Annotated in this window: 46 protein-coding genes and 3 tRNA genes; 27 read left to right on the plus strand and 22 right to left on the minus strand. The window is 68.1% G+C overall.

Annotated elements, in window-relative coordinates:
• Positions 1–113 precede the first annotated feature (113 nt).
• The 3 genes from F3H57_RS17775 to F3H57_RS17785 form a co-directional block, all read right to left on the minus strand.
• Positions 114–515, minus strand: a complete 402-nt coding sequence (locus F3H57_RS17775) for a group I truncated hemoglobin (RefSeq protein WP_149757536.1) — start codon at positions 513–515, stop codon at positions 114–116.
• Positions 516–539: 24 nt separating this feature from the next.
• Positions 540–998, minus strand: a complete 459-nt coding sequence (locus F3H57_RS17780; protein ID WP_223163125.1) for a cupin domain-containing protein — start codon at positions 996–998, stop codon at positions 540–542.
• A gap of 93 nt (positions 999–1,091) precedes the next feature.
• Complete coding sequence (locus F3H57_RS17785; RefSeq protein ID WP_149757540.1) at positions 1,092–1,313, minus strand: tautomerase family protein; 222 nt, start codon at positions 1,311–1,313, stop codon at positions 1,092–1,094.
• Positions 1,314–1,500: 187 nt separating this feature from the next.
• On the opposite strand from F3H57_RS17785, the gene F3H57_RS17790 reads away from it, so the two are divergent.
• Entirely contained in the window at positions 1,501–2,199 is a 699-nt protein-coding gene (locus F3H57_RS17790) for a winged helix-turn-helix transcriptional regulator (protein WP_149757542.1), read from the plus strand.
• 261 nt (positions 2,200–2,460) lie between these two features.
• On the opposite strand, the gene F3H57_RS17795 is transcribed toward F3H57_RS17790, so the two are convergent.
• Positions 2,461–2,997 (minus strand): DUF6647 family protein, encoded by a 537-nt coding sequence (locus tag F3H57_RS17795; protein ID WP_149757544.1) that lies wholly within the window; start codon positions 2,995–2,997, stop codon positions 2,461–2,463.
• A gap of 112 nt (positions 2,998–3,109) precedes the next feature.
• On the opposite strand from F3H57_RS17795, the gene F3H57_RS17800 reads away from it, so the two are divergent.
• Positions 3,110–4,021: a LysR substrate-binding domain-containing protein gene (locus F3H57_RS17800; RefSeq protein ID WP_149757546.1), complete on the plus strand. Its 912-nt coding sequence runs from the start codon at positions 3,110–3,112 to the stop codon at positions 4,019–4,021.
• Between the two features lie 214 nt (positions 4,022–4,235).
• On the opposite strand, the gene F3H57_RS17805 is transcribed toward F3H57_RS17800, so the two are convergent.
• A tRNA-Phe gene (locus tag F3H57_RS17805) sits at positions 4,236–4,310 on the minus strand.
• Between the two features lie 142 nt (positions 4,311–4,452).
• On the opposite strand from F3H57_RS17805, the gene mnmH reads away from it, so the two are divergent.
• Positions 4,453–5,514 (plus strand): tRNA 2-selenouridine(34) synthase MnmH, encoded by a 1,062-nt coding sequence (mnmH, locus tag F3H57_RS17810; RefSeq protein WP_149757548.1) that lies wholly within the window; start codon positions 4,453–4,455, stop codon positions 5,512–5,514.
• Here the strand turns inward: mnmH and selD are convergent.
• The 6 genes from selD to urtA all read right to left on the minus strand — a co-directional run bounded on the left by selD (position 5,493) and on the right by urtA (position 13,999).
• The gene (selD, locus tag F3H57_RS17815) at positions 5,493–7,655 is read right to left on the minus strand and encodes a selenide, water dikinase SelD (RefSeq protein ID WP_149757550.1); all 2,163 of its coding nucleotides are present in this window, start codon (positions 7,653–7,655) and stop codon (positions 5,493–5,495) included. The two genes, mnmH and selD, sit on opposite strands and share 22 nt — an antisense overlap.
• An 88-nt stretch (positions 7,656–7,743) precedes the next feature.
• Positions 7,744–8,439, minus strand: coding sequence for an urea ABC transporter ATP-binding subunit UrtE (gene urtE, locus F3H57_RS17820; RefSeq protein WP_149757552.1), 696 nt, complete (start codon positions 8,437–8,439; stop codon positions 7,744–7,746).
• 3 nt (positions 8,440–8,442) lie between these two features.
• Positions 8,443–9,228, minus strand: a complete 786-nt coding sequence (gene urtD, locus F3H57_RS17825) for an urea ABC transporter ATP-binding protein UrtD (RefSeq protein WP_149757554.1) — start codon at positions 9,226–9,228, stop codon at positions 8,443–8,445.
• Positions 9,225–10,451, minus strand: a complete 1,227-nt coding sequence (gene urtC, locus F3H57_RS17830) for an urea ABC transporter permease subunit UrtC (protein WP_149757556.1) — start codon at positions 10,449–10,451, stop codon at positions 9,225–9,227. Before urtC ends, urtD begins: the two co-directional genes overlap by 4 nt.
• A gap of 216 nt (positions 10,452–10,667) precedes the next feature.
• On the minus strand, positions 10,668–12,629 hold the full coding sequence (gene urtB, locus F3H57_RS17835; protein ID WP_149757558.1) for an urea ABC transporter permease subunit UrtB: 1,962 nt from the start codon (positions 12,627–12,629) through the stop codon (positions 10,668–10,670).
• Between the two features lie 80 nt (positions 12,630–12,709).
• Positions 12,710–13,999, minus strand: a complete 1,290-nt coding sequence (gene urtA / locus F3H57_RS17840) for an urea ABC transporter substrate-binding protein (RefSeq protein WP_149757560.1) — start codon at positions 13,997–13,999, stop codon at positions 12,710–12,712.
• 457 nt (positions 14,000–14,456) lie between these two features.
• Between urtA and F3H57_RS17845 the strand changes: the two genes are divergently transcribed.
• The 4 genes from F3H57_RS17845 (at position 14,457) to F3H57_RS17860 (ending at position 18,515) form a co-directional block, all read left to right on the plus strand.
• On the plus strand, positions 14,457–15,881 hold the full coding sequence (locus tag F3H57_RS17845) for a circularly permuted type 2 ATP-grasp protein (RefSeq protein WP_149757562.1): 1,425 nt from the start codon (positions 14,457–14,459) through the stop codon (positions 15,879–15,881).
• Between the two features lie 7 nt (positions 15,882–15,888).
• Positions 15,889–16,842 (plus strand): alpha-E domain-containing protein, encoded by a 954-nt coding sequence (locus tag F3H57_RS17850; protein ID WP_149757564.1) that lies wholly within the window; start codon positions 15,889–15,891, stop codon positions 16,840–16,842.
• On the plus strand, positions 16,839–17,672 hold the full coding sequence (locus tag F3H57_RS17855; protein ID WP_149757566.1) for a transglutaminase family protein: 834 nt from the start codon (positions 16,839–16,841) through the stop codon (positions 17,670–17,672). The genes F3H57_RS17850 and F3H57_RS17855 overlap by 4 nt, the downstream gene beginning before the upstream one ends.
• Positions 17,673–17,786: 114 nt before the next feature.
• On the plus strand, positions 17,787–18,515 hold the full coding sequence (locus tag F3H57_RS17860) for a peptidase (RefSeq protein WP_149757568.1): 729 nt from the start codon (positions 17,787–17,789) through the stop codon (positions 18,513–18,515).
• Between the two features lie 267 nt (positions 18,516–18,782).
• Here the strand turns inward: F3H57_RS17860 and F3H57_RS17865 are convergent.
• Positions 18,783–18,856, minus strand: a tRNA-Cys gene (locus tag F3H57_RS17865).
• Between the two features lie 183 nt (positions 18,857–19,039).
• Here F3H57_RS17865 and F3H57_RS17870 point away from each other — a divergent pair.
• The 6 genes from F3H57_RS17870 to F3H57_RS17890 all read left to right on the plus strand — a co-directional run bounded on the left by F3H57_RS17870 (position 19,040) and on the right by F3H57_RS17890 (position 24,194).
• Positions 19,040–19,402 (plus strand): DUF883 family protein, encoded by a 363-nt coding sequence (locus F3H57_RS17870; RefSeq protein ID WP_149757570.1) that lies wholly within the window; start codon positions 19,040–19,042, stop codon positions 19,400–19,402.
• Between the two features lie 5 nt (positions 19,403–19,407).
• The gene (locus tag F3H57_RS22615) at positions 19,408–19,761 is read left to right on the plus strand and encodes a phage holin family protein (protein ID WP_223163126.1); all 354 of its coding nucleotides are present in this window, start codon (positions 19,408–19,410) and stop codon (positions 19,759–19,761) included.
• A 71-nt stretch (positions 19,762–19,832) separates the two neighbouring features.
• Positions 19,833–20,894 (plus strand): AI-2E family transporter, encoded by a 1,062-nt coding sequence (locus tag F3H57_RS17875; RefSeq protein ID WP_223163127.1) that lies wholly within the window; start codon positions 19,833–19,835, stop codon positions 20,892–20,894.
• Between the two features lie 118 nt (positions 20,895–21,012).
• Complete coding sequence (locus F3H57_RS17880) at positions 21,013–21,666, plus strand: protein-L-isoaspartate O-methyltransferase family protein (protein WP_149757574.1); 654 nt, start codon at positions 21,013–21,015, stop codon at positions 21,664–21,666.
• Positions 21,667–21,725: 59 nt separating this feature from the next.
• Positions 21,726–23,168 carry a TolC family outer membrane protein gene (locus F3H57_RS17885; protein WP_149757576.1) on the plus strand — a complete coding sequence of 481 codons (1,443 nt, stop codon included), beginning with the start codon at positions 21,726–21,728 and terminating at the stop codon, positions 23,166–23,168.
• Between the two features lie 72 nt (positions 23,169–23,240).
• A complete protein-coding gene (locus tag F3H57_RS17890; protein WP_149757578.1) occupies positions 23,241–24,194 on the plus strand; it encodes a hypothetical protein in 954 nt (317 codons plus the stop codon).
• Positions 24,195–24,286: 92 nt separating this feature from the next.
• Here the strand turns inward: F3H57_RS17890 and F3H57_RS17895 are convergent, their stop codons facing one another.
• Entirely contained in the window at positions 24,287–24,616 is a 330-nt protein-coding gene (locus tag F3H57_RS17895) for a DUF6280 family protein (protein ID WP_149757579.1), read from the minus strand.
• A 218-nt stretch (positions 24,617–24,834) separates the two neighbouring features.
• Here F3H57_RS17895 and efp point away from each other — a divergent pair, with 218 nt between their 5' ends.
• Positions 24,835–25,398 (plus strand): elongation factor P, encoded by a 564-nt coding sequence (gene efp / locus F3H57_RS17900; protein WP_149757581.1) that lies wholly within the window; start codon positions 24,835–24,837, stop codon positions 25,396–25,398.
• A 133-nt stretch (positions 25,399–25,531) separates the two neighbouring features.
• Here efp and F3H57_RS17905 read toward each other — a convergent pair whose 3' ends face one another.
• From F3H57_RS17905 to F3H57_RS17920, 4 genes are all read right to left on the minus strand, one after another.
• A complete protein-coding gene (locus tag F3H57_RS17905; protein ID WP_149757583.1) occupies positions 25,532–26,335 on the minus strand; it encodes a fructosamine kinase family protein in 804 nt (267 codons plus the stop codon).
• Positions 26,332–27,072, minus strand: a complete 741-nt coding sequence (gene ygfZ, locus F3H57_RS17910) for a CAF17-like 4Fe-4S cluster assembly/insertion protein YgfZ (RefSeq protein WP_149757585.1) — start codon at positions 27,070–27,072, stop codon at positions 26,332–26,334. Before ygfZ ends, F3H57_RS17905 begins: the two co-directional genes overlap by 4 nt.
• Before the next feature lie 65 nt (positions 27,073–27,137).
• On the minus strand, positions 27,138–28,916 hold the full coding sequence (locus tag F3H57_RS17915; RefSeq protein ID WP_149757587.1) for an ABC transporter ATP-binding protein: 1,779 nt from the start codon (positions 28,914–28,916) through the stop codon (positions 27,138–27,140).
• Positions 28,913–29,617 carry a tyrosine-protein phosphatase gene (locus F3H57_RS17920; protein ID WP_149757589.1) on the minus strand — a complete coding sequence of 235 codons (705 nt, stop codon included), beginning with the start codon at positions 29,615–29,617 and terminating at the stop codon, positions 28,913–28,915. The genes F3H57_RS17915 and F3H57_RS17920 overlap by 4 nt, the downstream gene beginning before the upstream one ends.
• Before the next feature lie 188 nt (positions 29,618–29,805).
• Between F3H57_RS17920 and F3H57_RS17925 the strand changes: the two genes are divergently transcribed.
• Positions 29,806–31,017 (plus strand): pyridoxal-phosphate-dependent aminotransferase family protein, encoded by a 1,212-nt coding sequence (locus F3H57_RS17925; protein ID WP_149757591.1) that lies wholly within the window; start codon positions 29,806–29,808, stop codon positions 31,015–31,017.
• 87 nt (positions 31,018–31,104) lie between these two features.
• On the opposite strand, the gene F3H57_RS17930 is transcribed toward F3H57_RS17925, so the two are convergent.
• From F3H57_RS17930 to F3H57_RS17945, 4 genes are all read right to left on the minus strand, one after another.
• Positions 31,105–31,293 carry a hypothetical protein gene (locus F3H57_RS17930; protein WP_149757593.1) on the minus strand — a complete coding sequence of 63 codons (189 nt, stop codon included), beginning with the start codon at positions 31,291–31,293 and terminating at the stop codon, positions 31,105–31,107.
• Between the two features lie 65 nt (positions 31,294–31,358).
• Positions 31,359–32,477, minus strand: coding sequence for a pyridoxal phosphate-dependent aminotransferase (locus tag F3H57_RS17935; RefSeq protein WP_149757595.1), 1,119 nt, complete (start codon positions 32,475–32,477; stop codon positions 31,359–31,361).
• 43 nt (positions 32,478–32,520) lie between these two features.
• The gene (locus F3H57_RS17940; RefSeq protein WP_188129731.1) at positions 32,521–32,850 is read right to left on the minus strand and encodes a DnaJ family domain-containing protein; all 330 of its coding nucleotides are present in this window, start codon (positions 32,848–32,850) and stop codon (positions 32,521–32,523) included.
• Between the two features lie 56 nt (positions 32,851–32,906).
• Positions 32,907–33,548 (minus strand): NAD(P)-dependent oxidoreductase, encoded by a 642-nt coding sequence (locus F3H57_RS17945; RefSeq protein WP_149757599.1) that lies wholly within the window; start codon positions 33,546–33,548, stop codon positions 32,907–32,909.
• 137 nt (positions 33,549–33,685) lie between these two features.
• Here F3H57_RS17945 and F3H57_RS17950 point away from each other — a divergent pair, with 137 nt between their 5' ends.
• From F3H57_RS17950 to F3H57_RS22325, 12 genes are all read left to right on the plus strand, one after another.
• The gene (locus F3H57_RS17950) at positions 33,686–34,978 is read left to right on the plus strand and encodes a lipoprotein-releasing ABC transporter permease subunit (protein WP_149757601.1); all 1,293 of its coding nucleotides are present in this window, start codon (positions 33,686–33,688) and stop codon (positions 34,976–34,978) included.
• Positions 34,971–35,648: an ABC transporter ATP-binding protein gene (locus F3H57_RS17955; protein WP_149757603.1), complete on the plus strand. Its 678-nt coding sequence runs from the start codon at positions 34,971–34,973 to the stop codon at positions 35,646–35,648. The genes F3H57_RS17950 and F3H57_RS17955 overlap by 8 nt, the downstream gene beginning before the upstream one ends.
• A 130-nt stretch (positions 35,649–35,778) precedes the next feature.
• Complete coding sequence (locus F3H57_RS17960) at positions 35,779–36,222, plus strand: c-type cytochrome (protein ID WP_149757605.1); 444 nt, start codon at positions 35,779–35,781, stop codon at positions 36,220–36,222.
• Positions 36,223–36,259: 37 nt separating this feature from the next.
• On the plus strand, positions 36,260–36,541 hold the full coding sequence (locus F3H57_RS17965; protein WP_149757607.1) for a hypothetical protein: 282 nt from the start codon (positions 36,260–36,262) through the stop codon (positions 36,539–36,541).
• Positions 36,542–36,722: 181 nt separating this feature from the next.
• Positions 36,723–38,009 (plus strand): homoserine dehydrogenase, encoded by a 1,287-nt coding sequence (locus tag F3H57_RS17970; RefSeq protein WP_149757609.1) that lies wholly within the window; start codon positions 36,723–36,725, stop codon positions 38,007–38,009.
• Complete coding sequence (locus F3H57_RS17975) at positions 38,002–38,418, plus strand: NUDIX hydrolase (RefSeq protein ID WP_149757611.1); 417 nt, start codon at positions 38,002–38,004, stop codon at positions 38,416–38,418. The genes F3H57_RS17970 and F3H57_RS17975 overlap by 8 nt, the downstream gene beginning before the upstream one ends.
• Before the next feature lie 136 nt (positions 38,419–38,554).
• Positions 38,555–39,520, plus strand: a complete 966-nt coding sequence (gene glpX, locus F3H57_RS17980) for a class II fructose-bisphosphatase (RefSeq protein ID WP_149757613.1) — start codon at positions 38,555–38,557, stop codon at positions 39,518–39,520.
• 175 nt (positions 39,521–39,695) lie between these two features.
• Complete coding sequence (recJ, locus tag F3H57_RS17985; protein WP_149757752.1) at positions 39,696–41,435, plus strand: single-stranded-DNA-specific exonuclease RecJ; 1,740 nt, start codon at positions 39,696–39,698, stop codon at positions 41,433–41,435.
• 81 nt (positions 41,436–41,516) lie between these two features.
• Positions 41,517–41,591, plus strand: a tRNA-Glu gene (locus F3H57_RS17990).
• A 382-nt stretch (positions 41,592–41,973) separates the two neighbouring features.
• Positions 41,974–42,291: a Dabb family protein gene (locus F3H57_RS17995; protein ID WP_149757615.1), complete on the plus strand. Its 318-nt coding sequence runs from the start codon at positions 41,974–41,976 to the stop codon at positions 42,289–42,291.
• Positions 42,278–43,450, plus strand: a complete 1,173-nt coding sequence (locus F3H57_RS18000; RefSeq protein ID WP_149757617.1) for an aminodeoxychorismate synthase component I — start codon at positions 42,278–42,280, stop codon at positions 43,448–43,450. Before F3H57_RS17995 ends, F3H57_RS18000 begins: the two co-directional genes overlap by 14 nt.
• A 192-nt stretch (positions 43,451–43,642) precedes the next feature.
• Positions 43,643–43,786 carry a hypothetical protein gene (locus tag F3H57_RS22325; protein WP_188129732.1) on the plus strand — a complete coding sequence of 48 codons (144 nt, stop codon included), beginning with the start codon at positions 43,643–43,645 and terminating at the stop codon, positions 43,784–43,786.
• A 125-nt stretch (positions 43,787–43,911) separates the two neighbouring features.
• Here F3H57_RS22325 and F3H57_RS18005 read toward each other — a convergent pair.
• On the minus strand, positions 43,912–44,872 hold a 961-nt coding region (locus F3H57_RS18005), incomplete at its 5' end, for a calcium-binding protein (RefSeq protein WP_149757619.1).

The following is a 44,872-nucleotide window of genomic DNA, read 5'->3' on the forward strand; positions in this document are numbered from 1 at the left end:
CTTCATGTCGAGCTTGTCGTCCGGAGACTCGAAGCGTCTGGTTTCAATTGCACTGGTCATGGTAATTGGCTCCTTCCTGTCTTGCCGTGTGGTCGCGGATGTGAGCCGTCCTTTCAGACGCGGACAATGTCGTCCTTCAGCGCATAGAGCATTGCTGCAATCTCTTTGCGCGTATCCTCGGCATGGCCCAACGATTTCATAGTTTCGAGGATATCGTCCATCGCCGCTATATATTCCGTCTCGTCGATGTTCATGCCGCGATGGGTCTCGTGCATGCTGCGCCCGTCGTATGCGCCCGGCCCGTTCGAGAGCTCCTCGAACAAAGTGCAGTAATGTTGCTTGATCTTTTCCACCCGGTCCGGCTGATCGAGATAGGGTGTAAAGCGCGGCTTGATGGCGGGATTGTCCAAATGCGCGTCGACCATGCCGTCGACAATTCGCCTGATGCCGGTGGATCCGCCCAACCGTTCGTAGAGGGATACTGTGCTCAGTTGCTCTGCCGCAGATGTGGTCATTGGTCTCTCCTTTCAGGATGCAGGTTATTCCGGCCCGCCAGCCATCGCGTCGATCGGATCGACGAAAGCGATGAAAAGGGTGCAGGGGTCGGACGACAGGCAGATGGCGCCATGCGGCTTCTTTGCTGGCCCATAGGCATAGGTCCCCGGGCTCAGAACCACCCGGTCCTGGCCGTCATATGTCACCCCCATCTCGCCGGTGACCAACACCATGCGCTCGGGCGAGTTGTGCCAGTGCCGCGCGATCTCGGCGCCACCGGGCACGCGATAGAAGATGTCCGGGTTCGATTTCGCCGGATCGCCGTGCAGCACCGCGATTTGGCAGTCCTCGGGCATGAAGCCCGGACACGGACCCCATTCGAGCGCCGGATCGTCAGGCGTGCGAGTGATGGCCTGTTCCTGCGCCGAGACGGGCGTTGCGGACGCCTCGGCGACAAGCAGCCCAGAAAGAAGTGCGGGACAGGCGGAGCTGGTACGTTTCATCGTCATCTCCTGTGAATTGCATGTTGCAGCCGCCGCGCGGCCATCGAGCCGACATTACGAACCGAGCTTGAGCGCTCGATCTGTGCGCGAAGCTCAGCCGTCTTGCCGCTGCACCGCCTTGACGTCGGCCGCGGTCATCGGTCTGCCGCCGATGCCCCAGGCACCGCTGGCGAGTTCCTGCACGCGGACCCAGGTCACGCCGCGCATGGTTTCGCCTTCGATCCTGACCATCGTGTCGGTAACATCTTCGATCATCTGCCGTTTCTGGTCGTCGTCGAAGACTCCTTCGATCAGTTGGATATCTACGAGCGGCATATCCGTGTCCTCCGGTTTCGCTGTGCCTCGGTTGCCATCGAACCGCGTCCGATGTCCGGGAAGGCTCGCAACGTCGAGGGGCGGACCGCTAGTTCACGGACTGAATCCCGCACGATACAGTTTCTGAACTGGCCGGATGAGGACCGTTTCTGGCAATATGGCGGCGTCTGGAGAAAAGGAGGCCGCGATGACGAATGCGAGCTACAAACAGTTTTGTCCCGTCGCCATGGCGGCGGAAACCCTGTGCACGCGCTGGACCGTGGTTCTGCTGCGCGAGTTGGTCGCCGGCTCCACTCGCTTCAACGAGATCAGACGCGGCGTGCCGCGCATGTCGCCGGCGCTGTTGTCGAAACGCCTGCAGGAATTGGAGGCGGCCGGCATCGTGACGCGTGAACCACTGGCGGAGACGCCGGAGATCAACGAATACCGGTTGACTGAGGCAGGACTTGACCTTCGGCCGGTGATCGAGGCCATCGGGATCTGGGGACAGAAATGGGTTGAGACCGAACCATCGCTGGAAAACCTCGATCCGGAAGTGCTGATGTGGGACATGCGGCGAAATCTCGATACGGATCCGGTGCCGGACGGGCGGCGTGTGATCGAGTTCATCTACCCGGAACTACCGGCCTCGCGGCGCAATTGGTGGCTCATCGTCGAGCCCGACCGCGCTGTGGATCTGTGCCATATCGATCCGGGCTTCGACGTCGATCTCTACGTCTCTGTCGACCTGCGCACCATGACCGAAATCTGGATGGGTCTGAAGTCTGTCGCGACGGCGGACAAGGACGGGAAACTCACCATGGTCGGGCACAGACGCCTCGCGGGCGCCATGCAGGCATGGCTGGGGCTCAGCCCGTTCGCGCAGCAGAAAAAGCTGGCGGCCTGAACGCCACGAGGGGTCGGAAAACAGAGTAGAAGAAAAGCGCACATTGCCGACATCAATAGCCCGCGCAGCGAACTCACGTTTCGTCCCGGACCACTGATCTTGCCCCTAGCGCATGCTGCACGAGGTCACGGATGACCGGTTCACAGAAGCCGCACCGCAACGTCGACCATTCCGGTGTAGGTTGGTTCTGGGCCGCGCGCGCTATTTTGGCTGGACCAAGTGTTCCGGCTTGCAAGTTGACTGGTCGCGGCACCCGGACCCTCAATCGGGATGAATGTCCCGCGGCGCGCAACCGGCGTCGAGCACGACGGCCATCCAGTTCACTTCCGCAGATAGCCCTTGAGCCGCGAGCCACGCCTCTTGCAACTGGTATGCCGACAGCTCCTGTGCGGCCGGGCAATACCAGTGATGCGGCGCCTGCCGATGGTGCGTCAACTCGTGGAGCAGCACGCCGACATCGGATGCGTTCCGCGCGTTCCAGGGACGCACCAGCAGGATCTCCGATTGTTCCGGGTCGTAGAGCCCCTGAAGACGCCCCCGCTGAAAACTCGCCGTCGCGCCCTGCCGCGCCGCCGCCTGCCAATCGCTGACAAGTCGCACGCTGGGAGGCGTTGCCCGCCGTGGCCAGTCCGTCTGCGTATCGAGCCAGCCGTCGAGCGAGGCGACAAGCGCGGTCAAACTGTTCGCGGTTTGCCATTCTTCGGCCGCCACGGGCATCTGAGTCTCGGCTTGCGAGTGCGTCGGGCACAAGGCGATGAGGGCCGTGGCAACGGCCACGGCGAAAGGGGAACGGATCATCGGACCCTCCGGTGCGTGATTTTGAGATCTGGTAGCGCGATGTTACTCTTGTCTCGTTACGGCACCGAACGATCGCTTTTCAGTCTCGCGTGATTTCAGTTCAGGCAGAAAGATGGGACGCAAACTTCCGCCCTTCGCCGCCGTCCGCGCCTTCGAGGCCACCGCGCGGCACATGTCGGTCAAGGCCGCCGCAGAGGAGCTCTGCCTGACGCCCTCGGCCATCAGCCATCAGATCAAGGCACTGGAGGGCTTTCTCGACACGCAGCTTTTCGAGCGTGCGGGCAATCGGCTCGCACTGACCCTCACGGGCGAGACCTATGCCGGGAAGCTCACCAACCTGCTCGACACGTTCCTCGAAGAGACCGACGCCGTGCGCGAGGCGCCGCGACCCCTGCGCGTCCTCTCGACGCCGGGTTTTGCGGCGCGCTGGCTGGTGCCGCGCCTGCCGCGGCTCAGCTTTGCCCGCGACATCCGGCTGCGGGTGTCGAACGGCGCGCCGTCGCTGGACTTCGCGACCAACGACGCGGACGTCGTGATCCAGTGGTCCGACCGCCCGACGCCCGGCTTGCGCGTCGAGCCTCTCATGGCCTCGGCAAGGTATCCGGTGATCTCCCCGACATTGTGCGAGCGCGAGAACGTGCGGCATCCGGAGGATCTCCTGCGCCTCACGCTCTTCTACGACGAGACGGACGATGCCTGGCCCGAATGGTTCGCCGAGGCGGGCCTTGCTGGGGTCGAGTTGCCGCCGGGTCCCACCTATCCCAATTGCGAGCTGTCGACGACCATGGTCGAGCAGCACCAGGGCGTATCGCTGGCCTACGACGCCGTGGTCCGCGGCACGATCACATCGGGCCGCCTCAAGCGGCTTTTCGACGTGACAACGTTGCCGATGTCGATCTACGCGATCGCCACCCCCGAGGCCCGTGCGGACGATGAGCGGATCGCAGCATTTCGTTACTGGCTGCGCGCCGAAGCCGAGGCCGAAGGCGTCGTACCGGAACTTCTTCCCGAAGCCGCGGAGTAATTGCTCCGGAACCACTCCGCCAATTGACGCGGCGTCCCCGATCGAGCGGTTGCTGTGAACGTCGCAACGGACCGCATTGCTTCCAAACGCTCCGGCGGGCTTGAGGCCACTCGTTTCTTGGGAACGCGCGCTTTCCAGTTTGCGAAGGTCTTGCAGCCAGGACCGGCGGCGCCTGCGACAGGGTTATCGCGTACACGTCGGCCGTTGGACAAGATGGTGCCCGGGGGCGGAATCGAACCACCGACACGAGGATTTTCAATCCACTGCTCTACCCCTGAGCTACCCGGGCACCGGGGAACGGAGGCCTAGCTCCGTTCGGGTGGAGCGGGGATAGCCGAGGCCTCGGGGAGTGTCCAGAGGGGCGTGCGAGAAAATCCGCCACCTTCGCGAAGGTCTTTCCGAGGCGGGCCGGAGCGGCTAGATCGGCGTGCATGCCTCTTGCCGTGACCGACCTCGAACAGATCCTCGACCATGGGTTCGACACCCTCATCGACGTCCGCTCACCGGCGGAATTCGCGGAAGATCACGTCCCCGGCGCGATCAGCCTGCCGGTCCTCGACAACGAGGAGCGCGCCCGCGTCGGCACGATCTACAAGCAGCAATCGCCGTTCCTTGCGCGCAAGATCGGGGCCGCGCTGGTCTTCCGCAATGCCGCGGCGCATATCGAGGGGCCGCTGGCGCTGCATGACGGCGGCTGGCGGCCGCTGGTCTATTGCTGGCGCGGCGGGCAGCGGTCCGGCGCGTTCCGCTGGATGCTGGGCGAGATCGGCTGGCGGGCGGAGTCTCTGGAAGGCGGCTACCGCAGCTATCGGCGGCTGGTGACGCAGGCGCTCTACGACACCGCCTTGCCGCACAGGCTGGTGCAACTTGGTGGGTATACCGGGACGGCGAAGACGGCGCTGCTGCGGCGGCTTGCGGCCCGCGGCGTGCAGGTGCTGGACCTCGAGGGGCTGGCGCGGCACCGCGGGTCGCTGCTCGGGGCGCGGCCGGGCGGGCAGCCGGCGCAGAAGGGGTTCGAGACGGCGCTGGTGCAGGCGCTGCACGGGCTCGATCCGGCGCGGCCGGTGGTGGTGGAGGCCGAAAGCTCCAAGATCGGCCGGCTCAACCTGCCGCCGATGCTGTGGGACGCGATGAAGGCGGCGCCCTGGATCGAGGTGCGTGCGCCGGTGGCGGCGCGGGCGGCCTACCTTGCGGAGGCTTACGACGATATCCTGTCGGATGCAGAGGCGCTGAAGGCCAAGCTGCAGCCGCTGCGGCGCTATCGCGGTCACGCGGTGGTCGACGGCTGGTTCGAGAAGATCGACGCCGGCGACCGGCGCGGCCTTTGCGCGGCGCTGGCCGAAGAGCACTACGATCCGGCCTACGAGACCTCGATGCGGGCGGTGGCGCCGGACGTGCGCGCGCAGGTGGACACCGCGCGGCTGGATGGCGCGTCGCTGGACGATGTGGCGGCGCGGATCGAGGCCGCGCTTCAGTCGATCAGGTCGAGCTGACCGGCGGGGCCGTCGGTCAGACGCCCGATCTCCGCCGCGTCCGCGTAGCCCGCCGCGTGCAGGCTGCGTATCAGTTCGGCGGCTGTATCCGGCGGAACGGCGGCGAGCAGTCCGCCGGCGGTCTGGGGGTCGAACAGAAGCGCGGTGTCCGGCGTCTCGGGCCAGTGCGGCGCGGCGGCGCGGTTCTGCGGATAGAGCGTGGAGCGCGTCCCGGCCTTGGCGAGCGCGCGGGCGCCGGGCAGGTGCGGAATGGCCTGCAAGTGGATCTCCGCGCCAGTGCCCGAGGCGGCGGCCAGGTTCGACAGATGCCCCGCGAGGCCGAAGCCGGTCACGTCGGTCATGGCGTGGGCGGAGCCGAGCAGGCGCGCGGCCGCCGCCTCCGACCGGGTCATCGCCGCGAGCACGGAGGCGACGACAGCGCCGGGCGCGTTCATCGCCATCTCGGCCGCGAGGATGGTGCCCGAGCCGAGCCCCTTGGTCAGGATGAGCGCGTCGCCGGGGCGCCCGCCGGCCAGCGTGATCGGATCGGCGGGGCAGAGGCCGGTGATCGAGAAGCCGATGGTCAGCTCGTCCCCGACGGAGCTGTGGCCGCCGACGATGTCGGCGCCGGCGGCCTGAAGGACCTCTTCGGCCGTCTGCAGAATCTCGTCGAGCGTGCGGGCGGAGAGCGTCTCGGATAGGCGCGGCAGCACGAGGTTCACGGTCGCCGCCTGCGGCTCCGCGCCCATGGCAAGGATGTCGCCGAGCGCATGGGTCGCGGCGATACGGGTCATCGTCACCGGGTCGTCGACGAGGCTGCGCAGATGATCGGTAGTCAGAACCGCGCGGGCGCCGCCGATGGTCAGGACGGCGGCGTCGTCCCCGGGCAGCGGCGTGACATCCCTCCGCTTCGGCGGGCCGAGGCGATCCAGCGCACCGGTCAGGACGCCGCGGCCGACCTTGGCGCCGCATCCGCCGCAGAGCGGTTTCGGCCCCATCGTCTCGATGACGCCGGCGGCGTGGACATGCGGCGGCTTCGGGGGCTCCATGCGGGGCAACTCGCGGAACTTCTCCATGAAGTTGCGGTCGATGCGGTCCTTCCAGGCCCAGACCCAGGGGCCGGAGACGACAAGGCCCCGGCGTTCGCCGAGCGCCGCGCGACTGCCGAGCGAGACGAGCTTGAGATAGTCGCGCTGGGGCAGGTAGCGGCGCAAACTGCCGTGCCCGGCGGCGGCACGCAGGTTGTGAAAGAGGTACGGTGCCTCGCGCACCGCGTAGACCCCGGCCTTGGGGCGCGGGGTTTCGCGCAGATGTGCGCAGTCCCCGGCGGCGAAAACCGACAGGTCGGAGGATTGCAGCCGCGCATCGACGCCGATGAAGCCGTCGACATGCGCCAGCCCCGACTGCGCGAGCCAGGGATGCGGGGTGGCGCCGGCGGCGCCGACGACGAATCCGGCGGCGATCTCGGAGCCGTCGGCGAGCGCCAGGCCCGCCTCGGTGATCCGTTCGATCAAGCTGGCCTCGTGCAGCGTGACGCCGCTGGCGCGCAGGGCGGTCATCAGCCGCCGCCGCGCGCCGCCGTGCATGGCGGCGAGGGCGCGACCGCGCTCCACCAGGTGGACGGCGCGGCCCGAGCCGCGCAGGCGGTGCGCCATGGCCATGGCAAGCTCCACCCCCGCGACGCCGGCGCCGAGGATCGCGGCGTCACCGGGGGCGCCGTCGGCCAGGAAGGCCTCCCACCGGGCGGCGAAGGGCCCGAGCGGCTTGGCCGGGACGGCGTGCTCGGCAAAGCCGGGCAGGTCCGGCAGGTCGGAGGTGACGCCGACGTCGAGCGAGGCGACATCGTAGCCGATCGGCGGGCGGCCCTCGACGGAGATCCGTTTTGCGACGGGATCGAGTGCGGTGGCCCGTCCCAGGACCAGCCGCGCGCCGGCAAAGCGCGCGAGGCGCACCAGGTCGATGTCGAGCGCCTCGCGCGGGTAATGGCCGGCGACATGGCCCGGAAGCATGCCCGAATAGGCGGCCGTGGGGCCTGGGTCGACCAGCGTCAGCCGCGCGCCGGGCAGGGGATCCATTCCCCACTTGCGCAGGACGAGCGCATGGGTGTGGCCGCCGCCCACAAGGACGACATCGCAGGTGAGGGGCAGGGGCGCGGCGTGCATCGTCTCTCCTCGGTCGGGGAGGGCATAGCACGGCAGGCCGGCTCCTCAAGCCCTCGCGGGCTTTCCTCGCGGGAACCCGCAGACGGTGTCAGATGGAGACTTGGGCGAGCAGCGTCTCGCGATCGATCTCTCCGGCCCGGCCCTGAAGCGACACCGCGCCGCGGGTGACGGCGACGAAGCGGTCGGCGAGGCCCCAGGTGAAATCGAAATACTGCTCCACCAGCACGATGGCCATCTCGCCCTCGTCGCGCAGCCGCGCGATCACCCGGCCGATATCCTGGATGATGTTGGGCTGGATCCCTTCGGTCGGCTCGTCGAGCAGAAGCACCCGCGGCCGGGTGATCAGCGCGCGCGCGATGGCGAGCTGCTGCTGCTGGCCGCCCGAGAGGTCGCCGCCGCGGCGACCGCGCATCTCCCTCAGGACGGGAAACAGCTCCCAGATATGATCGGGCACGCCGTGGGTGCCGCGGGGCAGGCAGGCGAAGCCGGTCTCGAGGTTCTCCTGCACCGTCATCAGCGGAAAGACCTCGCGCCCCTGCGGCACGTAGGCGATGCCGGCGCGCGCGGCCTCCTTGGCCGAGAGATGGTCGAGCGTCTTTCCGTCGAGTTCGATCGTCCCGCCGGAATAGGGGTGGCGCCCGGCGATGGCCTTCAGAAGCGAGGTCTTGCCGACGCCGTTGGTGCCCATGACGGCGGTGACGCGGCCGGCCTCGGCCAGAAGGTCGATACCGTGGAGGATCTGGCTCTGCCGGTAATGGAGGGTAAGGCCTTTGACTGTCAGCATGTTCTAGCGCCCCAGATAGACATCGATGACCTGCTGGTTGGAGGTGACGTGATCGAGGCTGCCCTCGGCGAGCACCGAGCCCTCGTGCAGCACCGTCACCTTGCAGTCGAGACGGCGCACGAACTCCATGTCGTGCTCGACCACCACCACCGCGTGCCGCCGCGCAAGACGTTTCAGAAGGTCCGTGGTGTGTTCGCGCTCTGCCGGGGTCATGCCGGCGGCGGGTTCGTCCACCAGGAGAAGGCGCGGCGCCTGCGCCAGCAGCATGCCGATCTCCAGCCATTGCTTCTGGCCGTGGCTGAGCTCTCCGGCGGTGCGGGGCAGGTGATCGGCAAGGCCGATCTCGCGCGCGATCTCCTCGATCCGGCGAGCGCCGTCCTCGGTCTTGCGGTAGAGCAGCACGTCGAAGGGGCCGCGCGGGTTCTTCAGCGCCATGGCGAGGTTCTCGCGCACGCTCTGCGCCTCGAAGACGGTGGGTTTCTGGAACTTGCGGCCGATGCCCTCGCGGGCGATGCGGCTTTCGGAGAGCTTGAGGAGGTTCACGCTCTTCTCGCCCCAGAGGACGTGGCCCTCGTCCGGGCGGGTCTTTCCCGTGACGATGTCCATGAAGGTGGTCTTGCCGGCGCCGTTCGGGCCGATGACGGCGCGCAGTTCGGGCTCGCCGATCTGGAACGACAGGTTGTTGATCGCCCGGAAGCCGTCGAAGGACACCGACACGCCGGAGAGCTCCAAGAGCGTCGATTTGCGGGTCGAGGCGGGCGCCTCGGGGGCGAGGACGACGTCGGTCATTCCGCGGCTTCCGTCTTGCGCAGGGCGCTTGTGTCGGGGCCGAGATCGCCGGTGCGGGCCGGGCGGCGGCGCTCCGCGATGAGGTCGACGAGACCGCCGATGCCCTTGGGCGCGTAGAGCGTCACCGCGACGAAGGACACGCCGAGCAACACCAGCCACCAGTCGGTCCACTGGATCTCGTAGAAGCCGAGGTCGATGTCCGGGGCGCCGCCGCCGGTGAACCACGACGACAGGAGCGAGACGAGCGCGGCGCCGATCGCCGCGCCGTAGAGCCGCCCGCGCCCGCCGATCGCCACCCAGACGGCGAGGTAGATCGACGCGATGGGCGCGATCTCGGCCGGGTTGATGATGCCGGCCTGCGGGTAATAGAGCGCGCCGGCGAGGCCGGAGACGATGGCCGTCAGGGTGAAGACGAAGAGCTTGAAGCTTTCCACGTGGTAGCCGAGGAAGCGCACCCGTGCCTCGTTGTCGCGGATCCCGCGCACCACGGAGCCCATCTTGCCCGACACCGCCCAGGCGAAGGCGAGGTAGCCGGCGGCGAGCGCGAGCGCCGAGGCCCAGAAGAAGGCGATGGAGACGACGCTTTGCGGCACGGCGCCGAGGCCGGGCAGGTTCTGCAGGCCCGAGAGCCCGTTGTTGCCGCGTAGCCCGCTGTCGTTCTGGAAGAGGTAGAGCGACAGCGCCAGCGTCATCGCCTGCGTGAGGATCGAGAGGTAGACGCCGGTCACGCGGCTGCGGAAGGCCAGCCAGCCGAAGACGAGAGCGAGAAGGCCCGGCACCAGCACCACCATCGCCATCTGCAAAACGAAACTGTCCGCGAAGGCCCAGATCGCGGGGAAGTCCGAGGCGCCGACGACGCCGAAGATCTGGGAGGCGATGGCGTCCTCGACCTCTTGCGGGGTCGGCGGAATCGGGGCGTTCGCGAGGCTCTCGGCGACGATGAGCTCGGTCCGGGCGTACATCAGCCACATGCCGATGGCGTAGCCGCCGAGCCCGAAGAAGGCCATGTGGCCGAGCGACAGGATCCCGCAATAGCCCCAGACCACGTCCATGGCGATGGCGACGAGGCAGAGGCAGAGCGTCCTGCCCAGCGTCTTGACGAAGGAGGTCGAGAGCGCGCCGGTGCCGGTCGCCTCGGCGAGGAACGTCACGCCGAGGCAGAAGGCGGCGAGGATGCCGAGGAACCAGGGGATCGAGGGGTTGGAGCGGACGAGCTCTCTCATGCTTGGGCTCCGTGCGCGGGGTTGCGGCGCGCGGGCGCGCGCCGCCGCGGGGCGGGCGCGGCTGCGCCGCGCCCGCGGGTCGTGGCGACCGGTGCGCGCCGGGGGCGGACCAGCGGCGCGTGGCGCGCTTGGGTGGGGGCGCTGCCCCCTACATCCCCCGGAGTATTTGTGGCCCAAAGAAGCCGGGAGGCGTGGAAGGAAGGATGGGGCATCGCGTCAGTCTCCCGCCGCGCGGCCCTTGAGGGCGACGATGCCCTTGGGGCGGACCTGGATGAAGAGGATGATGAAGAGGATCATGTAGGTCTGTGCGGCGAGGGTGTTGGAGGGGTTGAACCACTCGATCCCCTTCTGCAGCCCGCCGATCAGGGTGGCGCCGGCGAGCGTGCCCCAGACATTGCCGACGCCGCCAACGACCACGGTCATGAAGCTTTGCACGATGTAGGCGGAGCCCATCTCGGACGTGACCTGGGCGTAGAGGCCGATGGCGACGCCCGCGACGCCGGCGATGCCGGAGCCGAGCCCGAAGGTCATCATGTTGATGCGCCCCGGGTCGATGCCCATGGAGCCGGCCATGCCGGGGTTCTGCGTCACCGCGCGAACCTCGAGCCCGAGACGGGTGCGCTTGAGGATGAACAGCAGGAGCGCCAGGAAGATCAGCGCCAGCACGAAGATGGCGATGCGGATGTTGGCGATGCCGACCACGTCGTTCATCACCCAAGCGCCGTCGAGCCAGGAGGGCGCGGTCAGCGGACGCGCCTGGGTGCCGAAGATGTTCTTGGCCAGCTGCTGGAGCGCGATGGAAATGCCGAAGGTGGCCAGCAGCGTTTCCAGCGGGCGGTGGTAGAGGTGGCGGATCACCAGCCGTTCGAGCGCGACCCCCGCGGCAAAGGCGACGAGGAACGCGAGCGGCAGCGCGACGATCAGCGAGGCGGTGTAGTTCGGGATCACCTGCTGCACGACGTAGCCGGTATAGGCGCCCATCATGATGAACTCGCCATGCGCCATGTTGATCACCCCCATCACGCCGAAGGTGATGGCAAGGCCGATGGCGGCGAGGAAGTAGATCGAGGCGAGCGAGACCGCGTCGAGCCCCAGATCGAGCACCTGGTGACGGGCGACGCGGGCCTCGACCTCGGACAGGGCGGCGGAGGCGGCGTCGGTCACGGCCGGGTTCGGTTCGTCGTAGACCTCGTAGAAGACATGGGCCCGGGCCGCCTGCGCCTGCTCTTCGGGCGTGACGAGGGGCGGCACGGTGCCGGCCTCGGCGAGCGCGGCATAGGCGCGGGTGCGAGCCTCGGGATCCGAGAGCTCGGCCACCGGGACGCCGCCGACCGCGCCATCCTCGATATTCGCGGCGAGGGCGTCGCGGATGTCGGCATTGGTGACGAGGGGCGCGGCGAGGTCCGCGCCGACGAGGCGGGCATAGGCATCCGCCTCGGTCAGGTCGTCGCCGACCTCGAGTTCGCGGGCGATGTTGGCGTCGGCGGGGAGATCCGGTGCCACGCCGCTTTCGGCCGACAGGATCCGTGACAGCCCGGCGCGGGTTTCCAGATCGACGGCGCCTGACAGCCGTTCGATGGCGGCGACGCGCGTTTCGGTGTCGGCGCCGAAACGGGCGGTCATCAGATTGGCGAGCCGTTCCTTGCGGGCCTTGAGGGCGGGATCGGGTTCGCCCTCGATGGACTCGCGCAAAGGGCCGAGTTGGTCGGCCGTCGGGCGGCGGGAGATCGAATCGAGCGCATCGACGCGGGCCGCGCGGTCGGGGTCCGAAAGCTGGAACTCGACCAGCGCGCCGGAAATGACGCGGCGCACGCCGCCATTGGGGCGGATCTCTTCCATCGCCGCGGCGGGGGCGGTGCCAACAGGTTCGTCGCTGGCGATGTCTCGCAAGGCGAAGCTGCCGTCCTCCGTCTCGCCGTAATAGAAGCGGCCGTCCTCTTTGTTGAGGTAGACCTTTTTGTCGGCCCAGCGTTCGAGAAAGCGCGCGACGCCCGGCAGGTCGGAGGCGGCGAGATCGTCCATCAGCGCGCCGACGGAACGACGGCCGGGATCGGCGACCTCTTCGGCATGGGTCTGCAGCAGGTCCTGCAGGGCGCTGTCCTGGGCGTGGGCGGCGGGCGCGAGGCACAGCAAAAGCGCCGAGGCGGCGAGGATCAGGGCGCGCAACTTGGGCAGCATGGGGCAGCTTTCGAGCGTTGGAGAAGGGGCCGGGCGGGCGCGGCAGGAGACGACCGCGCCCGTCCTTCACATGCGTCCGATCAGTAGTTGGACTCGATCTGGACGCAGGTCTCGGTCTCGGTGTTGTACATGCCGCAGCCGAGTTCCTGCCAATCGGACTTCAGCACCGCGCTGTCGGGCAGGTAATCGGTCCAGGCATCGCCGGGGACCTCTTCGGTCTGGCTGATGATGTCGAACTGGCCGTCGTCGCGGATCTCGCCGATCAGGACCGGCTTGGAGAGGTGATGGTTGGCGTTCATCACCGCGGTCCCCCCGGTCAGGTTCGGGACCTCCTGGCCGTACATCGCGTCGCGCACGGCATCGACATCGGTGGTGCCGGCTTCCTCGACCGCGTTCACCCACATGTTGAAGCCGATGTAATGGGCCTCCATCGGGTCGTTGGTCACGCGGTCTTCGCTTCCGATGAACTCGTGCCAGGCGGAGATGAATTCCTCGTTCTCCGGCGTGTCGGCCGACATGAAGTAGTTCCAGGCCGCGAGGTGCCCGACGAGGTTGGAGGTGTCGAAGCCCGAAAGCTCCTCCTCGCCGACCGAGAAGGCGACAACGGGGATGTCGGCGGCGTCGATGCCCTGGGCGCCGAGCTCCTTGTAGAAGCCGACATTGGCGTCGCCGTTGATCGTGGAGATCACGCCCACGAAGCTGCCGTCGGCGGCCAGTTCCTGCACGTCCGAGACGATCGTCGACCAGTCGGAATGGCCGAAGGGCGTGTAGTTGACGAAGATGTCCTCGGACGGGATGCCGGCATCCTGCAGGTAGCTCTCGAGGATGTTGTTGGTGGTGCGCGGGTAGACATAGTCGGTGCCGAGAAGCGCGAATTTCTCGATGCCGAGCTCTTCGAGGAAGTAGTCGACTGCCGGGATCGCCTGCTGGTTCGGCGCGGCGCCGGTGTAGAACACGTTCTTGGAGCTTTCCTCGCCCTCGTACTGGACGGGGTAGAACATCAGGCCGTTGAGCTCTTCGAGCACCGGCAGCACCGACTTGCGGCTGACCGAGGTCCAGGAGCCGAAGATCACGTCGACCTCGTTCACGGTCAGAAGCTCGCGCGCCTTCTCGGCGAAGAGCGGCCAGTCGGAGGCCGGGTCGACCACGACCGCCTCCAGGTCGCAGCCGAGCAGGCCGCCGGCCTCGTTCTGCTGCTCCACGAGCATCAGCATGGTGTCCTTCAGCGTCGTCTCGGAAATCGCCATCGTGCCCGAGAGCGAGTGCAGCACGCCGACCTTGATCGGGCAGGACGCGTCCTGCGCGAGGGCGGGCGCGGCGCCGGCGATCAGCGCGGCAGCAGCGGCGGTGAGCGTGAGTTTCGAGTGCATGTTTCAACTTCCCCGTGGGCAGCGGCGCGCAACTGGGCGGGCGGGGCAGGCCGCAGGCCTGCTTCCCGCCGATGGACGGCGCGGCGCGTTTTGTCGTTTTTCCCCGCGCGGGGCGAGGCGGGCGCATCTGGCCCGATCACCTCGCGCGGGGGTTCCCCGTGCCGGACTTGGCACATCCATGGGGTAAACGCGGTGGGCGTAGCTCACACCCAAAATGCCGCCGTCGCCAGCGTTCGCGCGCATTTATGAACAATTTTTAGGCGACTTTTTGGCCATTTTGCTCAAAGGTTGGACGACTCGGCGCCTCCCGGCCTGGGTCAGGTCGACGGTCAGGTCGGGACATGGCCAAGCCTTGAGCGTTCTGCCTTGTCTGACGCCGCAGGCAGGTGTTTCCTGATCCACAAACGTTGCGGAGCTGGCGCAGCCGGTGCTTACCTGTCGCCGAAGGGGCAATTGAATGACGCGACAAGAACAGACCTTTTTCAATGAGATGCTGACCGGCTCTGACGTGCGGGCGGCCTACGAGAGCCTGCAGCGCTGGCAGGCGGACATGCCGAGCGAGCTGCGCACGCTCAAGCAGCACGAGGCCGAGGAGCTCTTCCGGCGGGTGGGGATCACCTTCGCCGTGTACGGCGAGGGCGGCGATCCCGAGCGGCTGATTCCGTTCGACATGTTCCCGCGGGTCTTCACTGCGGACGAGTGGCGCAAGCTCGACCGGGGGATCCGTCAGCGTGCGGCGGCGCTCAACGCCTTCATCGCCGACGTCTACGACCGGCGCGAGATCATCAAGGCCGGGCGCATCCCCGAGCACCTCGTTACCCGCAACGAGGCGTTCGAGAAAGCGGTGGTCGGCATGCGCCCGCCGCGCAATGTCTGGTCCCACATCGTCGGCATCGACCTCGTGCGCACGGGCCGCGACCAGTTCTACGTGCTGGAGGACAATTGCCGCACGCCCTCGGGCGTGTCGTACATGCTGCAGAACCGCGAGATCATGATGCGCATGTTCCCGCAGCTTTTCCACGAGAACCGCATTGCACCGGTGGACGGCTACGCCTCGGCGCTCAAGCGGACGCTCGCCTCGGTCGCGCCGCAGAAATGCGACGGCGAGCCGAATGTGGTGATCCTGACGCCGGGCCAGTTCAATTCGGCCTATTACGAGCATTCCTTCCTCGCCGACCTGATGGGGGTCGATCTCGTGGAGGGGCAGGACCTGTTCGTGGAAGGCGATTTCGTCTGGATGAAGACCACCGAGGGCCCGCGCAAGGTGGACGTGATCTACCGACGCATCGACGATGCGTTCCTCGACCCCTTGTGCTTCCGCCCCGATTCCATGCTGGGCGTGCCGGGCTTGATGAACGTCTACCGCTCGGGCGGGGTGGCGATCTGCTCGGCCCCCGGCGCGGGCGTGGCGGACGACAAGGCGGTCTATACCTTCGTGCCCGAGATGGTGCGCTTCTATCTCGGCGAGGCGCCGATCCTGGAGAACGTGCCGACCTGGCAATGCGCCAAGGCCGACGATTGCAAATACGTGCAGGAGAACCTCTCCGAGCTGGTGGTCAAGGAGGTGCACGGATCGGGCGGCTACGGCATGCTCGTCGGGCCCAAGGCGGACAAGGCCCAGATCGAGGCGTTCCGCGCCAAGATCGCCGAGCGGCCCGAGAACTACATTGCCCAGCCGACGCTGGCGCTGTCGACGGTGCCCACCTTCGTGGACGAGGGCGTGGCGCCGCGGCACGTGGACCTGCGCCCCTACTGCCTTGTCGGCGAGAAGATCGAACTTGTCCCCGGCGGGCTCACCCGCGTCGCGCTGAAGGAGGGATCGCTCGTCGTGAACTCCAGCCAGGGCGGCGGGGTCAAGGACACCTGGGTTCTGGCGGAGTGATCAAGACATGCTGAGCCGGACGGCCTCTCACCTTTACTGGATGGCGCGCTATATCGAGCGCGCGGAAACCACCGCGCGGCTGATGCAGGTCGGCGCGCGCAACGCGCTCATGCCCGATATCGGCGGCGGTTATCGCAACGACTGGGAAGCGATCCTTCAGGCGTCGGGGACGCTCGAGGTGTTTCGCGACAAGTACGGCGAGACGCGCCAGCGCAACCTCGAAACCTTCCTGTTCTTCGATCAGGACAACCCCGCCTCGGTCATGTCCTGCATGGCCCAGGCGCGCGAGAATGCGCGGGTGGTGCGCACCGGCCTGACCTCGCAGACCTGGGACGCGATGAATTCGTCGTTCCAGGATCTCAAGCGCATGCACCGGACCGAACGCTCCAAGCTGTCACTGCAGGATCTGGCGGAGTGGACGTCGAACGCCTGCGCGCTCATCCGCGGGTCGATCGCCTCCACGCAGCTGCGCAACGACGGCTATCACTTCATGGGCCTCGGCTTCACGCTTGAACGGGCGGACAACACCGCTCGGCTTCTCGACGTGAAGTACTACGTGCTGCTGCCGTCGCTGACCTATATCGGCTCGGGTCTCGACCAGACGCAATGGGTCACGCTCCTGCGGTCGATGTCGGCGCACCGCGCCTTCCACTGGACCTACAAGGGAGAGATCACGGCCTCGCGCATCGCGCATTTCCTGATCCTCAACAGCCAGTTTCCCCGGTCGCTTCTGACCGCGGTGCAGGGGACGTGCGAGCATCTCGATCACCTTGCGCGCGGCTACCGCCAGACCAGCCGGGCGCAGTCGGCGGCGCGCGCGCTTTACGGCGAGCTGGCCGAGGCGCAGGTTGAGGATATCTTCGACGAGGGCCTGCACGAGTTCCTGGCGCGTTTCATGCGCCAGAACGCGGGCATCGCCGGGATCGTGCAGGACACCTACCTGATCGGAGAACCGGCATGAGGCTCAGCGTCCGCCACGTCACCCGCTACGTCTTCGAGGCGCCCGTGAAGCGGCTGATCCAGTCGCACAGGCTCTGGCCGTCGGAACATGGCGGCCAGCGCATCCTGTCCTGGCAGGTGGACACCGGCGCGGCGAACGCCGGCGCTGGCTTTCGCGACGGTGCCGGCGACTGGACCCAGACGGTCAGCATGAAGGGGCCGGTGACGGAATTCGCGATCACCGTCTCGGGCGTGGTGGAGACCGAGGATCTGTCCGGCGTGCTGCGCGGCTACCGCGAACAGGTGCCGGCTTCCGCGTATCTTACCAGCACGCGCGCCACCGCGCCGACGGTTGAACTGCGCACCCTCGCCGCCGATGCACTCGACGGCTTGGACGGCGCCAGCACGCTCGACCGGGCGCACGCGCTCGCCCGCGCGGTGCGCGACGCGATTGCCTATGCCGGCGGTCGTACCGAGCCCGCCACCACCGCCGCCGAGGCGCTCGAGGGCGGGCAGGGGGTGTGCCAGGATCAGACCCACGTGCTGATCGCGCTGGCCCATATTGCCGATATCCCCGCGCGCTACGTGACCGGCTATCTCTTCGCGACCGAGGACAGCGTCGGCGCCGAGGCGAGCCACGCCTGGGCCGAGCTCTTCGTCGGAGGTCTGGGCTGGGTCGGCTTCGACGCCGCCAACGGATGCTGCCCCGACGCACGTTACATCCGACTGGGTTCGGGCTTCGACGCCAGCGACGGTGCGCCGATCCGCGGCGTGGTCGAGGGCGCGGCGACCGAAACGCTCGAAGTGTCCGTCGCCGTCACGCAGGGGGGACAGCAGCAGGTGCAGCAGTAACCGGATCGTCACTGTCCGGCGCTATGCGGGGGTTCGGGAACGGGCGCGATTGCGTTTGCGGCCCGAACGTCCTAGCAAGCTGTGTCGGGGCGACAGCCCCAGCGGGGTGATACCATGACCTATTGCGTCGGCCTGCTTCTGAAGGCGGGCGTCGTGCTTCTGGCCGATACGCGCACGAATGCGGGGCTGGACAACATCGCGACCTTTCGCAAGCTCTTTACCTTCGAGGCGCCGGGGGAGCGTGTGGTCGCGATCATGACCGCGGGCAGCCTCTCGGTCACGCAGACGACGCTTGCGCGGCTCACCGATGCCGCCGAGGATCCCGACGCGGACGAACGCACGTCGATTCTCAAGGCGCCGACGATGCTGAAGGTGGCCGAACTGATCGGGGCTACCCTGGCGGATGTGCGCGCCGAGGTTTCCGAGAAATTGGACCGGATGAAGCAGTCGGCCTCCGCCACGATGATCGTCGCCGGCCAGCGCCGCGGCGGCCCGATGCGCCTGTTCCTGGTGTATCCCGAGGGCAATTTCATCGAGGCGACGGCGGACACACCCTACCTGCAAATCGGCGAGCACAAGTACGGCAAGCCGATTCTCGACAGGGTCATCACGCCCGATACCTCAATCGCGGAGGCGCAGAAGGCGGTGCTTCTGTCGATGGATTCGACCCTGCGCTCCAACCTGTCGGTCGGCATGCCGCTCGATTTGGCCGTGATCGAAGCCGGCACGCACGCGGTGACAAGCCAGCGCCGTATCGAGGCCGCCGACGAAGGCTTCGCGCGCATGAGCCGTGCCTGGTCCGACGCCCTGCGCGACGCCTTCCAGAAGATCGAAGCGGTCTGAACTCTGGCCACGCGCGCGACGATCTGTTCTCGACAGTAACCGGTCATGCGGGCGTTCTTATGCGGATTGTTCATCCTTGCGGACGGACGATGCTGCCGTTGAACGACGGATCAAGGCGATTGCAAAGACGCGGATGCGCAACAGCCGGAAAACTCTAGAACCCGGAGGTCCGAGGTTGGGGAGCAGTGCAGTAGTCCTCTGATGCGTCCCAAAAGCCAACGCAAGTGCTCTACATGCAGGGGGGTGGTGCAAGTGCTTGAAAGTAAATGGAGGCGAGTACCGGAATCGAACCGGTGTACACGGATTTGCAATCCGCTGCGTCACCACTCCGCCAACTCGCCAGAGTGACGCTTCTATTAGACGTCTGGCGGGGGCGGTGCAAGGGGGCAGCGCGTCTGTCTTACCAATCATGTGTGCGGCGGTGGCATCGCCGACGATCGAAAGAGGCGACTTCAAACAGCCCGGAACCGAAGCGGGTCGGGTGTCGTTGGAATGCGAAAGACTCATTCATTCCGGGGGACCACATGGCCAACGCGACCACCAGCACCACGACGCAATCCGGCGAGACCACTGGCAGCACCACGACGAAGGCCAGCGACACCGAGGCGCTGTCCGCACAGATGGATGTGCTGCGCAACGATCTCGCGGCGATCACCGACATGCTCGGCCAGATGGGCATGCGCCGCAAGGACGAGACCGTCGCCGCCGCGCGCGAGCGTGTGGAGCGCATGCGCAGCGACGGCGAGGCACGCTGGCAGCACGCCCAGGCCAAGGCTTACGAGACGCAGGACGAGTTGCTGGAATCGATCCGGCGCCAGCCCGGCACGGCCATCGGCATTGCCGTGGCTGCGGGCTTCCTCGCGGGGCTGATCACCAGCCGCAAATAAGTCAGATGGCCATTTTCGCCTATTATCAGGCCCTGCTGCGCCGAAAGGTGCGGGGGGCCATGTTTTCGCTCACCGGCGGGATCTTCCTGCTCATTGGGGTCGCGTTCCTGACCGCGGCGCTGTGGATTCTTCTGGTTGAATGGCGCAGCGCTCTGTTCGCGGCCACGGTGATCGGTTTGGTTTTCTGTGCCATCGGCTTCATCGCAATGGGAATCGGCGCCATCGTCGGTCGCCTGCGCGTGCGCCACGTGCCGCCGATGCATCGGGCGGCCGCAGGTGCGCCGCTTCTGCAGTTGCTCGAAGGCTTTCTGGTCGGCATCGACGCCGGCCGCAGGTCTCGAAGACCCCCGCGCGAGTGAGGACACCGCATGGACAATCTGACCACGGTCGCCGCGAGCGTCTCGTGAAATCGGCTCCGGATTCTCTCCGCGTGCCGCTTGTGATTCTTGCGGTCATCGCCACGGGGACGGTGCTGCGCATCGCAAGCGACATCGTCGCGCCGATGACGCTGGCCGTGGTGATCGGCATCATCGTCGCGCCGGTGATGGACGGGTTCCGGCGCGTCGGATTGCCCGAGGGCTTCTCGGCGACGCTTATCCTCGTGGTGACGGTCGCGGGCCTCGCCGCGCTGGGCTTCGCGCTGGAGCCGCTGTTCTGGCGCATCGTCGACGAGCTGCCGACCATCCGGCTGGAGTTGCGGGGGCTGGTATACCAGTTCCAGGGCGTGATCCAGGGCATCGGAGACGCGCAGGAAGAGATGCAACAGGCGCTGGGCGCCGCCCAGGAGGCCGCGGAATCGACGGCAGAGGAGGCGGATGGCGAAGGCGAGGGAGGCGGACCGAAGATCCCGTCGTTGTCGGACGCGATCTTCCTCGCGCCGATCGTGCTGGGGCAATTTCTCATCTTCGCCGGCACGCTCTACTTTTTCCTCGTCACCCGTCATCGGGTCTACGCGGCGCTGGCGCAACGGCTCAGCGATCTCGGCGAGTCGACCCGTCTGCTGTCGCGTTTCCATCGGGCCGAGTATCTCGTGTCGCGTTACTTCATCACGATCGCGTGCATCAACGCGGTGCTGGGGCTGGCGACAGCCGGCTATCTGACCGCGATCGGCCTGCCGCTGCCGCTGGTCTGGGGCGCGGCGGCGGCGATCCTGAATTTCGTGCTTTACGTGGGTCCGGCCTGTGTCGTGGCGGGGCTTCTGCTGAGCGGTCTCATCGCCTTCGACGGGCTGATGGTGCTGGCGCCGGCGGCGGGCTATCTGTGCCTCAACATGACGGAGGCGCAGTTCGTCACGCCGTCTCTCGTGGGCAAGCATGTGTCGCTGAACCCTCTGCTGGTATTTACCGCACTGTGTTTCGGTATCTGGTTCTGGGGGCCGATCGGCGGAATCGTGGCGATCCCCGTCATTGTCATCATCATGGCGTTGCTGGACGATCCCGCCAGCCGCGGGCGCGATCCGATGTCGAGCCGCGCCGACATCGCGGGGAGTTGATGCGTCGCAGCGTGACCTTCGAGCATACGCGCCCGGATAATCCACGCTGATCCGTTGCCGGCCCCGGCGCGCTGTGGCAGAACCGTCTGGACAGACACTGAACGGATGAGTTTAGTCCATGGCAGACGACGCCAAGCGCCGCAGAATGATGGTCGACACCCAGATCCGTCCGGCCGACGTGACCAAGTTCCCGATCATCGCCGCGATGCTCAAGGTTCCGCGAGAGGCGTTCCTGCCCAGCGACCGCGCGGCCGCCGCCTATATCAGCGAGAACGTCCCGCTGACGCAGGATCGCGTCCTGCTGGAGCCGCGGACCTTCGCAAAGATGCTCGACATGCTGTCGATCACCGGGGAGATGCTCGTGCTCGATATCGGCTGCGGCTATGGGTACTCGGCCGCCGTGATCGCGCAGATCGCGGAGGCCGTGGTCGCGGTGGAATCCGATGACAGTCTGGCCGACGAAGCGGAGACGCTGTTGAGCGAACATCACGCGGACAACGTGGTCCTGCATCGCGGCCCGCTGACCGACGGGGCGCCCGAACACGGCCCCTACGATGCGATTCTCGTCGAAGGCGCGGTCGAGGACGTGCCGGACACGCTGCTCGCTCAGCTCAAGGACGGCGGGCGCATCGCGTGCCTCTTCCAGGAGGGGCGTCTGGGTGTCGTCCGCATCGGTTACAAGCTGGACGGGCACGTGTCCTGGCGGTTCGGCTTCAACGCCGGGGCCCCCGTGTTGCCGGGGTTCGAGAAACACACCTCTTTCGCGCTCTGAAGTCCGGGCGCGCCGGGACGCGGGTTCGCGGTCCGACACAACAGGCAGGGATGAAGAGCATGGCCACGAACCGAGTGAAGCGGCTTGTCGCGTGCGGCTGCGTCGCGTTCGGCCTCGCCGCGGGCGCGGCGCAGGCGGACACGCTGGCCGACGCCATGGTCGGCGCCTACGAGACGAGCGGGCTGCTGGAGCAGAATCGCGCCGTTCTGCGCGCCGCCGACGAAGATGTCGCGCAGGCGCTGGCCGGGCTTCGGCCGGTGCTGAGCTGGACGGCGAACGCCACCCGCAATTTCGGCGAAGCGCGCTCGACCAATACCACCACGAACCCATTGACCGGCCAGTCCTCCACGCGGCAGGTGACCAGCCCTACGGTATCGAACTCGGCATCTGTGGGGTTGTCGCTCAGCCTCATGGTCTACGATTTCGGCCGCACCCGCATGGGTGTGGACCTGGCCAAGGAAAGCGTGCTCGCGGCCCGTCACAGCCTAGTCGGGGTCGAGCAGCGTGTGCTGCTGCGTGCGACGGAGGCGTTCTACGAGGTGCGCCGTGCCCAGCAGACAGTCGATCTTCGCGAGAGCAACCTGAGGCTGATCCAGCAGGAATTGCAGGCCGCCCGCGACCGTTTCGAGGTCGGCGAGGTGACCCGGACCGATGTCGCGCTGGCCGAGGCCCGGCTCGCCGAGGCACGCAGCCAGCTGGCGGCGGCGCGCGGCAACCTGACCATCGCGCAGGAGGAATACCTCGCCGCGGTGGGTCAGCGGCCCGGCCCGCTGCAGCCGCCCGCCTCCGAACCGGAGCTGCCCGCCACCGTGGAGGCGGCGACGCAGACCGCGCTCAGAATTCATCCCGACATCGTCGCGCAGCAGCACTCCGTGACCGTGGCCGAGTTGCAGATCGCCATCGCCGAAGCGGCGATGAAGCCACGCGTCAGCCTGTCCGGCAACCTCGGCTACCAGGCCGACATTGACAGCACCGATTACAGCCGCTCTGGCTCCGTGAGCCTGGGGGCCGAAGGGCCGATCTACCAGGGCGGGGAGCTCAGCTCGCTCGTTCGGCAGGCTATGGCGCAGCGCGACCAGCAGCGCGCCCTGCTTCTGCAGGCCACACGCCAGGTTCGTCAGGGCGTCGCCAACGCCTATATCCAGCTTGAGGTGGCCCGGTCGAGCATCACCTCGGGCAACGATCAGGTGCGTGCGGCACGCGTCGCCTTCGAAGGCATCCGCGAAGAGGCGACACTGGGCGCGCGCACGACCCTCGACGTGCTGAACGCCGAGCAGGACCTTCTGGACGCCCGGACGCTGCTGATCTCGGCGCAGGTGGACGAGTTCGTCGCGGCCTACAACGTGATCGCGGCGATGGGGCTGCTGACCGTCGATCAACTCGATCTGCCGGTCCAGCGTTACGACCCGTCGGTGTACTACAATCTGGTGAAGACCGGCCCGGCTCGCAGCCAGGAAGGCGAGAAACTCGACCGTGTCTTGCGGGCTTTGGGAAAACAATAGAATACGACCAGTCTGTTGTGCCGATTCAGCCTTCAGGATACCATTCGCGCCTGAGGTGAGATTGGTACGGCAATGACAAATCACGCGTCAAACGTGGAGATCGAGGATGTGCTGTCCTCGATCCGTCGGCTGGTTTCCGAAGACGGTCGTGCGCGGCTGCGTCCTGAGGAGCCGCCTGCCGAAGAAAGCGAAACGCTCGTCCTGACCCCGCAGCAGCGCGTGCGCGAAAGCGATGACGACGGCGGTTCGGCGGAGCCTGCAACCGGCACCGGGCCCATGCTGCTGTCGCAACCCCTGGCGGACACCGGCGAGGGGCAGAACGGCGATGGCCCTCTCGATCTTCAAACCCTCGTGGAACGTGAGGTCGCGGCTGCGCTTGTCGCGGGAGATGAGGCTCCGGAGGGCGACGCGGCGCGCGAAGAGGTGGTGTCGCCCTGGTCGGAAGAAGCCGAAGCGATGGCCGGCAAGGCGTTCGATCTTCGGCGGGCCGAAGCCGAGGTGCCGCCGCTCGAGATCGCCGGCGGCGTGGATGTCGGGGACGGCGCGCCCGAGGGCGCGGACGGAGCCGGCGAGGCGTCGGACGGGAAAGGCGTGGCCGGCGACCTCGAAGGAGGGCAGGCCAATGAGGCGCCGTCGGAAGGCGTCCAGACCGGGCTGGAACCGCGCTCCGATACGGAGGCTGCGCGTGCGGCGCAAGAAGCCGCACATGTCCTCTTCCAGGCAGAGCGCGCTGGACCGGGCAAGTCGGCGCAATCGCTCGAAGACAAGATCTCCGAACTCGAGGCCATGATCGATCAGTCCGACGACGGGTCGGACACCGCCGCCCGGGATATGCGCCAGCAGGATCCGCTCCCCGGATTGTCGCCCGCCTCGGCGCCGCCGGATGCGGAAGCGCTGCGCGAGATCGTGGCCGATATCGTCCGGCAGGAACTTCAGGGCGCCTTGGGCGAGCGCATCACCCGCAACGTCCGCAAGCTGGTGCGCCGGGAGATTCAGCGCGCCTTGGCGGAGGTCGATGCGGAGTAAGGCGCCGCCCGTGGCGCCGATGGCCGTTTGGACATGAAAAAAGCGCGCCCCGCGGGGCGCGCCAATTTCATCCGGACGAGCCGGAGATCGCCTCAGGCGGCTTCCGCTGCCTCGGCCAGAAGCGCCGCGTTGCGGCGCTCGCTTTCCTCGCGCGAGAGCGCGACCGAGGTGCGCACGCCCTTGGACACGAATTCCATCAGGCCGGCCACCACCCGTTCCGTCGGGTCGATGCCGGCGCAGCTCAGGACTTCGCGCCCGTCGCGCGAGCGCGCCCACCGGGCGATCTGTTCAGGGCCGTTGCCGTACTTCTTGTCGTCGGCAATGGCGTCGTCGAGAGCGGCGAGAACAACGGCAGCGAACAGTTTGCGGGCACGATTACCCTGTTCGGCGTTGAACGCCGTCCCATCCACGAAATCTCGCATGAAGTGCGTCCTTGCTTTATTGGTCTTGTAATTCCGGGCGTGAGGGGCCTTATGGGGCATTCGATCCGATTCGCATACCCCAACAACGCATGTCTCTGTTGCGCTCCGCGCATGCCTCGATGACGGGGCATACGATATCTGGTGAGCTTGCAGGGCACGCATCGGCAAGATATAGGGTCTGCCGGAAAGCTATCAACCATTGGCCACGGTTTCGACACATGCCCAAGATCAACGGAAACGAGATCCGCCCCGGCAACGTCCTGGAGCACAACGGCGGCCTCTGGGCCGCAGTCAAGGTGGACCATGTCAAGCCCGGAAAAGGTGGGGCTTTTGCGCAAGTCGAGCTGCGCAACCTGCGCAACGGCTCCAAGCTGAACGAACGCTTCCGGTCCGCCGACAAGGTGGAGCGCGTGCGGCTCGAGCAGCGCGACATGCAGTTCCTGTTCGAGGCCGACGGCCAGCTGACCTTCATGGACGCGGAAACCTTCGACCAGGTCACCGTCGATGCCGAGCTTCTGGGCGAGCGCCGGGCGTTCCTGCAGGACGGGATGACCATCGTGGTTGAATTCCACGAGAGCGAGGCGCTGAACGCGACGCTGCCGCAGAAGGTCACCTGCAAGGTCGTCGAGACCGAGCCGGTGGTGAAGGGGCAGACGGCGGCGAACTCCTTCAAGCCCGCCGTGCTCGACAACGGCGTGAAGGTGCAGGTGCCGCCCTTCGTTGGCCAGGACGAGGACATCGTCGTCAACACCGAGACCATGGAATACGCCGAGCGCGCCTGACGCGCGCCGGCCTTGGCGGCGCGCCTTCGGCGCCCACTAAGTTTGGGGGCGGAGCCCCCAAGCCCCCCTCGCGAGGGCGCTGCCCTCGCGCTCCCGGAGTACTTGCCGGCCCAAAGAAGCAGGTGCGGGGTATTCAGACGCCGATGTCGTCGAGGAGTCCGGTGGCCATCGCGTGGTAGCCGCCGCCGAAGAGGCGCAGATGCACGAGGGCCGGCCAGAGCTGGTAGACCGGGCGGCGGTCTTCCACTCCGGGATCGGGTTTGCCGTAGCCGCGCCAGAAAGCCTGGTCGGGCGTGCCGAACAGCGTCAGCATGGCGAGGTCGACTTCCGAGTGACCGTAATAGGACGCCGGGTCGATCATCACCGCGCGATCCTCGGTGAAGTGCAGATTGCCGCCCCAGAGGTCGCCGTGCAGGAGCGACGCGCGCGGCGATTCGGGGAGCATCTCGGGCAGGCGCGCGGCGAGCCGTTCGACGCGCCGCGCGATATCGGGCGGCAGGGCGGATGGGTCGGCGAGGAGCCGGCGTTCGGCCCAGAATTCCGGCCAGGTGTCGGTTTTGCCGTTGGGGATGGGCACGGGTCCGAAGGCGTAATCCTCGTCCCAGCCGTAGTAGCCGCCGTCCCAGGAATGGAGGGTGGCGAGCGCTTCCCCGAAGCCGCGCCAGGTCTCGCGCGTGGCGGGCGCTTCGGGCAGGTAGTCGAGGCAGATCAGGCGGTGTTCGGTGTGCAGCAGCTCCGGCACCGGCGCATGCAGCATCGCCATGGCGGCGAGCATGCGCGCCTCCACGTGCACGAGCGGGCCGGTCTTGACCACGAGCTCGCGGCCGGTGTCGAGGCGGATATAGGCGACCTCGGACAGATCGCCGCCGGAGAGGGGCCTGGTCTCGGCGATCTCTGCGCCGAAGGCGTCGAGCAGCGGTTGCGGCAGGGTGGTCATGCCTCGTACCTCACGATGGCGTCGCCGGCCTGCATCTTGGCCGTCGCCTGGGGAAAGCGCAGATGCGCGAGACCGGCGCCGCCGGCCTGGGTGAAGAGCGTTCCGACACGCTTGGCGCCCGCGGTGATGTCGGTGCCCACGGGGGCCGTGCCCTCGACGGTGACGCGGGCGAGGCCTTTCTTGAGCTCGGTCTTGTGCTTCATGCGGGCGGTGACCTCCTGGCCGACATAGCAGCCCTTGCGGAAATCCACGCCGCCGAGCCGTTCGAACCCGGCCTCGAGGATGAAGGTGTCGGGCGTCAGCTCGATCCCGCTTTCGGGCACGGCTGCGGCGACGCGCAGGGCGGGCCAGTCGACGTCGGTCTCCGAGGGACGGCCGTCATAGGCGCGCCAGCCGAGCGCGGGATCGCGCGGGTCGGCGAAGGCGCCGTCAGGGGCGGGGCCGGTGCCGCGGGCGGGGACGAGGCCGGTCTGTTCCAGCGTGACCTTGGCGCGCAGCTTGTAGAGCTTCAGCGCCTTGGTCAGGTCTTCCGCGAGCGGTTCGGCCACGTCGACGAGGATGTCCTCGCCGTCGGGGACGAGGAAGAAATCGGCCCGGTACTTGCCCTGCGGTGTCAGCAGCGCGGTGTAGACGAGGCCGTCCTTCAGCCTCTCCACGTCGTTGGTGACGAGGTTCTGCAGGAAATCCGTGGTCTCGGGCCCCGAAAGGCGCAAGACGCGGCGGTCCGGATCGGTCATGACATCGGCTCCCGTCGTCGCAAGGGAGTGTTTATGTAACAGTCCGGACCGCCCTGTGACAGGGGTCAGGGCGTATCGGATTGCAGGCGGTGAAGCTCGGCATAGGTGCCGCCGCGGGCGAGAAGCTCTTCGTGGGTGCCCTGGTCGACCACGCGGCCCGCCTCCATCACCACGATCTTGTGGGCGTCGCGGACGGTCGACAGGCGGTGCGCGATGACCAGCGTGGTGCGGCCCTGGCTGAGCCGCTCCAGCGCGGCCTGCACCATCGCCTCGCTCGCCGCGTCGAGGGCCGAGGTCGCCTCGTCGAGAAGCAGGATCGGCGTGTCGCGCAGGAGCGCGCGGGCGATGGCGACGCGCTGGCGTTGCCCGCCCGAGAGATTGGAGCCGCGGGCGCCGACCTGGGTGTCGAGCCCGTTCGGCAGGCGCGGCAGGAAGTCGGTGACGTGCGCGGCGTCCAGCACCTCCTGCAGGCGCGCGTCGCTGACGTCGGTCCGGCCGAGCACGATGTTCTCGCGCAGCGTCTCGTCGAACAGCAGCGCGTCCTGGCTGACGACGGAGAAGAGCTGGCGAAGATCTTTGAGGCGCATCTCGTCGATGCCGACGTCCCCGATGGTCACGCGGCCCGATTCGGCGTCGACGAGGCGGGTCAGCAGGTTGAAGATCGTCGACTTGCCGGCGCCGGAGGGGCCGACCAGCGCGGTGACCTCGCCGGCCTTCGCGGTCAGCGTCACGCCGCCGAGGACAGCGGTTTCACCGTAGCGGGCGCGCACGTCGCTGAGAACGATGTCGGGCACCCCTTCGGGCGCCGGGCGCGGGACGGCCGGATCGGCGATCTCGGGCGCCATGTCGAAGATCTCCTTGATCCGCTCCAGTCCCGCGGCGGCGACCTGCAGGATGCCTGAGACCGCGCCGAGCCTGCGCAGGGGTTCGAAGGCGAGGCCGATGGCGGTGAAGAAGGCCATGAAATCGCCGACGGTCTTCTCGCCGGCCAGGATCTCCCCGCCGCCGTAGAGAAGCACGCCGGCAAAGCCGAGGCCGGACATGATGTCGATGAGGCCGGGGATCGAGGCTTGGCCCGCGGAGGAGCGGACCTCGGTGCGGATGCGGCGACGGGTCAGGCGGCGGTATCGGTCGGCCTGGTAACGCTCCAGCGTGTTGAGCTTGATCGGGACGATGCCGTGGAGAACCTCGTTCAGGCGGGTCGACAGCGCCGCGGCGATGTCGCGGGCCGATCGGGCGTTGCCGCGCACGAAGCGTTGCAGGAAGAGCGCAGGCGCCACCAGAAGCGGCGCGCCGACCAGCGCCACCAGGGTCCAGCGCCAGTCGATCGCGAAGGCCACGCCGAAGAGCGAGATGAGCGCGATCACGTCGCGCCCCGCGCCGGTGATGAGCGAGCGCCAGACCTTGGTGATGGAGCCGACATCGCCTTCGACGCGCTGCATCAGGTAGCCGGGCGAATAGGCGCCGTGAAACGCGCCGTCGAGGGTCATCATGTGTTGGATCATGTCGACGCGCAGTTCCGACACGCTTTCCTGGCTGACCTTGGCCAGCACCACCTTCTGGATCACGCTGGCGACCGCGCGGATCGCGAAGATGCCGAAGAAGGCGACCGCGACGAGCGGGACATACTCGCTCTGCCCGCCGACGAAGACCTCGTCGAACATCGGCTTCATCATGTAGCTGAGAGCGCCGAACATCGCCCCTTCGAGCGACATGAAGACGACGGCAAGCAGGATCAGCGGCCAGTGCCGACGCAGGTAGTTGCGCCAGAGCCAGAGAAAGAGTTTCGTGCGCTCCTTGGCCGAGGTGTCGGGTGCGGTATCTCCGAGCGGATCGCGGGTCATGCGGGCTTTGCGGCCTCGTTCGGCGGCAGGCGGGCGTCGAAGGCCCTTTGCAGCCGCTTGTGATCGTATTCGGTGCGGATCCAGTCCTCGAACCCGATTTCGCCATACCCCTGTCGGGCGGCGTAGACATCGATGATGTAGTCCTGGATACCGGTCTTCGTCCAGTCGAGGTGGATGTACCGGATGCCGAGTTGCTTCTTGGCCTCGAGGATCGTCGCGTTCTCGAAGACGAGCAGGTAGAGCGCGCCGACGAAGCCGGTGCGGTCGGCACCGGACTTGCAGTGGAAGACCAGCGGGCGTTCTGCCGCGCGGATGGCGTCGATCACGTCGGTGATGCGCGCCCGCCGGGCGGCCTGTCGCGCCATCAGCTTGGCGTCGACGAGGGTCAGGCCGAGGCGGTCGCAGGTCTCTTTCTCGAAGAGGTAGTAGGAATACTTGTCCTCTCCGCGCAGGTTGATGACCGTCCGGATGCCCATCTTCGCGTAAGTGCGGAAGCGGCGGTGCGTGGGCTGGTTGGAGCGGTACACGCCCGGCGCGATCTCGTGGAAATTGTGCCAGAAGGAGCGCAGGAACGCGTGGTCGAAGAGGTGGTAGTGCAGCCAGGCGGCAAAGCGGCCCTTGGGCGTGCCGATGTCGCGGCCGAAGGACCGCCGGAAGCGGCGTTCGGCATCGTCGATCCGGTCCCAGAGTTTGGCGAGCATCGCGGAAGGTGTCCTGACAGGGTCTCGCGGGGGTCTAGCCGAGCGGCAGGCCGGAAGAAACCGGTTTCGCGGGGGGCTGCCCGGGGTGGGCGGATCGCCCACCCTACCAGATTGACCGCGCGCGCCGGCCGGATAGGTTGGGCGCCGCGCCGCCCGGTTCAAGGGGCGCGGTTTTCCGGAGATGCTTCATGTCGCTTGCCCACGGCCGTCCCTACCTCGCGATTCCGGGCCCGTCGGTCATGCCCGACCGGGTGCTGCAGGCCATGCACCGGGCGGCGCCGAACATCTACGAGGGCGCGCTGGTGGACATGGTCGCGGGCATGGTGCCCGATCTTGCCCGCGTCGCGCGGACCGAGGGAAACGTGGCTATCTACATCGCCAACGGGCACGGCGCCTGGGAGGCGGCGCTCGCCAACACCGTTGCGCCCGGCGAGAAGGTGCTGGTCTGCGCCACCGGGCGCTTCGGCCACGGCTGGGCGGAGATGGGCGAGGCGATGGGGATTGAGATCGAGCTTCTCGATTTCGGGCGCAAGACGCCGATCGACGCGCAGGCGGTGAAGGAGGCGCTGGAGGCCGACGGCGCGCAGGCGATCAAGGCGGTGCTGGCGGTCCACGTGGACACGTCTAGCTCGCTGCGCTCGGACATCGCCGAGATCCGCCGCGCGCTGGACGAGACCGGGCACCCGGCGCTTCTGATGGCCGATTGCATCGCCTCGCTCGGCTGCGACGTGTTCGAGATGGACCTCTGGGGCGCCGACGTGACGGTCACAGGCTCGCAGAAGGGGCTGATGGTGCCGCCGGGTCTGGCGTTCCTGTTCTTCTCGGAGCGCGCGGCCGAGGTGCGGCGGGCCATGCCGCGCGTGTCGCGCTACTGGGATTGGGCGCCGCGGGCCGATCCGGCCTTCTTCTATCAGTATTTCGGCGGCACTGCCCCGACCCACCACCTCTACGGGCTGCGCGCGGCGCTGGACATGATCCACGAAGAGGGGCTGGAGGCGATCTGGGCGCGGCACGCCACGCTCGCCCGCGCGATCTGGGCCGCGGCGGAGGTCTGGGGCGAGGGCGGGCCGCTGACGCTGAACGTCGCCGAGCCGCGCCACCGCAGCCACGCGGTCACCGCCCTGCGCCTCGGCACGCCGCACGGCGCGCGGCTGCGCGAATGGACCGACCGGCAGGCGGGCGTGACGCTCGGGATCGGGCTCGGCATGAGCGAGGAGGGCGATCCGGACGGGCGCGGCTTCTTCCGCTTCGGACATATGGGGCATGTGAACGCGCACATGGTGCTGGGGCTTCTGGGCACCGTCGAGGCCGGGCTGTCGGCGCTGGGAATCCCGCACGGACGCGGCGGTGTCGCGGCGGCGGCGGAGGTGATCGCGGGGTCTGAGCCGCGGCGCGGGTGAAACGGGAGGGAGCGAGGGCGCTGCCCTCGCGCTCCCGGAGTATTTGGAACGAGAAGAAGAGGCGTTTGGTGCCTCTTGCGGGCCCGGTCAGGAAGAAAGTGCTGACCGGCGGCGCGCGGCGAGGCGGTCGATCAGGCGGTTGAGGCCCCAGCCGATCAGGAGCACCGCGGGCAGGCCGAAGAGCACCCAGATCACGCCGAGAATCCACAGCAGATTGACGAGGCCCATGGCGAGGGCGGCGTTGGTGTAGTCGGGGGCGCGGCCGGGGTGGTCCATGGGCAGGCTTTCCTCGAGGCTCTTGGCACAGTGGATAAGGCGGGCGCGCGCCCCGCAAAGGGCGCTCAGGCCGGGGCGGCGGCGCGGGCCTCTTCGAGGGCTGCGGGCAGTTCGGCGGCGAGCACGTCGAGTTCCTCGGGCAGGCCGGCGCCGAAGCGGATGCAGCGGTCCTGCGGCGGGCGGAAGGGCATGCGCACGAAGACGCCGCGGGCGATCAGCGCGCGCAGCACAGCACGGGCGAAATCGCCGTCCGCGCCGCAATCGACGGTAACGAAATTGGCCGCCGAGGGCAGGGGAGTGAGGCCGTTCGCGCGGGCGATGTCGTCGATCCGGTCCTTCGCGGCGGCGACCTTCTCCTGCACTTCGCCGAGCCAGGCGTCGTCGCCGATGGCGGCGAGCGCGGCCTCCTGGCTGGGGCGGGTCATGCCGAAATGGTCGCGCACCTTGTCGAAGGATTTCACCAGTGATCGGGCGCCGACTCCGTAGCCCACGCGCGCGCCGGCCATGCCGTAGGCCTTGGAGAAAGTGCGGAAGCGCATGACGCGGGGGTCTTCCGGATCGATCCGGGGCGCCGTGCCGGCGGGTGCGAATTCCACGTAGGCCTCGTCGAGGACCAGGAGCGTGCCGTTCGGGATGCGATCCAGCGCCGCCTCGATCGTGGCGGCGTCGTGCCATGTGCCCATCGGGTTGTCGGGGTTGGACAGGTAGACGAGCTTGGCGTTCGTTTCGGCCGCCTTCGCCAGGAGCGCGGGGAGGTCTTCGAGGTCGTCGCGGTAGGGAACCTTGTGCAGGACCCCGCCGAAGCCGTTCACGTGGTAGTTGAAGGTCGGGTAGGCGCCGTCGGAGGTGACGACCGCGTCGCCTTCGGCCACCGTCAGACGTACGAGCGTGCCAAGCAGCCCGTCGATGCCGCCGCCGACGATCACCTGGTCGGGCTCGGCCTCCATCTTCGTGGCGAGCGCGTGGCGCAGGTCGTGATTCGTCGCCTCGGAGTATTTCCACACCTCGTCGGCGGCGCGGCGCAGGGCGGCGACGGCGTGGGGCGACGGCCCGAACGGGTTCTCGTTGGCGCCGAGGCGCGCGCGGAAGGCGAAGCCGAGGTCGCGCTCCTGCACTTCGGGGCCGACGAAGGGCACGTCTGCGGGCAAGGAGGTGGCGAGCGGGGTATAGCGAGGTCCGGTCATACCGCAGGAGTATGCGCCCCGGGGCGCCCCGGGCAAGGGGCGCTCAGCCGCGGCCGCGGCGGCGCTGCTCCACCGCCATGGCGTGGCGCATGCCAAGCTCGGAGATTTCCGCCATCAGGCGATCGCGTTCCGCCGGATCCTCGCTCTCGCGCCATGTCGCGCGTGCTTCCTGCAGCGCACGGCGCAGGCGCAGCTCCTCGGGAACGGCGCCGGCCTCGGCCATGACCTTGTAACCGAAGAGCGTCACCGGATCGTCGGGGCCGGCCCAGTCGTCCGTCGGCAGCGGCTTGCCTGCGCCCTCGAGGTTGTCGAAGGCGCCGTCCTCCATCGCCTCCTTGATGCGTTGCTCCGTCAGGATCGGGAACAGGGCCATGCGCGCCTCCTGCGCTCGCATTCCGGCGCCCCGCGGCGCGAAGCGGACGTGGGAGGTCAGCGCGTCAGCACCGGCGCCTGCCCGACGAGGCTGTCGTCCGTCGCGGCCCTGACCAGGAAATCGGCGACGTCGGCGCGGCTGATCAGGCCCATGCGCCAGTCCTTGGGGTCGGTCAGGACCTTGTAGCCCTCGGTGCGCTTGCCGTTCGTCAGGATCACCGGCCGCGCGAAGGTCCAGCGCAGGGAGGAGGCGCGAATCATGTCCTCCTGCCGCGTCTTGTCCTTGTAGGGCTCGCCCAGAAGGATGGAGTGGCCCAGCCTCTCGATCCGGCTCAGCGCCTCGATGCTCTCGGACGTGCCGATGCCGGTCAGGCAGACCAGCCGGTCGGGGCCGGTCGATTGCATCGCGTCGATCAGCACGCGCGTCGCCTCCGAGAACAGCGTGACCTTCTGCCAGAGCATCGCCACGCTTTCCTTGATGCCGAGCGTGAGGATCACCGCGTCGACCCCGGTGAGGGCGCGGCGCACGTCCTCGAGGTTCGTCGCGTCGCCCTGGACCGCCTCGAAACGGGAATCGACGATGTCGATGCGCGAGGGCGATCGGGCGAGCCCGCGCATGTGATGACCAAGCTCGAGGCCGCGCTGCACGGTCTGAAGGCCGATGCCGCGGCTCGCGCCGATGACGAGGATATGGGCCATGGATGCCTCCGGTTGCTTTCTTCGAAGCTATGCGCCGCGGCCCGCGTTTCAACGCACGGCGCCTTGCATCGGCGACGACAAGCCGTCACTTATCGCCCGGCCTCAGCGCGGCCCCGCGCTCCACCAGGGAGGACCAGATGGCCCGACGCACGCCCCCCTTCGCGCCGTTCGAATGGATGATCGCCTGGCGCTACCTGCGCGCCAAGCGCGCCGAGGGCGGGGTCAGCGTGATGACCTGGATCAGCCTAGTCGGGATCACGCTCGCCGTCTTCGCGCTGATCGCGACGCTGGCGGTGCGCTCGGGCTTCCGCACGGAGTTCGTGGACACGATCCTGGGCGCGAACGCGCATGTGACGGTCTATTCCGGCGGCGTCCGGGACGCCGAGACCGGGCAGGTGGACCGGTCCATCCCCGATTACGCCGAGATGGCCGAACGGGTGCGCGAGGTCGAGGGCGTCACCCGCGTCGCGCCGCTGGTGAAGGGGCAGGTGATGGGCACCGCGAACCAGCGCAATTCCGGCGTGGAGGTGTTCGGCATCGCGCCGGGCGATCTGGCCACCATTCCCCGCATCGCCGATCCCGAGACGGCGCGCGGCGATCTCGATGCCTTCGGGGGGGAGGTCATCGCCATCGGGTCGGGCATCGCGCGCGAGCTAGATCTCGGCGTCGGTGACAGCATCCGTCTGATCTCGCCCGACGGGGTGAAGACCGCCTTCGGCACGTCGCCGCGCGTCAAGGCCTACGAGATCGGTTACATATTCACCGCAGGGCGCTACGACATCGACCGCACGCGCGTCTACATGCCCTTCGAGGAGGCGCAGCTCTACTTCAACCGCGAGGACGCGGCGGACGAGCTTGAAGTGATGGTCGAGGATGCCGAGGAGGTGGGCCGGCTCGTCGGCCCGATCCTCGCCGCGGCCGGGGGCAACGCCTATGCCTGGACCTGGCAGGACGCATCGGGCAGTTTCCTGCGCGCGCTGGAAGTCGAGGACAACGTGATGTTCATCATCCTGTCGATCCTCGTGCTGATCGCGGCGATGAATATCGTCTCGGGGCTCATCATGCTGGTGAAGAACAAGGGCCGCGACATCGGCATCCTGCGCACGATGGGCTTGACCGAGGGCGCGGTGCTGCGGGTCTTCTTCATCTGCGGGGCGTTCACCGGGCTGCTGGGGACGCTCGCCGGGACTGTCCTCGGCTGTGTCTTCGCGATCTACATCGACCCGATCTTCAGCCTGGTGAACTACGTCTCGGGCGGCGGCGTCTGGGATCCGGCGGTGCGCGGGATCTACGCGCTGCCCGCCGAACTTCAGCTTTGGGACGTGCTGTCGGCGGTGGCGCTGTCGCTGGGTCTGTCCTTCGTCGTGACGATCTTTCCTGCCCGCCGCGCGGCGCGGATGAACCCGGTGGAGGCGCTGCGCTATGAGTGACAAGGTTCTGCGCCTCTCGGGCGTCTCCAAGGGCTACAATCACGGTCTGCCGACCGAGGTGCAGGTGCTGCGCGGGGTCGACCTGTCGGTCGCGGCCGGCGAGATCGTCGCGCTGGTCGCGCCCTCCGGGGCGGGCAAGTCGACGCTCCTGCACATCGCCGGGTTGCTCGACACGCCCGACACGGGGCGGGTGGAGATCGCCGGCGAGGACATGACCGGCGTGCCCGACCGGCGGCGGACCGCCGTCCGGCGCGAGGCGGTGGGCTTCGTCTACCAGTTCCACCACCTGCTGCCGGAGTTCACTGCGGCCGAGAACATCGTGCTGCCTCAGCTCGCGAACGGCGCACCCCGCCGCGAGGCCGAGGCGCGCGCCGCCACGCTTCTGGACAGCGTCGGCGTCGGCCCCCGCGCGACACACCGGCCCGCCGCGCTCTCGGGAGGGGAACAGCAGCGCGTCGCCTTCTGCCGTGCCATGGCGAACGCGCCGAAGCTTCTGTTGGCGGACGAGCCGACCGGCAACCTCGACCCGGAGACCTCCGACCGGGTCTTTGCGGCGCTCATGCACCTCGTGCGGGACACCGGACTTGCCGCGCTGATCGCGACGCACAACCTCGAGCTGGCTGCGCGCATGGACCGGCAGGTGGCGCTCGACCAGGGCGTCCTAGCCTGACGGGCTGGGCCGGACAGGGCTTGGAAATGCCGCGCCTGTGCGCCGCCCGAGGGTGGCCGGGACGAGATCGGACTTGAAGAAAGAGGCCCCGCCCGTGCAGACAAGACGAAACGATATGTTCGGGGGTTTCATGACACGTGCCATTCTGGCGGGACTTGCCGCCGCCGCGTTTGCCCTGACCGCCTGCGACGAGGCCGGCACGACCGGCCGGGCGGACAGCGCCGCGATGCCGACGGCGGAGGAGGGCCGCGCGCTCTTCACCGAGTATTGCGTGGTCTGCCACGGCAGCGATGCCACGGGGGGCGGCGAGCTTGCGAGTTCGCTGAACCGCAGCCCGGCGGACCTGACGCGGGTGGCCGCGCGCAACGGCGGGAGTTTCCCGGCCGCGCGGGTGCTGTCCCACGTCGACGGCTACACCAAGACCGACTTCGAGTCGCAGGTCATGCCGGAATTCGGCGAGCTTCTCGCCGGAGAGGCGGTGCCCTACGACAGCGGCGACGGCACGTACACGCCGACGCCGCGGCGGCTGGTGGCGCTGGTGGAGTATCTGCGCTCCATCCAGGAGGCGGAGTGATGACCCGGGCACGGCGCCCCGGCCCGTGGGGCCGCGCATGATACGGAGTCTCGGCGTGCTCGCGCTGCTGGCGGGGTGCGCCACGTTCCCCGAGGTCGAAGCGGTGGAAAGCGCCGACGTGGACACGGCGGACTATCCCCGGCTGGTCAACATCGACACGCTGATCGCCCGGACAGCGCCGCGCGCGACGCCTGATCTGCGCGCCGGTGTCGAGGCGCGTGCCGCCGGGCTGCGCGCGCGGGCGGACGCGCTGCGCGGCCCGATCATCGACGACGCGACCCGCGCGCGCATGGACGCCGGCGTCGACGGGGCCGGCTGAGAGCCGCAGCCTTCGGCGGCGAACGGTCTGCGCCACCCCGCGCGGCGGGCGTTGCAGCCAAGTTGCGGACGGGCTACCAGTCCGGCGGACCGGCCGCCGCCCCGCGGCGCCTTCCCCAAAGCATCAGGACCGCCCAGGCCCGCCGGAAAGGGCCTTGGCGCAGCACGAAGGAGCCTAACCCATGACCTCACCCTTGCGTCTCGGCATCGCGGGCCTCGGCACGGTCGGCGCGGGCGTGGTCAAGATTGTGCGCCAGAAGGCAGAGCTGCTCAGCGCCCGCTCGGGGCGACCGATCGCGGTCGTCGCCGTGTCTGCCCGCAACCGCGACAAGGATCGCGGCGTGTCGCTGACCTCCTATGCCTGGGAAGACGATCCGGTCACGCTCGCCACCCGCGACGACGTCGATGTCTTCGTCGAGCTGATGGGCGGCGCCGACGGCTCGGCGAAGGCGGCGACCGAGGCCGCGCTCGACGCCGGCAAGGACGTCGTGACGGCGAACAAGGCAATGCTCGCCCATCACGGCCAGGCGCTGGCCGAACGCGCCGAGGCGAACGGCGCCATCCTGCGCTTCGAAGCCGCCGTCGCCGGCGGCATCCCGGTGATCAAGGCGCTGACAGAGGCGCTGGCGGGCAACGACATCACCCGCGTGATGGGCGTGATGAACGGCACCTGCAACTACATCCTGACGCGGATGGAGGGCGCGGGCCTGAGCTATGCCGAGGCCTTCGAGGAAGCTGACGCGCTGGGCTATCTTGAGGCCGACCCCGAACTCGACGTCGGCGGTATCGACGCGGCCCACAAGCTCGCGCTGCTGTCGTCGATCGCCTACGGCACGCAGGTTGCCTTCGACGCGGTGGAGCTGGAGGGGATCGGCAAGGTCTCCATCGACGATATCCGCCAGGCCGCCGACATGGGCTTCAAGATCAAGCTCCTGGGCGTGTGCCGGATGACCGGCCGGGGGCTGGAGCAGCGCATGGCGCCGTGCCTCGTGCCAGAGGGCTCGCCGCTCGGCCAGCTCGACGGCGGCACCAACATGGTGGTGATCGAGGGCGATCAGGTGGGCCAGATCGTGATGCGCGGTGCCGGCGCGGGCGAGGGGCCGACGGCGAGCGCGGTGATGGGCGACGTGATGGACCTCGCGCGCGGCTTCCGGGTGTCGACCTTCGGGCAGGCGGCCTCGTCGCTGACGCCGGCGGTGCCGGCGAAGACCGCAACGCCGGCGAGCTTCTACCTGCGCATGGCGCTTGCCGACCGCCCCGGCGCGCTCGCCAAGGTGGCGACGGCGCTGGGCGAATCGGGCATCTCCATCGACCGGATGCGGCAATACGGGCACCAATCCGATGCCGCGCCGGTGCTGATCGTCACCCACAAGACCACGCGCAGCGCGCTCGACCAGGCGATCGCCGCGATGGAACGGACGGGCGTCGTGCAGGCCGCGCCGGTCGCCCTTCGGATCGAGCGTGTGTGACGACGTCATCCGCGCCGCGCTCGCGGTGGTGATCCGGGAAAGCCGGACGCTGCTGGTGCGGCGGCGCAACAAGCCCGACGCGGGGCTCTGGGGCTTTCCCGGCGGCAAGCTGGAACCCGGCGAGAGCGTGGAAGATGCGGCGGTCCGCGAATTGCAGGAAGAGACAGGACTGGTGTCGCGTGCGGTGAGGCGTCTCGGCACGTTCCGCGTGGATCATGTCAGCCCGCCATTCCGGCTCGACGCGGTGCTGTGCGAAGCGCCCTCGGGGGAGCCTGTCGCCGCCGACGACGCCGAGGAGGTGGCCTGGTTCGACGTGAACGAGGTGGTCGCCGGTCGGCTCCTGGCCAGCCGCGATGTGGACCGGCTGGCCCTGCGCGCCGCCCTCAACGCCCGCCCCGCACAATCTTGAGCGAGATCGTGAGCCGGATTCTCGGATAAAATCCTGCACCGCCCCGTGGCGCACCGGGGTGGCTTGCGCGGCGGTCGCGCTGCGGGGTAGACGAGTCACGACTGTTTGACCCGACCTCAATTCCGGAGCCCACCACATGGCCGCGCCCAAGGATTTCAACGACCGCATGCTGTCCCTGGGCCTTGCCCGGGTTGCCGAACAGGCCGCCATCGCCTCGGCTGCCTTCATCGGCCGCGGCGACGAGAAGGCCGCCGATCAGGCAGCCGTCAACGCCATGCGCGAGCAGCTCAACAAGCTGGAGATCCGCGGCACCGTCGTCATCGGCGAGGGCGAGCGCGACGAGGCACCGATGCTGTTCATCGGCGAAGAGGTCGGATCGGGCTCCGGCCCCGAGGTCGACATCGCGCTCGACCCGCTCGAGGGCACGACGCTCACCGCCAAGGACATGCCGAACGCGCTGACCGTCATCGCCATGGGTCCGCGCGGCACGATGCTGCACGCCCCCGACGTCTACATGGACAAGCTCGCCATCGGGCCGGGCTATGCCGAAGGCGTCGTCTCCCTCGACATGTCGCCGAAAGAGCGGGTCGAGGCGCTGGCCAAGGCCAAGGGCGCCAAGACCGACGAGGTCACCGTCTGCATCCTCGAACGCCCCCGGCACGAGGAGATGATCGCCGAGGTCCGTGCCACCGGCGCCGCGATCCGCCTGATCACCGACGGCGACGTCGCCGGTGTCATGCACACCGCCGAGCCAGGGACCACCGGCATCGACATGTACATGGGATCGGGCGGGGCGCCCGAAGGCGTGCTCGCGGCATCCGCGCTGAAATGCATGGGGGGCCAGATGTTCGGCCGCCTGACGTTCCGCAACGACGACGAGCGGGGCCGCGCCGAGAAGGCGGGGATCACCGATCTCGACAAGATCTACACCCGCGACGACATGGTCACCGACAACGTGATCTTCGCCGCGACGGGCGTGACCAGCGGCTCGCTGGTGCCCGGCATCAAGCGCGAGGTCGGCTACCTGACGACGGAGACGATCCTGATGCGTTCGCGCACCGGATCGGTCCGGCGCATGAGCTACCGCAACCCGACGCGCTGACGCTCACCATATCTGGTGTCCTGCGGGCGCGGCGTCGCCACATGAGCCCGCAGGCGCTGGCCTTGCCGCGCTTTCCCGCGTAGTGTTTCCAACAGGTAGGGACCCCGGTGCCGCCAGAACGCGCCGGACCGTGGACAGGCAGAGGGACAGGGCAGACATGCTCGACAACGGTGCGATGGGCTATCTTGGCGTGGAACATTCGCTCAGCGGCCGGCGCTGGGTGGGGCCGTCGCCCGACATCGCCAGGGCGGCCGAAGCGCTGGAGCAGTCGACCGGGCTCGCGCCCGGCCTTTGCGCGACCCTGGCCCGGCTTGGCGTGCCTCCCGAAGAGGCGCCGGCCTATCTCGAACCCACCTTGCGGGACCTGCTGCCCGACCCGCGCAGCCTGCGCGACATGGAAGCGGCGGCCGAACGGTTGTGCCGCGCTGTGGCCCGCGGCGAGCGCATCGCCGTCTTCGCCGATTACGACGTGGACGGCGGCGCCTCCGCCGCGCTGCTGATCGACTGGCTGCGCCAGCAGGGGCATCGCGCGACGCTCTACGTCCCCGACCGGATCGACGAAGGCTATGGCCCGAACGAGGCGGCGATGGCGGACCTTGCCGGCGCGCACGACCTCATCGTCTGCGTCGATTGCGGCACGCTCAGCCATGCGCCCATCGCCGCGGCGGCTGCCGCCGATGTCGTGGTGCTCGATCACCACCTGGGTGGCGAGACGCTGCCCGGCGCGCTCGCCGTGGTGAACCCGAACCGGCAGGACGAGGACGGCTCGCTCGGCCATCTCTGCGCGGCCGCGGTGGTTTTCCTGATGCTGGTGGAGGCCGGGCGCCAGATGCGTGACGCCGGGACACGCGGCCCCGACCTGATGGCGATGCTCGATCTCGTCGCTCTGGCCACCGTTGCCGATGTGGCGCCGTTGCGCGGCGTGAACCGCGCGCTGGTGCGGCAGGGCCTGAAGGTGATGGCGCGGCGGGAGCGCGCCGGGCTGGTTGCGCTGGCCGATGTCGCGCGGCTCGACACCGCACCGTCGAGTTATCACCTCGGCTACGTTCTCGGCCCGCGCGTGAATGCCGGCGGGCGCATCGGGCAGGCCGATCTTGGCGCCCGGCTGCTCGCGGAGACCGATCCCCACGCCGCGCGCGCCATGGCCGAACGGCTCGAAGCGCTCAACGTCGAGCGGCGCGAGGTCGAGGCCGCGGTGCGCGCCGCCGCCCTGGCGCAGGCGGAGGCGCGCGGCCTCGATGCGCCGCTGGTCTGGGCGGCGGGCGAGGGCTGGCACCCCGGCGTCGTCGGCATCGTCGCCTCGCGCCTGAAGGAGCTGACCAACCGTCCCGCCGTGGTCATCGGCCTCGCCGACGGCGTTGGCAAGGGCTCCGGCCGCTCGGTCGCGGGTGTCGATCTCGGCGCGGCGGTGCAACGGCTCGCGGGCGAAGGGCTCCTGCTCAAGGGCGGCGGACATCGCATGGCGGCGGGTCTGACCGTGGAGGCCGGGACGCTGGAGTCGGCGATGGGGCGCCTCGGCGAGCTGCTGGCGCGGCAGGGCGCGGGAGAGGGCGGCGCGGCGGACCTCCGGATCGATGCCGTGCTCATGCCCGGCGCGGCGAGCGTGGAGCTGATCGAGGCGCTCGAGCAGGCCGGCCCGTTCGGCGCCGGCGCCGGGGCGCCGCGATTCGCCTTTCCCGATGTCCGCATCTCCCATGCCAAGCGGGTGGGCGAGTCGCATCTGAAGCTGACCTTCGGCGACGGCCTCGGCGCGTCGCTCGGGGGAATCGCGTTTGGCGCCCTGGACGGGCCAATGGGGCCGGCGCTGCTGAACCACGGCGGTGCGCGTTTCCACCTCGCTGGGCGGATCGAGATCAACGAATGGCAAGGCCGCCGCAGCGTTCAGCTGCGCCTGGACGACGCCGCGCCGGCCTGACCCTGCGGCAGTCGGAAAAATCGCGAAAAATCCTCTTGCAGGGGTCAGCGATCTTTTCTAGACACCCTGCACGCCAAGCGCGGCCCGTTCGTCTATCGGTTAGGACGCCAGGTTTTCAACCTGGAAAGAGGGGTTCGATTCCCCTACGGGCTGCCACTTTCTCCCTAACATGCAGAAAGTGTTGCGATTTTTCCGTGCTGCCAATCGGGCTGAGCGGGGTGTCAACGACTTCTCCTGATCTGACCCGGCGCGGGTTCCCAACCTAGCGGTAACGGGACGTCTCGTGCTCCGTCTCCGGCAGATGCGTGAGGTTCGGATCGGCAGGAATGATGTCGGACCCGGCGAACCGGGCCGGTGCCTGCGGCGCCGTTCTTCTGATTGCCTGATGGCGGGCAAGGATGCCGCGCCCGGGACCGCCCGTTGGCGGGCATTATCCGGTTGAACGCCGCAATACGGACCTTACAACTCGCCGCGCGGAAAGGTCGGCGCGACGCACCCGGGCGATCCGCATATTGCCTGCACCAGATCCGGGGGACCCATGATCCGTCACATCGTCTTCTTCACCGCCCGGCACGACGGCGATATCGAGGCCATCCGCGACGGGCTCCGGAAACTCACCGGGATCCCGCATGCGCAGCATCTCGAGATCGCGCTCAACCGCAAGTCGGACCCGAACAGCAAGGAAGTCGATGTCGTGGTCTATGGGGAATTCGCTGACGATGCGGCACTGGCGGCCTACAAGGCACATGAGACCTACGCGGAATCGATCCGCCAGGTGAAGCCGCTCCGCGAGATGCGCTTCGCGGTGGACTACGATCAGAGCAAGGCCGTCAAGAGCCCCGATGAACACCCCTGAGACTTCATGTCGCGCGGACGGGCCGGGCGTATTGCTGCGCGACGATCTTGCGGGCCGGGATATGCGGTTCGCCGCGCCGAGCGAGTTGATCCGGGCCGACGACGCCGATGACGTGCCATCCGCGCTGGACCGCATCGAGCGCGCTCGGGAAGCGGGCAAGTGGTGCGCCGGCTACGTGAGCTACGAGGCCGGTTACGCGCTCGAGCCGAAGCTGCATGACCACATGCCGCACGGGCGGCGCCTGCCCCTGGTCCTGATGGGGGTCTTCGACGCGCCCGAGACCGGGCCGGTCGGGTTACGTTCGGAAAACACCGCTACCCTCACGGATGTCCGGCCCGTATGGTCCTACGAGGAGTACCGGCCTCGGTTCGAACAGGTGCACCGGCACCTGCGGGCGGGAGATTGCTATCAGGCAAACCTGACCTTTCCGGTCGCGGCAAGATGGGCTGGCGACCCGGCGGCACTCTTCGACGAGATGACTGGCCGGCAACCGGTTCGCTATGCCGCGCTGGTCGAACTTGGCGATGCGGTCATCCTGTCGCGCTCCCCGGAACTTTTCTTCCAGGTCGACGCGGAGGGCTGGATTGAGACCCATCCGATGAAAGGCACCATCCGGCGCGGCACGACCGCGCAGGAAGACGCCACCCTGGCCGAGGCCCTGCGCCAGGACGGCAAGAACCGCGCCGAGAACCTGATGATCGTCGACCTGTTGCGCAACGACATTTCCCGCATCTGCGAACTCGGCACGCTCGACGTCCCCGAGCTGTTCCGGATAGAGAGCTATCCGACGGTCCACCAGATGGTCAGCCGTGTCCGCGCCCGGCTGACCGCCGGGACGACGATCCCCGAGATATTCGCCGCCCTATTCCCCTGCGGTTCGATCACCGGCGCGCCGAAGATCCGCGCGATGCAGATCCTGCGCGCGCTCGAAACACGGCCGCGCGACATCTATTGCGGCGCGATCGGCTTCGTCGCGCCTACAGGTCGGATGTGCTTCAATGTCGCGATCCGCACACTCACCCTGCACAAGGACGGCGAGGCGATCTTCAATGTCGGCGGCGGTATCGTCTTCGACTCCGAGCTCCGCTCGGAATATGAGGAATGCCTGCTCAAGGCCCGCTTCGCGAGCGGCGCCGCTCTGGACACCGCGCACGCATAGCCGGACTGAGCCGTCGTGACGGACATCCTGGCTTCGCACGGCATCACGTCGCGACGCGGCATTCAGCTCCACCGCTCCGGCAAGCGCTCAACCAGTTCGCGAGTGTAGAGCGGTTTCCGTTGGGCGGCGTCGATCTGCCCGCCATCGCGGAAGAAAGTGAAGGCTTCACCGTCGCTCTGAGGAGCGACACCCGTGTCACGGGGTGGATGGATGGTCGGCAGCGACGGGGATGACCTCTCTACCGGCGTGGCCGAGGTGAACGCCTCTCACGCCCACGACGGTGACGATGAACGCGTCGGCAAGGCCGAGGACGGCTTTCCATGCGTCGCTACCTGATCCAGCGGTTTGCAACGCCTTGTACGGGCCATGCGCTTGATCCATGGAACGGTGAAAAACCTCGCCCCCGGAAGGGCGAGGTTCAATTGCCTTGTCGGCGGGACCACCGGGCCCACGAGAAGGCCTCAGAGGAATTCGAAGTCGTCGAGGGTCAGATCGGCCGACGTCACTCCCAGGACCTCGATGGTCTGGTCCTGATAGCTCAATTCGACCGCGGCCTCTCCGTCGATGGTCACGTCGGTCATGTCGAGCGCATCTAGCTTGCCGGCGAGACCGGAGCCCTCCGGGTTCTCGACATTCACGAGGAAGAGCGTGTCCTCGCCGTCCTCGAAATCGGTGATGCGGTCGACGTCGCCCGCCGGGCCCGAGTTCCAGACGAACGTGTCCGCACCTTCGCCGCCGGTGAGGGTATCGTTGCCCGATCCCCCATTCAGCGTATCGTCACCGGCGCCGCCAGAAAGCATGTCGTCTCGGCCGCCTCCGGCAATGAAATCGTCGCCGCCGCCCCCGTCGAGGGTGTCGTCACCGATCCCGCCGCCGAGCGAGTCGTCGCCTTCGCCGCCTTCCAGCGTATCCCTGCCGCTGCCGCCGCCCAGGGAATCGTCACCCTCGTTGCCGGTCACCGAGTCGTCGCCGAAGGAGCCGCCGACGGTGTCGTCGCCGGTCCCGCCCACGGCGATGTCGTCGCCTGCGCCGGACGCAAGTACGTCGTCGCCGGCGCCGCCGTCGATGGTGTCATCGCCGTCCCCACCGCCGATCGTGTCGTTGCCTTGCTGGCCGTCGAGGCTGTCGTTGCCGGCGCCGCCGCCGATGTCGTCGTCTCCGCTACCTCCGAACACGTGGTCGTCACCATCGGAAGCGGCGATGTTGTCGTCTCCTGCACCGCCATCGATCGTGTCATTGCCGGTTCCGCCGAGAATGCCGTCGTCGCTCTCGAGACCGCGGATGCTGTCATCGCCACCGAGCCCTTCGAGACGATCCTCCTGCGGCGTGCCGATGATGATATCCGCACCGGAGGTGGCGCCCTGCGTATCGTCGCCGCCCCCGGAGCCGTCGTCGCCGCCATCGGAGCCGTCGTCGCCGCCA

This window comes from Roseivivax sediminis (assembly GCF_900112685.1).
GTDB classification, from domain to species: domain Bacteria; phylum Pseudomonadota; class Alphaproteobacteria; order Rhodobacterales; family Rhodobacteraceae; genus Roseivivax; species Roseivivax sediminis.

Coding starts and splice junctions, on each gene's coding strand:
- F3H57_RS17965 (WP_149757607.1), top strand. CDS start 36,260: ATGATACGGAGTCTCGGCGTGCTCGCGCTGCTGGCGGGGTGCGCCACG.
- F3H57_RS17945 (WP_149757599.1), bottom strand. CDS start 33,548: ATGGCCCATATCCTCGTCATCGGCGCGAGCCGCGGCATCGGCCTTCAG.
- urtD (WP_149757554.1), bottom strand. CDS start 9,228: ATGACCGACGTCGTCCTCGCCCCCGAGGCGCCCGCCTCGACCCGCAAA.
- F3H57_RS17925 (WP_149757591.1), top strand. CDS start 29,806: ATGTCGCTTGCCCACGGCCGTCCCTACCTCGCGATTCCGGGCCCGTCG.
- F3H57_RS17915 (WP_149757587.1), bottom strand. CDS start 28,916: ATGACCCGCGATCCGCTCGGAGATACCGCACCCGACACCTCGGCCAAG.
- urtB (WP_149757558.1), bottom strand. CDS start 12,629: ATGCTGCCCAAGTTGCGCGCCCTGATCCTCGCCGCCTCGGCGCTTTTG.
- F3H57_RS17940 (WP_188129731.1), bottom strand. CDS start 32,850: ATGGCCCTGTTCCCGATCCTGACGGAGCAACGCATCAAGGAGGCGATG.
- F3H57_RS17960 (WP_149757605.1), top strand. CDS start 35,779: ATGACACGTGCCATTCTGGCGGGACTTGCCGCCGCCGCGTTTGCCCTG.
- F3H57_RS17935 (WP_149757595.1), bottom strand. CDS start 32,477: ATGACCGGACCTCGCTATACCCCGCTCGCCACCTCCTTGCCCGCAGAC.
- glpX (WP_149757613.1), top strand. CDS start 38,555: ATGGCCGCGCCCAAGGATTTCAACGACCGCATGCTGTCCCTGGGCCTT.
- F3H57_RS17795 (WP_149757544.1), bottom strand. CDS start 2,997: ATGATCCGTTCCCCTTTCGCCGTGGCCGTTGCCACGGCCCTCATCGCC.
- F3H57_RS17895 (WP_149757579.1), bottom strand. CDS start 24,616: ATGCGAGATTTCGTGGATGGGACGGCGTTCAACGCCGAACAGGGTAAT.
- F3H57_RS17970 (WP_149757609.1), top strand. CDS start 36,723: ATGACCTCACCCTTGCGTCTCGGCATCGCGGGCCTCGGCACGGTCGGC.
- F3H57_RS18000 (WP_149757617.1), top strand. CDS start 42,278: ATGAACACCCCTGAGACTTCATGTCGCGCGGACGGGCCGGGCGTATTG.
- urtE (WP_149757552.1), bottom strand. CDS start 8,439: ATGCTGACAGTCAAAGGCCTTACCCTCCATTACCGGCAGAGCCAGATC.
- ygfZ (WP_149757585.1), bottom strand. CDS start 27,072: ATGACCGATCCGGACCGCCGCGTCTTGCGCCTTTCGGGGCCCGAGACC.
- F3H57_RS17860 (WP_149757568.1), top strand. CDS start 17,787: ATGACCTATTGCGTCGGCCTGCTTCTGAAGGCGGGCGTCGTGCTTCTG.
- F3H57_RS17955 (WP_149757603.1), top strand. CDS start 34,971: ATGAGTGACAAGGTTCTGCGCCTCTCGGGCGTCTCCAAGGGCTACAAT.
- F3H57_RS17885 (WP_149757576.1), top strand. CDS start 21,726: ATGGCCACGAACCGAGTGAAGCGGCTTGTCGCGTGCGGCTGCGTCGCG.
- F3H57_RS17950 (WP_149757601.1), top strand. CDS start 33,686: ATGGCCCGACGCACGCCCCCCTTCGCGCCGTTCGAATGGATGATCGCC.
- F3H57_RS17855 (WP_149757566.1), top strand. CDS start 16,839: ATGAGGCTCAGCGTCCGCCACGTCACCCGCTACGTCTTCGAGGCGCCC.
- selD (WP_149757550.1), bottom strand. CDS start 7,655: ATGCACGCCGCGCCCCTGCCCCTCACCTGCGATGTCGTCCTTGTGGGC.
- efp (WP_149757581.1), top strand. CDS start 24,835: ATGCCCAAGATCAACGGAAACGAGATCCGCCCCGGCAACGTCCTGGAG.
- F3H57_RS17930 (WP_149757593.1), bottom strand. CDS start 31,293: ATGGACCACCCCGGCCGCGCCCCCGACTACACCAACGCCGCCCTCGCC.
- urtC (WP_149757556.1), bottom strand. CDS start 10,451: ATGAGAGAGCTCGTCCGCTCCAACCCCTCGATCCCCTGGTTCCTCGGC.
- F3H57_RS17850 (WP_149757564.1), top strand. CDS start 15,889: ATGCTGAGCCGGACGGCCTCTCACCTTTACTGGATGGCGCGCTATATC.
- mnmH (WP_149757548.1), top strand. CDS start 4,453: ATGCCTCTTGCCGTGACCGACCTCGAACAGATCCTCGACCATGGGTTC.
- F3H57_RS17790 (WP_149757542.1), top strand. CDS start 1,501: ATGACGAATGCGAGCTACAAACAGTTTTGTCCCGTCGCCATGGCGGCG.
- F3H57_RS17845 (WP_149757562.1), top strand. CDS start 14,457: ATGACGCGACAAGAACAGACCTTTTTCAATGAGATGCTGACCGGCTCT.
- urtA (WP_149757560.1), bottom strand. CDS start 13,999: ATGCACTCGAAACTCACGCTCACCGCCGCTGCTGCCGCGCTGATCGCC.
- F3H57_RS17775 (WP_149757536.1), bottom strand. CDS start 515: ATGACCACATCTGCGGCAGAGCAACTGAGCACAGTATCCCTCTACGAA.
- F3H57_RS17890 (WP_149757578.1), top strand. CDS start 23,241: ATGACAAATCACGCGTCAAACGTGGAGATCGAGGATGTGCTGTCCTCG.
- F3H57_RS17800 (WP_149757546.1), top strand. CDS start 3,110: ATGGGACGCAAACTTCCGCCCTTCGCCGCCGTCCGCGCCTTCGAGGCC.
- F3H57_RS17905 (WP_149757583.1), bottom strand. CDS start 26,335: ATGACCACCCTGCCGCAACCGCTGCTCGACGCCTTCGGCGCAGAGATC.
- recJ (WP_149757752.1), top strand. CDS start 39,696: ATGGGCTATCTTGGCGTGGAACATTCGCTCAGCGGCCGGCGCTGGGTG.
- F3H57_RS17785 (WP_149757540.1), bottom strand. CDS start 1,313: ATGCCGCTCGTAGATATCCAACTGATCGAAGGAGTCTTCGACGACGAC.
- F3H57_RS17995 (WP_149757615.1), top strand. CDS start 41,974: ATGATCCGTCACATCGTCTTCTTCACCGCCCGGCACGACGGCGATATC.
- F3H57_RS17870 (WP_149757570.1), top strand. CDS start 19,040: ATGGCCAACGCGACCACCAGCACCACGACGCAATCCGGCGAGACCACT.
- F3H57_RS22615 (WP_223163126.1), top strand. CDS start 19,408: ATGGCCATTTTCGCCTATTATCAGGCCCTGCTGCGCCGAAAGGTGCGG.
- F3H57_RS17920 (WP_149757589.1), bottom strand. CDS start 29,617: ATGCTCGCCAAACTCTGGGACCGGATCGACGATGCCGAACGCCGCTTC.
- F3H57_RS17780 (WP_223163125.1), bottom strand. CDS start 998: ATGAAACGTACCAGCTCCGCCTGTCCCGCACTTCTTTCTGGGCTGCTT.
- F3H57_RS17880 (WP_149757574.1), top strand. CDS start 21,013: ATGGCAGACGACGCCAAGCGCCGCAGAATGATGGTCGACACCCAGATC.